54 protein-coding genes, 2 rRNA genes and 1 riboswitch (1 of these 57 running past the window's edge) are annotated in these 57,671 nt (G+C 40.7%); of the genes, 19 read left to right on the top strand and 37 right to left on the bottom strand.

Features of this window, described 5'->3' with window-relative positions; genetic code table 11:
• The 3 genes from cyoB to J3455_RS03780 all read right to left on the bottom strand — a co-directional run.
• Positions 1-348, bottom strand: the 5' end (the start) of a protein-coding gene (gene cyoB / locus J3455_RS03790; protein WP_054554289.1) for a cytochrome o ubiquinol oxidase subunit I. Its footprint begins 1,641 nt before the window's first position; the window shows 348 of its 1,989 coding nt (coding positions 1-348); it begins with the start codon at positions 346-348; the stop codon falls past the left edge of the window.
• A gap of 2 nt (positions 349-350) precedes the next feature.
• Positions 351-1,265, bottom strand: a complete 915-nt coding sequence (cyoA, locus tag J3455_RS03785; RefSeq protein ID WP_130052178.1) for a ubiquinol oxidase subunit II — start codon at positions 1,263-1,265, stop codon at positions 351-353.
• 237 nt (positions 1,266-1,502) lie between these two features.
• Positions 1,503-1,922: a hypothetical protein gene (locus tag J3455_RS03780; RefSeq protein WP_130052179.1), complete on the bottom strand. Its 420-nt coding sequence runs from the start codon at positions 1,920-1,922 to the stop codon at positions 1,503-1,505.
• A gap of 433 nt (positions 1,923-2,355) precedes the next feature.
• Here J3455_RS03780 and J3455_RS03775 point away from each other — a divergent pair, with 433 nt between their 5' ends.
• Positions 2,356-3,714 carry a M14 family zinc carboxypeptidase gene (locus tag J3455_RS03775; protein WP_349561133.1) on the top strand — a complete coding sequence of 453 codons (1,359 nt, stop codon included), beginning with the start codon at positions 2,356-2,358 and terminating at the stop codon, positions 3,712-3,714.
• A 242-nt stretch (positions 3,715-3,956) separates the two neighbouring features.
• Here the strand turns inward: J3455_RS03775 and J3455_RS03770 are convergent, their stop codons facing one another.
• The 12 genes from J3455_RS03770 to J3455_RS03715 all read right to left on the bottom strand — a co-directional run bounded on the left by J3455_RS03770 (position 3,957) and on the right by J3455_RS03715 (position 15,270).
• Entirely contained in the window at positions 3,957-4,934 is a 978-nt protein-coding gene (locus J3455_RS03770; RefSeq protein WP_297330017.1) for a transposase, read from the bottom strand.
• A 152-nt stretch (positions 4,935-5,086) separates the two neighbouring features.
• The gene (nqrM, locus tag J3455_RS03765; protein ID WP_036966498.1) at positions 5,087-5,299 is read right to left on the bottom strand and encodes a (Na+)-NQR maturation NqrM; all 213 of its coding nucleotides are present in this window, start codon (positions 5,297-5,299) and stop codon (positions 5,087-5,089) included.
• A gap of 341 nt (positions 5,300-5,640) precedes the next feature.
• Positions 5,641-6,672, bottom strand: coding sequence for an FAD:protein FMN transferase (locus J3455_RS03760; protein WP_167659144.1), 1,032 nt, complete (start codon positions 6,670-6,672; stop codon positions 5,641-5,643).
• A gap of 112 nt (positions 6,673-6,784) precedes the next feature.
• A complete protein-coding gene (nqrF, locus tag J3455_RS03755) occupies positions 6,785-8,011 on the bottom strand; it encodes an NADH:ubiquinone reductase (Na(+)-transporting) subunit F (protein ID WP_130052183.1) in 1,227 nt (408 codons plus the stop codon).
• Positions 8,012-8,030: 19 nt separating this feature from the next.
• Positions 8,031-8,639, bottom strand: coding sequence for an NADH:ubiquinone reductase (Na(+)-transporting) subunit E (gene nqrE, locus J3455_RS03750; RefSeq protein WP_016708692.1), 609 nt, complete (start codon positions 8,637-8,639; stop codon positions 8,031-8,033).
• Between the two features lie 10 nt (positions 8,640-8,649).
• Positions 8,650-9,282: an NADH:ubiquinone reductase (Na(+)-transporting) subunit D gene (locus J3455_RS03745; protein WP_054554281.1), complete on the bottom strand. Its 633-nt coding sequence runs from the start codon at positions 9,280-9,282 to the stop codon at positions 8,650-8,652.
• On the bottom strand, positions 9,282-10,034 hold the full coding sequence (locus J3455_RS03740; RefSeq protein WP_054562304.1) for a Na(+)-translocating NADH-quinone reductase subunit C: 753 nt from the start codon (positions 10,032-10,034) through the stop codon (positions 9,282-9,284). Before J3455_RS03740 ends, J3455_RS03745 begins: the two co-directional genes overlap by 1 nt.
• Positions 10,027-11,229: an NADH:ubiquinone reductase (Na(+)-transporting) subunit B gene (locus J3455_RS03735; protein ID WP_130052184.1), complete on the bottom strand. Its 1,203-nt coding sequence runs from the start codon at positions 11,227-11,229 to the stop codon at positions 10,027-10,029. Before J3455_RS03735 ends, J3455_RS03740 begins: the two co-directional genes overlap by 8 nt.
• 4 nt (positions 11,230-11,233) lie before the next feature.
• Entirely contained in the window at positions 11,234-12,577 is a 1,344-nt protein-coding gene (locus J3455_RS03730; protein WP_130052185.1) for a Na(+)-translocating NADH-quinone reductase subunit A, read from the bottom strand.
• A 347-nt stretch (positions 12,578-12,924) separates the two neighbouring features.
• Positions 12,925-14,118, bottom strand: coding sequence for an enoyl-ACP reductase FabV (fabV, locus tag J3455_RS03725; protein WP_130052186.1), 1,194 nt, complete (start codon positions 14,116-14,118; stop codon positions 12,925-12,927).
• Positions 14,119-14,297: 179 nt separating this feature from the next.
• Positions 14,298-14,609, bottom strand: a complete 312-nt coding sequence (locus J3455_RS03720) for a BolA family protein (RefSeq protein ID WP_130052187.1) — start codon at positions 14,607-14,609, stop codon at positions 14,298-14,300.
• A gap of 73 nt (positions 14,610-14,682) precedes the next feature.
• On the bottom strand, positions 14,683-15,270 hold the full coding sequence (locus tag J3455_RS03715; protein ID WP_167659142.1) for an alpha-ketoglutarate-dependent dioxygenase AlkB family protein: 588 nt from the start codon (positions 15,268-15,270) through the stop codon (positions 14,683-14,685).
• 41 nt (positions 15,271-15,311) lie between these two features.
• Here J3455_RS03715 and J3455_RS03710 point away from each other — a divergent pair, with 41 nt between their 5' ends.
• Genes J3455_RS03710 through J3455_RS03695 form a run of 4 tightly spaced genes read left to right on the top strand, consistent with a single transcriptional unit; the run spans position 15,312 to position 19,047 of the window.
• Positions 15,312-16,445, top strand: coding sequence for a methyltransferase (locus J3455_RS03710; protein ID WP_349561353.1), 1,134 nt, complete (start codon positions 15,312-15,314; stop codon positions 16,443-16,445).
• A 13-nt stretch (positions 16,446-16,458) separates the two neighbouring features.
• The gene (locus J3455_RS03705) at positions 16,459-17,010 is read left to right on the top strand and encodes a YajG family lipoprotein (RefSeq protein WP_130052189.1); all 552 of its coding nucleotides are present in this window, start codon (positions 16,459-16,461) and stop codon (positions 17,008-17,010) included.
• Positions 17,011-17,012: 2 nt separating this feature from the next.
• On the top strand, positions 17,013-17,630 hold the full coding sequence (locus J3455_RS03700) for a peptidylprolyl isomerase (protein WP_130052190.1): 618 nt from the start codon (positions 17,013-17,015) through the stop codon (positions 17,628-17,630).
• A gap of 37 nt (positions 17,631-17,667) precedes the next feature.
• A complete protein-coding gene (locus J3455_RS03695) occupies positions 17,668-19,047 on the top strand; it encodes an AmpG family muropeptide MFS transporter (protein ID WP_178926670.1) in 1,380 nt (459 codons plus the stop codon).
• Positions 19,048-19,163: 116 nt separating this feature from the next.
• Here the strand turns inward: J3455_RS03695 and J3455_RS03690 are convergent, their stop codons facing one another.
• Both J3455_RS03690 and erpA read right to left on the bottom strand, forming a co-directional pair.
• Positions 19,164-19,403, bottom strand: coding sequence for a helix-turn-helix domain-containing protein (locus tag J3455_RS03690; protein WP_054562310.1), 240 nt, complete (start codon positions 19,401-19,403; stop codon positions 19,164-19,166).
• 1,126 nt (positions 19,404-20,529) lie between these two features.
• The gene (gene erpA / locus J3455_RS03685; RefSeq protein ID WP_036966451.1) at positions 20,530-20,868 is read right to left on the bottom strand and encodes an iron-sulfur cluster insertion protein ErpA; all 339 of its coding nucleotides are present in this window, start codon (positions 20,866-20,868) and stop codon (positions 20,530-20,532) included.
• 177 nt (positions 20,869-21,045) lie between these two features.
• On the opposite strand from erpA, the gene J3455_RS03680 reads away from it, so the two are divergent.
• From J3455_RS03680 to J3455_RS03650, 7 genes are all read left to right on the top strand, one after another.
• A complete protein-coding gene (locus tag J3455_RS03680; protein ID WP_178926668.1) occupies positions 21,046-23,421 on the top strand; it encodes a diguanylate cyclase domain-containing protein in 2,376 nt (791 codons plus the stop codon).
• A 193-nt stretch (positions 23,422-23,614) separates the two neighbouring features.
• Complete coding sequence (locus J3455_RS03675; RefSeq protein ID WP_294087940.1) at positions 23,615-24,820, top strand: type 2 periplasmic-binding domain-containing protein; 1,206 nt, start codon at positions 23,615-23,617, stop codon at positions 24,818-24,820.
• A gap of 98 nt (positions 24,821-24,918) precedes the next feature.
• Entirely contained in the window at positions 24,919-26,601 is a 1,683-nt protein-coding gene (locus J3455_RS03670) for a chloride channel protein (protein WP_130049522.1), read from the top strand.
• Between the two features lie 20 nt (positions 26,602-26,621).
• Complete coding sequence (locus tag J3455_RS03665; protein WP_130049523.1) at positions 26,622-27,056, top strand: CopD family protein; 435 nt, start codon at positions 26,622-26,624, stop codon at positions 27,054-27,056.
• 104 nt (positions 27,057-27,160) lie between these two features.
• Entirely contained in the window at positions 27,161-28,177 is a 1,017-nt protein-coding gene (locus tag J3455_RS03660; RefSeq protein ID WP_130049524.1) for an aspartate carbamoyltransferase, read from the top strand.
• A 72-nt stretch (positions 28,178-28,249) separates the two neighbouring features.
• Positions 28,250-29,530: a glutamate-1-semialdehyde 2,1-aminomutase gene (gene hemL / locus J3455_RS03655; RefSeq protein WP_167659136.1), complete on the top strand. Its 1,281-nt coding sequence runs from the start codon at positions 28,250-28,252 to the stop codon at positions 29,528-29,530.
• A 500-nt stretch (positions 29,531-30,030) separates the two neighbouring features.
• Positions 30,031-32,958: a TonB-dependent receptor gene (locus J3455_RS03650; RefSeq protein ID WP_167659135.1), complete on the top strand. Its 2,928-nt coding sequence runs from the start codon at positions 30,031-30,033 to the stop codon at positions 32,956-32,958.
• Between the two features lie 402 nt (positions 32,959-33,360).
• On the opposite strand, the gene mrcB is transcribed toward J3455_RS03650, so the two are convergent.
• The 5 genes from mrcB to J3455_RS03625 all read right to left on the bottom strand — a co-directional run bounded on the left by mrcB (position 33,361) and on the right by J3455_RS03625 (position 39,087).
• Complete coding sequence (mrcB, locus tag J3455_RS03645) at positions 33,361-35,685, bottom strand: penicillin-binding protein 1B (protein ID WP_349561128.1); 2,325 nt, start codon at positions 35,683-35,685, stop codon at positions 33,361-33,363.
• A 91-nt stretch (positions 35,686-35,776) separates the two neighbouring features.
• On the bottom strand, positions 35,777-35,938 hold the full coding sequence (locus tag J3455_RS03640; protein ID WP_082401591.1) for a YqaE/Pmp3 family membrane protein: 162 nt from the start codon (positions 35,936-35,938) through the stop codon (positions 35,777-35,779).
• Between the two features lie 160 nt (positions 35,939-36,098).
• Positions 36,099-37,328 (bottom strand): ammonium transporter AmtB, encoded by a 1,230-nt coding sequence (locus J3455_RS03635; protein WP_130049527.1) that lies wholly within the window; start codon positions 37,326-37,328, stop codon positions 36,099-36,101.
• 9 nt (positions 37,329-37,337) lie between these two features.
• Entirely contained in the window at positions 37,338-37,676 is a 339-nt protein-coding gene (locus tag J3455_RS03630; protein WP_054554260.1) for a P-II family nitrogen regulator, read from the bottom strand.
• Positions 37,677-37,857: 181 nt separating this feature from the next.
• Positions 37,858-39,087 (bottom strand): diguanylate cyclase domain-containing protein, encoded by a 1,230-nt coding sequence (locus tag J3455_RS03625; RefSeq protein ID WP_130049528.1) that lies wholly within the window; start codon positions 39,085-39,087, stop codon positions 37,858-37,860.
• Positions 39,088-39,330: 243 nt separating this feature from the next.
• Here J3455_RS03625 and J3455_RS03620 point away from each other — a divergent pair, with 243 nt between their 5' ends.
• From J3455_RS03620 to serA, 5 genes are all read left to right on the top strand, one after another.
• Complete coding sequence (locus J3455_RS03620; RefSeq protein ID WP_349561125.1) at positions 39,331-40,848, top strand: S10 family peptidase; 1,518 nt, start codon at positions 39,331-39,333, stop codon at positions 40,846-40,848.
• Between the two features lie 118 nt (positions 40,849-40,966).
• Complete coding sequence (locus J3455_RS03615; RefSeq protein WP_130049530.1) at positions 40,967-41,533, top strand: hypothetical protein; 567 nt, start codon at positions 40,967-40,969, stop codon at positions 41,531-41,533.
• Between the two features lie 13 nt (positions 41,534-41,546).
• Positions 41,547-42,143 carry a 5-formyltetrahydrofolate cyclo-ligase gene (locus J3455_RS03610; protein ID WP_349561124.1) on the top strand — a complete coding sequence of 199 codons (597 nt, stop codon included), beginning with the start codon at positions 41,547-41,549 and terminating at the stop codon, positions 42,141-42,143.
• A gap of 54 nt (positions 42,144-42,197) precedes the next feature.
• Positions 42,198-42,851, top strand: a complete 654-nt coding sequence (rpiA, locus tag J3455_RS03605) for a ribose-5-phosphate isomerase RpiA (protein ID WP_130049532.1) — start codon at positions 42,198-42,200, stop codon at positions 42,849-42,851.
• 14 nt (positions 42,852-42,865) lie between these two features.
• Complete coding sequence (gene serA, locus J3455_RS03600; RefSeq protein ID WP_167659130.1) at positions 42,866-44,095, top strand: phosphoglycerate dehydrogenase; 1,230 nt, start codon at positions 42,866-42,868, stop codon at positions 44,093-44,095.
• A gap of 376 nt (positions 44,096-44,471) precedes the next feature.
• On the opposite strand, the gene J3455_RS03595 is transcribed toward serA, so the two are convergent.
• Together J3455_RS03595 and yaaA are read right to left on the bottom strand one after the other, a co-directional pair.
• Positions 44,472-45,407, bottom strand: coding sequence for a mechanosensitive ion channel family protein (locus tag J3455_RS03595; protein ID WP_294087991.1), 936 nt, complete (start codon positions 45,405-45,407; stop codon positions 44,472-44,474).
• Positions 45,408-45,524: 117 nt separating this feature from the next.
• The gene (yaaA, locus tag J3455_RS03590) at positions 45,525-46,304 is read right to left on the bottom strand and encodes a peroxide stress protein YaaA (RefSeq protein ID WP_167659128.1); all 780 of its coding nucleotides are present in this window, start codon (positions 46,302-46,304) and stop codon (positions 45,525-45,527) included.
• 221 nt (positions 46,305-46,525) lie between these two features.
• Here yaaA and tal point away from each other — a divergent pair, with 221 nt between their 5' ends.
• Positions 46,526-47,476 carry a transaldolase gene (gene tal / locus J3455_RS03585; protein ID WP_130049535.1) on the top strand — a complete coding sequence of 317 codons (951 nt, stop codon included), beginning with the start codon at positions 46,526-46,528 and terminating at the stop codon, positions 47,474-47,476.
• 186 nt (positions 47,477-47,662) lie between these two features.
• Positions 47,663-47,851, top strand: coding sequence for a DUF3545 family protein (locus tag J3455_RS03580; protein WP_054554247.1), 189 nt, complete (start codon positions 47,663-47,665; stop codon positions 47,849-47,851).
• Between the two features lie 32 nt (positions 47,852-47,883).
• Here the strand turns inward: J3455_RS03580 and ung are convergent, their stop codons facing one another.
• From ung to rrf (J3455_RS03515), 13 genes are all read right to left on the bottom strand, one after another.
• Positions 47,884-48,558, bottom strand: a complete 675-nt coding sequence (gene ung / locus J3455_RS03575) for a uracil-DNA glycosylase (protein ID WP_167659127.1) — start codon at positions 48,556-48,558, stop codon at positions 47,884-47,886.
• Positions 48,555-49,412 (bottom strand): cobalamin-binding protein, encoded by an 858-nt coding sequence (locus J3455_RS03570; RefSeq protein ID WP_349561120.1) that lies wholly within the window; start codon positions 49,410-49,412, stop codon positions 48,555-48,557. Before J3455_RS03570 ends, ung begins: the two co-directional genes overlap by 4 nt.
• A gap of 1 nt (position 49,413) precedes the next feature.
• Positions 49,414-50,013, bottom strand: coding sequence for a cob(I)yrinic acid a,c-diamide adenosyltransferase (gene cobO / locus J3455_RS03565; protein ID WP_130049538.1), 600 nt, complete (start codon positions 50,011-50,013; stop codon positions 49,414-49,416).
• Positions 50,010-51,506 (bottom strand): cobyric acid synthase, encoded by a 1,497-nt coding sequence (locus J3455_RS03560; protein WP_349561118.1) that lies wholly within the window; start codon positions 51,504-51,506, stop codon positions 50,010-50,012. Before J3455_RS03560 ends, cobO begins: the two co-directional genes overlap by 4 nt.
• A complete protein-coding gene (gene cobU / locus J3455_RS03555; RefSeq protein ID WP_349561117.1) occupies positions 51,503-52,033 on the bottom strand; it encodes a bifunctional adenosylcobinamide kinase/adenosylcobinamide-phosphate guanylyltransferase in 531 nt (176 codons plus the stop codon). Before cobU ends, J3455_RS03560 begins: the two co-directional genes overlap by 4 nt.
• Entirely contained in the window at positions 52,030-52,836 is an 807-nt protein-coding gene (locus J3455_RS03550) for an adenosylcobinamide-GDP ribazoletransferase (protein WP_349561116.1), read from the bottom strand. Before J3455_RS03550 ends, cobU begins: the two co-directional genes overlap by 4 nt.
• A 1-nt stretch (position 52,837) precedes the next feature.
• Complete coding sequence (cobT, locus tag J3455_RS03545) at positions 52,838-53,899, bottom strand: nicotinate-nucleotide--dimethylbenzimidazole phosphoribosyltransferase (protein WP_349561114.1); 1,062 nt, start codon at positions 53,897-53,899, stop codon at positions 52,838-52,840.
• Between the two features lie 3 nt (positions 53,900-53,902).
• Complete coding sequence (locus tag J3455_RS03540) at positions 53,903-54,919, bottom strand: FecCD family ABC transporter permease (RefSeq protein WP_239977771.1); 1,017 nt, start codon at positions 54,917-54,919, stop codon at positions 53,903-53,905.
• Positions 54,885-55,715: an ABC transporter ATP-binding protein gene (locus tag J3455_RS03535; RefSeq protein WP_178926653.1), complete on the bottom strand. Its 831-nt coding sequence runs from the start codon at positions 55,713-55,715 to the stop codon at positions 54,885-54,887. The genes J3455_RS03540 and J3455_RS03535 overlap by 35 nt, the downstream gene beginning before the upstream one ends.
• A 103-nt stretch (positions 55,716-55,818) precedes the next feature.
• Positions 55,819-55,886: riboswitch (cobalamin riboswitch) on the bottom strand.
• Between the two features lie 60 nt (positions 55,887-55,946).
• Complete coding sequence (locus J3455_RS03530) at positions 55,947-56,564, bottom strand: histidine phosphatase family protein (RefSeq protein ID WP_256855227.1); 618 nt, start codon at positions 56,562-56,564, stop codon at positions 55,947-55,949.
• A 69-nt stretch (positions 56,565-56,633) separates the two neighbouring features.
• Positions 56,634-57,062, bottom strand: a complete 429-nt coding sequence (locus J3455_RS03525; RefSeq protein ID WP_130049545.1) for an FKBP-type peptidyl-prolyl cis-trans isomerase — start codon at positions 57,060-57,062, stop codon at positions 56,634-56,636.
• A gap of 297 nt (positions 57,063-57,359) precedes the next feature.
• A 5S ribosomal RNA gene (rrf, locus tag J3455_RS03520) occupies positions 57,360-57,474 on the bottom strand.
• 58 nt (positions 57,475-57,532) lie between these two features.
• Positions 57,533-57,647, bottom strand: a 5S ribosomal RNA gene (rrf, locus tag J3455_RS03515).
• Positions 57,648-57,671 lie beyond the last annotated feature (24 nt).

Genomic DNA, 57,671 nt, shown 5'->3' with positions numbered 1-57,671 from the left:
CATAAAGATGATCATGATCACCCCGTGCGCCGTAAAGATTTGGTCATAGTGCTCTGGTGGTAAGTAACCACTTGCACCGCCGGTAGCCATTGCTAATTGCAGTCGCATCATAATGGCATCCGCGAAACCACGGAAAAGCATGATAAGCGCAAGAATGATGTACATAACACCTAAACGCTTATGGTCAATTGAGGTGATCCAGTCGTGCCAAATCACGCCCCACTTTTTATATTTTGTTACTAAGCCTGCCACTAACAGACCTAAGACAGCAACAACCGTCATGGTAACCATGATAATTGGTTCATGAAACGGGATTGCGTCTAATGTTAATTTACCTAACAACGACATGATTATTCCTCGTCCTCGCTGTGCTTCTTATGAGCTGAGTGCTCTGGCATAGCGTGTTGCATTGCACCGTGAGAGCCATGCGCTTGCATATATTTCATTACGATTGAATGGAACATATCTTTATCTACGCTGGCATAGTATTTAACTGGGTCGTATTCACTTGGTTTTGCTAGTTCAACATAGCTTTGCTTAGTCAGTGCAGAACCGGTATTTTTTACTTTGTTTACCCATTCATCGAAATCAGCTTCAGTAGCTGTTGCAATGGCATCGAACTTCATACCGGTGAAACCTGCACCACTGTAGTTAGCAGAGAAGCCTTTAAAAGTACCCGGTTCATCAGCTATTAAGTGAAGCTTTGTTTCCATACCTGCCATTGAATAAATTTGGCTACCAAGCTGTGGAATGAAAAACGAATTCATGGTGCTTTCTGAGGTGATCTTGTACTGCACAGGCACATTGGCAGGAAAAACAAGCTCATTCACTGTGGCGATGCCTTGCTCTGGATAAATGAATAACCATTTCCAGTTCAAAGAAACAACTTCAACAGTAAGGTGCTCACCTTTACCTTCAAGTGGTTTATATGGGTCAAGTTGTTGCGTTGACTGCCATGTGATCACACCTAAAATCGCAACGATAATGATAGGAATGGTCCAAACTACAGCTTCAATCTTGTTTGAGTGCGCCCATTTTGGAGCGTAAATTTCTTGATCTCGTCCATCACGGTATTTCCATGCAAAATAAATTGTCATGGCAATAACTGGAATTACAACAATCAGCATTAATACCGTAGCTACGATAATTAAATACTTCTCGTCGACACCAATTTGACCTTTTGGATCGAGTACCCCGCCTTTACAGCCAGACAAAGCCAGCACTAAAGACGCTAGAGCAATATTACAAAGGTTTCGAATTGACAAAGGAATATCCTACAACCTAAAAGTTAACACTTGTCGAAATAAGTACACGACGCTTTTCTGCAACAGATGCTACAGATATCCCTCGGCTGAATAACGAGCACGACAAATCGACACGCTAAAAAGTAAGGGAATTTAGGTTGGCTGACTGAAATTTGGGCGTAAAAAACCCACTAGGTGCTTTAGTAAAGACAACTTAGAAAACGACTAAAATGGCTGAACTTAAGCAACAAAGCTTATTTACAGACAACCACTTACACGAGGAGGAGCACGACAGCCATGAGCACTGTGTACTACTAAAGACTTTATCGTTTCACGCGCAGCGAAGGCCGCTTTACGTAAAATGACACCTGCACGACGCGCAGGAAAGAAATGGAAGACCAACCAGCATAAACCAATAAGTAATTGGCAAGACACCACAGGGTAAGCTAAAAAACTCAACACATTAAGTAGTGGGATTTCGTATAAAGCACCTTCACTTAATAAGCTTCTTAGCCCTTGAGCATCTTCTAATGTACCGTTGATTAGCATGGCTGAATTAATCAGCAACAAGGCTAAAACTGACATTAGTTCTTTACCAGCAAAAAATGCACGCGCAGCCAGTTGCAACCTAGCTAAGCTAGACTGTTTGGCACCTTGTGACTGATTAATTGCTCGCAAAACCCACGCCTTTTTATCGCTTTTACTGCATTTTAGGTAAGTGGCTTACCCTATTTTTAAATGCGGTAATATGATCTTCATCAATAAAGTTTCAGTAATTACTGAAATTTCGGTGTGGAGTATAACAAAGTCAACAGACGGTACAAGTAGAATTTGGCAGCACAAAGTTAAGTATTGTTTAACCACACGCTATCAATGTGTAAAAAACCGATTTAATTAAAGCTAAGTATTTAAAATTAATACTTTATTTTATATAGCTAAAAGCAATGAAGAAAATGAAAATAGCATATTAATAACGTTTTAAAGCATAAATACCGTTTTAAGCATACTAAGTCAGTACTAACTGAAGATTAAATACTGAGCAAGGATTAGCCAAACCCATTAAAATATAATATTCTAACAAAACCAAAAATAAAGAATAAAAGAGATAGTTATGCGTCAATATGCACTCGCTGCTGCCATTTTAGCATTAAGTAACAGCGCACTCGCAAATACGATTGAAGCCACCGTAGTGAATGGCTTAAATAAACCCGCGATTTATTACACCGATATTGAGCCACACTTAAAAACCGTAGCAAAGCATCCTAGCGTCAAACTAGAACAAATTGGTACCTCATTTCAAGGACAGGCACTCAATTCTCTTAAAATTGGCACAGGCCCAATCAAAGTGATGATGTGGAGCCAAATGCACGGCGACGAAAACACTGCAACTGCCGCACTTATGGACTTTTTAAGCTTCATAACAGCTGATGAAAACGCACAATGGCTAAAAAGCTGGCGACAGAAAATATCCCTTCTCATAATCCCTATGGTGAACCCTGACGGCGCGGCCGTACAAACCCGTTATAATGCTCAAGGAATTGATTTAAATCGCGATGCTAAAGCTCTTCGCACAAAAGAAGGGCAAATACTAATGGCTGCCGCAAATCAGTTTAAACCTGACTTTGGCTTTAATTTACATGATCAGAACGCATATTACGGAGCAGGAAAAAAAGGTAAACAAGCCACCATTTCAGTGCTAGCGCCAGCCTATAACGAAGCGAGAGAAGTAAATAAAAGTCGCGGCGAGGCTATGCAGTTTATAGCCCACTTAGCTAAAACGGTTGAAACAATAATCCCAGGCCACTTAGGAAAGTACAACGACAGTTACTCATACCGTAGCTTTGGGGATACTTTTTCGGAAAAGGGTATTAGAACAATATTAATTGAATCAGGAGCGTACCCTAATGATCCAAACCGACAAATAGCACGCAAAGTTAACCGTGTTTTATACAAAAAGACGATTGATTCGTTAACTTCGGGGGAGTGGAAAGACGCAAGGATATCGCAATATCACGCTATTCCATTTAACGCTAAAGACAATTGGGTCGACTTACTAATAGACGACATAATCGTAAATAGTGAGCTAGGTGATTACCAGATAGATATTGCAATTAACAATAAAGGACAGTCACCTGTAATCAAAGAGCTAGGTGATATAAGTAGTATCCGCCAAGGTTATACGAGTTTAGATGCAAGCAGCCTAAGCTTTAAGGCAGGTAACAGCTTTGTTTTAAATAAATCGTTAACGCTTACAGAAAGTAGCTATAAAAATATTTTAAAACAAGGCTATAGCTGTTTTTCGGGTGATATGAACAAATTAAAAAACACCTCAAAATGGCCAGTTTACGCGTGCAAAAGTATATTTACATCAATACCATCTCTTCACGCCCCTGCTGCTTTTTTCTTACAAGCCGACGGCATAAATAAGTATGCTATTTTGGGGACTGAGTTAATTAATCTAGAAAGTTAATAACAAAAGACAGTCACCCATAATTAAAAACACGCTTTGAAAGACAGGCACTCTTAAAAGTGCCTACTAAATCTTCAAATACTTTAGATTTTTTAACCTAAAATACTCGTTTTGTAGGCAACCTACCCTATTAGCTTAATCCACTAGTAAAAACCAAGATAAAAGATTTAGCTTTCTGAGAATTGAAAGTACGAGTTAGCTGCAATGTTTTGCAAAAAATAAAAGTTGAGAGAAATTTAAGATTAGCTAGCAAGTAATAACTTACAACTCGTTATATTACTTCGCCGCTTTCGAGCAGTTTTACTACAGTAGTTTTCAATAGCTTGTATTCGTCCTACAGCACCGTGAAATAAATGTTCAAACTGTGTTGTTAATGTTAGCCAATTTGCTGGCTCGAGATTAAGCCTCTCAAGGATAGGTGGTAAATGATGATCTATATATCCGCGTTTATCCGTGCTAATACAGCGGCCTGTTTGCTCTACAAGTAACAGGTATGACTTTAACTCAAAAGGTATCCCCTTTGATTTATTCTTGTTCATACCACCAACAAAACGAGCTAGTAGCTTAGGTTGTTTTGAATTCTTCGCACTTTGGCTTCGCTTTTTAAAACTTGTATAGATAGATTGCTCTGGGGTCCTCGCAACCTCTGCACGAACAGGGTTTAAATCAACATAGGCCATGCACGCTAAAAGAGCAGATTCATCAAGTAGTGCTTGGCTCTTGAAGCGTCCTTCCCAAAAATGCCCGGTACATTCGTCTTCTTTATTTGCACGCCTGGCAATATACTCATTAAGCATTCGCATGAACCAACTAATACTAGAAAGGCGCGCTCTGTATTCTACAACCTCTTTATTTAAAAAGGCCTGTTGAACGTCACTCAATTGCTCACCACGGAGAAAGTTTTGACCTAAAGGCGTCATTTTAATGAGCTTCTTCCAGCGTAGAAGAACGGCCTTGTCGCTTAACCTATTTGCTTTTTTATCATCTACATAAAGCACAATATGAGTATGATTACTCATCACGGCATAAGCACACACATCAATACAAAATACCTTCGCAAGAACAAGCAGACGATCTTCAACCCACCCTCGGCGGTGTTCATATGATTTACCTGTAAGAGTGTCTTCTCCGCAAAGGTAGGCGCGTCTAACGCATCGGGATACACAGTGATAGTATTTAGTATTCGACAAACAGATTTGCCGCTTCCTTGCTAAAGCCATCGTCCACTCCTTGAACTGATAATTTAAAATGCATGGGCTGTAACTAAGGTTTAGACAAGATATATTCTGCCGCAAGATTGTGATAAGAAATTACAGTGACTGTCTACATAAAGGTAGGTATTAAAAAAGCGCCTTTGGGCGCTTTTTTCTGATTAGAGAATTTGATTCTCTTTCCAGGCTTGTTCTTTTGCCATGCGCTTTTTACGCTTGTCACATGGGTCGTCACAGTCGCAGGCTTTGTCTATACCAACAGCGCCTAAGCCACCGCAACTACTGGCCATTGATTTCTTTTGCACAATCATGCCGACAGCCATCGCTGCCACAATTAAAATAAGTAGACCAAATGTAAGAAGAAAAAGTGACATTGCTTTGCCCCTATCGTCAGCAATTAAATCGAGCCTAATTTATTAGGCTGCGTGTATTATATACCCAAACCACCTCAAGGTGCGAGTTTCAGTTGGAATTAAAAGCGATTTAGGCAAGGCATTGATTGCAAGCAATAGTGGTTCTATTGTTAAAATCAATAACGCAGTATAAATCGCTTTTAAACCAACCCTTTGGGCGCTTCACAGGCGCTTACTCTCATCGTTGTTACTTCTTAAAAGGGACTGCCATTGTTGCAAAGTAACGCCTTGATATTAAGCACCTGTGAAACGCTGAATTCTGCATATTGAGGTGGCTTGGGTATGCACTGCTTCTTGCCCTGCTACAAATAAGGTTTGAAAGCAGGGCTTGAATAAGTTACTAAGCCATTGTCTGACTTACCAATTAAATAAACTGGAAGATCATGCTGCTCAGCGTATTGCTGCGCACGTTCCATGCCCATCACAGTAAGCGCTGTCGCTAAGCCATCAGCAGTCATCGCTGATGGGTGCAAAACTGTAACAGATACCAAATCATGGCGACTAGGCATACCTGTTTCTGGGTCAATTAGATGACTATACGTAACACCATCCATTTCGTAAAAAATGCGGTAATCACCTGATGTTGCAATACCATTGGTACCAGGCTCAATCACTTTATGCACTTTACGAACGCCAGGCTCAGCATCAGGCTGCTCAATAGCGATTTTCCAAGTGATGTTGTCTGGCTTAATACCCGATACACGCAACTCGCCACCAATTTCTACCATATAATTTTTCAAGCCATGACTTTCTATCACTTGTGCGACTCTATCGATACCATAGCCTTTTGCGGTTGCAGAAAACGAGAGTTCTAAACCATCAATTGTTTTCATTAAACCCGCATCAGTAAGTTTAAGCTTATCAACTCCTATCTTTGCAACCATTGCTGCCAAAGCTTCATCGCTTGGGCGTTTAGTCGGCTTTTTATCTGGGCCAAAGCCCCATAAATCAATAAGTGGTCCCATAGTGACATCTAAGGTTTTCGTTGATTCACCAAGGCGGATTGATTCAGCTACTACGTTTCTGAAATCAGCGCTAATTGGCATCACCTGCCCCGCAGGTAAATTGTTAAACTGATTAATTTCTGAATCTGGAATGTATGTCGACATTGACTGATTCACGTCTTTAAGCACTTGCTTAATTTCAGGATGTAAATCAACACCTGCAACCTTTGAAGACTCTGCAAACACCTTAATGTGATATGTGGTGCCCATTGTCTTACCTTCAAAATAAAGCTCTTCTGCCTTATCTGCTTGGCTGCAGCCAGCCATGAGTAAAGTCATAGTTAATAGAAAAAAGGCCATCAAGCCTTGGCGATAAAACACTCTATTCATAGCATTCACCTTTTAGATACCAAACGATTAGGTATAGAAATAAAAAAGCCTCGTAACACTGTGTGCTACGAGGCCTGTATTCTAACCAAAACTTATTGTTTTGTGTATGGTGTTAGCCACCGAAGTCATCTAATAAGATGTTTTCGTCTTCTACACCAAGATCTTTAAGCATGTTGATAACAGCCGCGTTCATCATTGGAGGACCACACATGTAGAACTCACAATCTTCAGGCGCTTCATGATCTTTCAAGTAGTTTTCATAAAGTACGTTATGGATGAAGCCTGTGTAACCTTCCCAGTTATCTTCTGGTTGTGGATCAGACAGTGCTGTGTGCCATACAAAGTTATCGTTTTCTGCAGCTAAGCCGTCGAAATCTTCTACGTAGAACATTTCACGCTTAGAACGCGCACCATACCAGAAGCTCATCTTACGCTTAGATTGTAAACGCTTAAGTTGGTCAAAGATATGTGAACGCATTGGTGCCATACCTGCACCACCACCTACGAATACCATTTCTGCATCAGTGTCTTTCGCGAAGAACTCACCGAATGGGCCAGAAATAGTCACTTTATCACCTTCTTTTAGTGACCAAATGTACGAAGACATTTTACCACATGGAAGGCTTAGGTCTCTTGGCGGCGGCGTAGCGATACGCACGTTAAGCATGATGATGCCTTCTTCTTCTGGGTAGTTAGCCATTGAGTATGCACGAATTGTTTCGTCGTCTACTTTAGACTCCAGATCGAAGAAACCGAAGTGGTTCCAGTCGCCACGATACTCTTCTGGAATATCGAAGTCAGCGTATTTTACGTGGTGTGCTGGCGCTTCAATTTGAATATAACCACCAGCACGGAACGGTACTGACTCGCCATCAGGAATTTGTAACTTAAGCTCCTTGATGAAAGTTGCTTTGTTATCGTTAGAGATAACTGTACAGTCCCATTTTTTAACACCGAAAATTGACTCTTCAAGCTCAATTTCCATGTCGTTCTTAACATTTACCTGACACGCTAAACGGCAGCCTTCACGAGCTTCACCTTTAGAGATGTGATCAAGTTCTGTTGGTAGGATATCGCCGCCACCTTCTTTGATGTGAACACGACACTGACCACAAGAGCCACCGCCACCACATGCAGATGAAACGAAGATACCTGAATCAGCTAGCGCACCTAATAGCTTGCTACCTGCAGATGTTTTAATAGCTTTTTCTGGGTCGCCATTAATTCCGATGATGATATCGCCGCTTGCTACTAATTTAGATTTAGCACCAATGATAACTAAAACTAAAATAACAACGATAGCGATGAAAACACCAACGCCTAAGAAAATCTCATTCATGATTTATCCTCGCTACCTATTAAAGTGAAATACCAGAGAATGACATAAAGCCAAGACCCATCAGACCAACAGTGATGAAAGTAATACCTAAACCACGTAAGCCATCAGGAACGTCTGAGTACTTCATTTTTTCACGGATACCAGCAAGTAAAGTAATTGCTAGTGCCCAGCCCACACCTGAACCGATACCATAAACGACAGACTCGCCGAAGTTATAGTTACGCTCAACCATGAAAGATACCGCACCGAAGATCGCACAGTTAACTGTGATCAATGGTAGGAAGATACCTAACGCGTTATAAAGTGCAGGGAAGAACTTATCTAATGCCATTTCAAGAATTTGTACAAGTGCTGCAATAACACCGATGAAAGTCAAGAAACGTAAGAAGCTAAGGTCTGCCTCTGGGTAGCCAAGCCACTCTAATGCACCTGGTGCAAGAACAGCATGATAAACCAAGTTATTTACAGGTACTGAGATACCTAGTACCACGATAACTGCCACACCTAGGCCGATTGATGTTGTTACTTTCTTCGATACTGCAAGGAAAGTACACATACCTAGGAAGAAGGCTAAAGCTAAGTTTTCAATGAAAACCGCTTTTACAAATAAACTAATATAATGTTCCACTGCTCGCCCCTTACGCTTTTGCTTCTACTTGGTCTTTCTTAAAGGTACGAAGTACCCAGATGAATAAACCAATAATGAAGAATGCACTCGGTGGTAAAATCAATAGACCCATTGGTTGATACCAGCCACCATTTTGTACAAGTGGAATAATATCAACACCGAATAGTGAACCTTTACCGAATAACTCACGGATGAAACCAACAGTTAATAGTACTACTGAGTAGCCTAAACCGTTACCGATACCGTCTAGGAAAGACATTAACGGTGGTGACTTCATTGCGTATGCTTCAGCACGACCCATTACGATACAGTTTGTAATGATTAGACCAACGAATACTGAAAGCTCTTTAGCTGTTGCATAAGAGAACGCTTGCAGTACTTGGTCAACAACGATTACAAGTGATGCGATGATCGTCATTTGCACGATGATACGTACAGATGATGGGATGTGATTACGAATTGACGAAATAAACAAGCTAGAAAACGCTGTTACTAGTGTCAATGCGATTGACATGATTAGTGCATTTTTTAAGCTTGATGTTACCGCTAGCGCAGAACAAATACCTAGTACTTGTAATGCGATCGGGTTATTTGCGAATACCGGGCCAAATAGGACCGACTTCATTTCTTTAGTATCAGCCATTATTTCAACGCTCCTTCACGTACTTTCGCAAGGAATGGACCAAAGCCATGCTCGCCAGTCCAGAAGTCAACTGTGTGATCAACACCGTTTGAAGTTAATGTTGCACCAGAAAGACCATCGATTTGATGTTCATTCTTTGCACCGCTCTTCATGATATTGATTGGTAACTCTTTACCTTGCCATTTAGCAGTCCATTGTGGATTTTGGATTTCACCACCTAGACCTGGCGTTTCGTTGTGCTTGAAGAAGTTGATGTTTTTAACTGTTTCACCATCGCTTTCAAGCGCTAAGAAGCCGTACATTACACCCCAAAGGCCATAACCTTGGATTGGTAGAATGATTGCATCTGTAGAACCATCAGGTTTCTTCGAAATATAAACAGGTGAATTTTTTGTCATACGCTGAATACCAGCGATGTCTTTAATTCCTTCTGCTTTCAACGCAAAGCTACGAGCTTGGTCGAATTTTGTTTTCTCGAAGTCAAATGAGTTAGGATCAGCACCTTCAACAAACTCACCTGTGTTCATGTCTACAACACGAGCTTCAATTTTTGAGTTAAAGGTATCTGACACAGTACCTGATACTTCAATGCCTGCAGCCGCTAAGATATTACGTTGAATATCTTGTGTTTTGTTAGCTTGCTGTAAAGGACGAAGCTGAACTGAAGCAAACGATACGATGATTGCACACACTAAACATAGTGCAACAACAACGGTTAGCGTTTTGCCGATTGATTCGTTATTACTAGACATTACGTGCCAACCTCCGCTTGATATTAGCTTGCACTACAAAGTGATCGAATAATGGTGCAAATAAGTTAGCAAATAAGATTGCTAGCATCATACCTTCAGGGAATGCCGGGTTAACAACACGGATCATTACAACCATAAAGCCGATTAACGCACCGTAAGCGAACTTACCTTTGTCTGTGAATGATGCAGATACTGGGTCTGTTGCCATGAAGAACATACCAAATGCAAAACCACCAAGAACTAAGTGCCAGTGCCAAGGCATAGCAAATACTGCGTTAGTTTCAGAACCAACTGTATTTAGTAAGAATGCCGTTGCAACCATACCTAGGAATACACCTAGAACGATACGCCAAGAAGCGATACGCACATAAATTAGGAATAAACCACCGATTAATAGTGCTAGTGTTGACGTTTCACCTACAGAACCTTGAATGAAACCGTAGAACGCATTCCACCATAGTTCCATGTTGCTGTAATCAAGTGAACCAACCACTGCTTGACCTAGCATAGTCGCACCAGAGAATGAATCTACGGCTGTCCATACTGTGTCACCTGAAATTTGCGCTGGGTATGCGAAGAATAAGAACGCACGACCGGCAAGAGCAGGGTTAAGGAAGTTACGACCTGTACCACCAAAGATTTCTTTAGCGATTACAACACCAAACGTAATACCTAGTGCAACTTGCCATAAAGGAATCGTTGCAGGCAGGATTAGTGCGAACAGTACAGATGTTACGAAGAAACCTTCATTTACTTCGTGCTTACGCACTGAAGCAAATAGTACTTCCCAGAAACCACCTACAGCAAACGTTACTGCGTAGATAGGTAGGAAGAAGCAGGCACCGTAAAACATTTTCGCGCCCCAACCAGAGTCAGCAGTTAATTCACCACCGAATAATTGGAACAGACCAACTTGCCATGTGTTTGCTAGTTCAAAACCTTGCGCTAAAGCACCTGCAGCCTGATGGCCGATGTTGAACATACCAAAAAACATTGCAGGGAACGTCGCCATCCACACTAAAATCATCATACGTTTTAGGTCGATGTTATCACGAACGTGTGTTTTGCCTTTATTTACGTAACCTGGTGTGTAGAAAATAGTCGCAGCTGCTTCGTAAAGCGCATACCATTTTTCGTGTTTACCACCCGGTTCAAAATGCGGCTCAATATCTTCTAGAAATTTCTTTAAACCCATCTCTCTAGCCTTCCTTCTCGATCGTAGTCAAGCAATCGCGTAGGATTGAACCGTACTCGTATTTACCTGGACAAACGAAGGTACATAATGCTAAATCTTCTTCATCAAGCTCTAGCGCACCTAACGAAATTGCACCATCAAGATCACGTGCGATTAGATCACGTAATAATAGTGTAGGTAGGATGTCTAAAGGCATAACACGCTCATAGCTACCAATTGGAACCATGGCACGCTTCGAACCACCTGTTGAAGTCGTCATGTTAAATAGACGGCTAGGAGCAAGGTGAGATAAGAAGGTACGTGTTACTGAGAACTTGTTAGCACCTGGTGCAATCCAACCGAACAGCTCTTTTTCGCGACCTTCAAGTAATACAGATACTTGAACATGGTAACGACCTAAGAACGCGTGTGGACCTTGAGAAATAGCGCCAGATAATACAGAACCAGAAATTACACGGTTATCACCGTCTTCTAATTCGCCAGCAACTAAATCATCTAAAGATGCACCTAACTGAGTTTTCACTAAGCGTGGGTTTTTAACACGAGGACCTGCAAGAGAAACTACACGGTCTGTGAAAATTTCACCTGTTAGGAATAAATTACCAAACGCAATTACGTCTTGGTAACCTAAGTGCCAAACCTGCTTGCTTGCAGAAACTGGGTCTAAGTTATGAATGTGTGTACCAACAAGACCAGCCGGATGCTTGCCACCAAACTCATGTACTTCTACTTGAGGGATTGATGAACTAGGCACTTGGCTACCAGCTTGTTTACAAACAAATACTTTACCGTCAGTTAAACGAGATACCACAGCTAAACCAGCTTCAAATGCTTGAGTATTCTCAGCAATGATTACTGCAGGATCTGCAGCTAGCGGGTTAGTGTCGATAGCCGTAACAAAGATAGAGCTAGGATTTGCATCCAAAGCAGCTACTCTGCTAAATGGGCGAGCACGAAGTGCTGTCCATTGACCTGACTGAACTAGTACTTCTTTAACTTTTTCACGGTCTAAGCTCGAAAGCTCGTCGGCCTTGAAAGAGTCAAAGGTGATTTGCTCACTGCCATTAACTTCAATAACAACAGATTGCAGCACACGTTTAGCACCACGATTAATTTCTTTTACTACCCCAGAAGCTGGTGCAGTAAATAAGACGCCTGGGTTCTTTTTGTCTTCAAAAAGTACCTGGCCTTTTTTGACTTGGTCATCCACGCGAACATGCATGGTTGGACGCATACCAATATATTCTTCACCTAGCACAGCTACACGTTTGACGGCAGAACCATCATGAATAACTTGCTGAGGTGCGCCCTCTATCGGTAAATCCAGACCTTTTTTTATGTTGATCATACGCACTTGCATTACATTAACGGAAAGAAACTGAAAAATCGTACCAACCACGTCGCCATTTGATATGCTCAAGTTAAACTCTAAATATCAAAGAATAGCCTGTTTAACACCCCAAACAAGCAACGCAGTAAACTCCTCACATATATTGCCCGAATTTTAACATCAATCAGGGTGACTATGCGAGAGCAAATATGAAATTTATACGACAGATACGGTTATTTAGACTACAAAAACCATTTGAATAAAATTCAATATAGACCAAAGTGCTATTGATGGTGTTTTATTTTCACCCAGAAACAAAAAAGTCGCTTAAAAAAGCGACTTTTCAAAATCAGTTTGTTTAGCAATTAATCGATTAGTTGTGAAATCGCAACATCAGGATTCACATCTTGCTCGTAATCTACACTGTCGATACCAAAACCGAATAAACGTAAAAACTCATTGTGGTAACCCACGTAATCCGTTAATTCGTCGATTGTATCTGTATCTACTGTATCCCAAACATGTTGTACACGAGCTTGAACATCATCTTCTAACTCTTTGTAGTTTTGGAATAAATGACCACCTTCGTCAAAACGTGGCGTTTCACCGTAAAGGTTCTCAGTAAATAGCGAATGAATTTGCTCAATGGTACCTTCGTATGTGCCGTCTGCTTTCATTACTTTGAATAAAGCAGAGATATATAAAGGCATAATTGGAATTGCTGAGCTTGCTTGTGTCACAACCGCATTTAATGAAGAAACATACGCTTCGCCATTTAAGTCTTTTGTAGACTCTTTGATTGCTTGTGTTGCACGGTCAAGATCTTCTTTCGCTTTACCAATTGTCGCATGACCGTAAATTGGCCATGTTAACTCTTTACCGATATAAGTGTAAGCTGTTGTTTTAAAATTATCAGCAAGAACATCTGCTTCTTTAAGCGCGTCAATCCACATTTCCCAATCTTCACCGCCCATTACTTTAATTGTATTGTCGATGTCTTCTTGGCTTGCCGCTTCAACGGTTACTTCATCAATCACGCGCTTTGAAGTATTTAAGTTCTTCGTTGTGATATCAGAGCCGATTGGCTTAAGTGTTGATGAGTAAGTTTCACCTGTATTTGGATCAGTACGACGAGGTGACGCAAGGCTGTAGATAACTAAATCAATTTTACCTAAATCAGCTTTGATTGTATCAATTGCTTTTTGCTTAATTTCGTTAGAAAACGCATCACCATTGATATTCTTAGACCATAAACCGGCTTCTTCAGCAGCTGCTTGGAATGCCGCAGTGTTGTACCAACCTGCAGAACCTGTTTTGCGTTCGCTACCTTCTTTTTCAAAGAAAATACCTAGCGTTTTAGCACCGCCACCAAATGCAGCTGTGATACGTGATGCTAGGCCGTAACCTGTAGACGCACCAATCACTAATACATTCTTAGGTGCATTGCTCAGTGGTCCTTGCGCTTTCACATAATTAATTTGTTCTTGTACGTGCTCAGCACACCCTACTGGATGCGCGTTAGTGCAGATAAATCCACGAATTTTCGGCTTAATGACCATTGATCATCCTATATCTATCACAATAAAAATTAGCGCTAGTTTAAAGGCTAATAGTTAAAATACAGGTCTGATCAGTAAAAACTTTTCAGACCCACTTAAATCTTTCGAGCTTAAAATACCCAAGTAACAAGCTAGTTACAGTGACTGTCCATCTAATTTTAGGTGACTGTCCTGCTAATTTAATCGAACTTTGAGCCACCTAAGCATTTCGGTGACTCAGGTGCCTGTCCATGTTGTTCACTGAACTCTTCTGGAGTAAAAGTGTGAATTGCTAATGCATGAATATGGTTTGCTAATTCATCTTTTAATAGCTCATTTATTTGACGATGACGGGCAAGCAAACGTTTACCAGCAAACTCTTCACTCACAACAACCACTTTAAAGTGCGATTCGGTTCCACGGCTATGCATATGACTTTCGTTGACAACATTTAGGTGTTTACATTCGATACCTGCCGCGAGCTTTTCCTCAATTTGTTGTTGCATTGACATCTGTCATAGACCTTTAATAGCAAAATAATTGTTAGCTACTATATCAAGGGCATGACTCATTTTGCCAATGATTTTATACGATTGAACGAAAGGTAAGGTTAATTCGAGGGTGTTTAAGTTTTTGCTGCTTTGGTAAACTATGTTGGTAATCTCGCTGGCTAAATCCATTCATAATTAAACAACTACCACTTTGCAGCACAACACTATGTTGTTCATTATTGTGTTTATGTTTTATTTTAAATATCCGTTCGGCCCCTAGTGATACAGAAGCGATTGTTGGTTGCTCACCAAGTTCTTTCTCATCATCACTATGCCAGCCCATACAATCTTGCCCATCACGGTATAAATTTACCAATAATGCATTAAATGGAATATGCATTGCTTTAGATAAACGCGCACGCATAGCATCAAGCACCTCTGGCCACGGTTCAACAATTAGCTGTGACCCTGAATAGCCATAGTTAACATTCGGATCAGCAATAAAGCATTGCAAACGCGGGATCACATGGCTTTTTCCATATACCTTTATCGTTGGTTGCTGCCAATTTAGGTGCTGCTGTAGATAGTAAAATAACTCGAGGCTTTTTTGTGCACTTAATGCATTAGCTTGATAATAAAACCCCTCAGGCAAATGATTAGGGTTGGCGTTTGGCTGTTGCATGTTAGAATTTACCTATACATTAATACTTTCGTAAAATCATGATGACCACCCAAGCACAGCTCGGTGATAACACCTATACCCTAGAACGCTTTCCGTTAGATCAAAAAAATCGCAGTCTTCAAGCGTGGGACTCAGGCGATGAGTACCTTGTCAATTATGTACAAGAGCACTATCCACATGCAAATTCAATCCTAATACTCAATGACAGCTTTGGCGCGTTAGCCTGTGCTTTAAATACATTAACAGTTCATTCAGTTAACGACTCGTATATTGCCCACCAAGCTACTCGTTATAATTTACAAGCCAATGAGCTATCAACAGAATCTTTAACACAATTGGACTCATTAGCTGCGTTACCTAGTCAGGTTGATTTAGTGATATTAAAAGTGCCACGCAATTTAGGCTATCTTCAGCATCAACTTGCTGCAATTAGTGCTGCTTTGCCTAGTGACATCGATGTTATTGCTGCTGGTAAAACGAGAGATATCCATAATTCAACCATCAAAGCCTTTAGCCAGTATATTGGTGAAACATCGACAAGTTTAGCTGTAAAAAAATCTCGTTTAGTCATCAGTAAAACCAGTGGTCTTAATAAAGTAGCTCCCTACCCTGTTAACTGGCCTCTAGAAGGTAGTGAATTTGAAATACAAAACCATGCAAATGTTTTTTCACGAGATTCATTAGATATTGGCGCGCGTTTTTTCTTTAACTATTTACCGCAAACAAGCAAAACACGCAGTATCATTGATTTAGGCTGTGGTAACGGTGTTGTTGGCTTGATGACCTTAAATCGTTGCCCTAACGCCCATATAACGTTCGTAGATGAGTCGTATATGGCCGTTGAATCAGCTAAATTAAACGTCACTCACAATTTACCAGAGCAATTAGCGCAGTGTGAATTTGTCCAAAACGACTGTTTAACCGATTTTAAGCCGAATAGTACTGACATTGTATTATGTAACCCACCATTCCACCAAGCACAAGCCGTCACGGATCACATTGCTTGGCAAATGTTTAAACAGGCAAAACAAACATTAAAACAAGGCGGTGAATTAAGAATAATTGGTAATCGTCACCTTGACTACCATGAAAAATTAAAACGCATGTTCGGCAATTGTAAGTTACTTGGGTCAAACAAGAAGTTTGTAGTACTGAGTGCTACAAAAAATAATTAATGGAGCTTACTTCATGAAAAAATTACTTCCTTTATGTTTGTTAGCCGCACTTACTGCGTGTAGCAACCAGCCTAATCAATTAATTTTTAACCCAGTATATCAAGGCGGGAAAATTTCAAATATTAGTGCCAATGTTAGTACTAGCGTGATTGACTTACGTGGCGACAATGTAACCCTAAAAATAATTGAATCTGACAAGATTAAAACTCTTGCAAGCCCTGGAATTACTGATTCTGTAAAAAGCACCTTAGACAGTGCTTTAAGCCGAAATGGTGCAAACATTTCAAACTTATCAACAACGCGTTTTGAATTAGATATTCACAAGCTACAAGCGGTTGTTACAGAAAAAATGATGTCCCATAGCAGCAATGCAACAATAGAATTTGGGGTACGAGTGGTCAAAAATGCGAGCACTTTCAATAAAATTTACCAAGGTAATGCGACTCTTGAAGGGCCGCTCAGACATGATCGCGCAAAAATAGAAGGTCAGCTTAATAAGTTGACTGAACAAATAATTACCCGCATTGTATCTGACCCAGAATTAATCGCCTACTTAGAAGGTTAACTATGAAGCGTATTTTTTTACTTAGTTTTGTATTGTTGTTTGCTCACAGTTCATTCGCAGCGACTGAGGGTAAATTTATTCAAAAAGACAACATGTTTCCACGCGTTGAAATTGTCACTACGCTTGGCAGTATTGTGGTCGAAATGGATCGCTCAAGAGCGCCAATTACAGTAAATAATTTTTTAACTTACGTTGCAGATGGCAGTTATCAGGGGAGTGTATTTCACCGTGTTGAGCGTGATGAAGACAACGAACGTGATTTTGTTATTCAAGGCGGTGGTTACGATAAAGATTACGATGGTCTGCACGAAAACGACCCTATTTTTAATGAAAGCGGCAACGGTTTAAAAAATGATATGTATAGTATCGCTATGGCATACCAAGACCGAAAACCACACTCAGGTACGCGTCAGTTTTTCTTCAACATGGACGATAACGATCACCTTAACCCAGGCCGTGATTGGGGTTTTGCTGTATTTGGTATGGTAATGGATGGCTATGACACATTAGATAAAATCATGCGTGTCGAAACTGCATTCAACGAAAAAATTGGTTACAGCTTTGTACCAAAAACACCGGTTGTTATCTTAAACGTAAAAGTGCTAGACGCTAATCAATAATAAATAGGGGCGCAAGCCCCTTAAAACTGGCAACACTATGACAAAAACCCTTTCTATTTCAGAGTATTTCTCGTACTTCAAAGATAAACGTTTAATCAATATTTTTATTTTTGGTATTAGTAGCGGCTTTCCTTGGGTATTGATTGGCTCTGTCATGTCGGCTTGGTTAAAAGATGAAGGCCTGAGCCGTAGCATGATTGGTTTATTCGGCATCGTGTTTGGTGCGTATAGCATTAACTTTTTATGGTCACCGCTCGTTGACCGTATAAAGTTACCTTTTTTATATAATTGGCTAGGCCAGCGACGCAGCTGGATTTTACTCTGTCAGTCGGTCATTTTTATTGGTACCTTTTCGCTTGCAGGGCTCGATATCAAAACCAACCTCTGGTTCGCAGCCGCATTGTGTTTTGTTATTGCGATTGCCTCAGCGACTCAAGATATTGCTATTGATGCGTTTCGTATCGATACTTTGGCCGAAAATGAGAGCCATAAAACCACCGCAGCTGCAGCAATGGCCACTTCAGGATGGTGGAGCGGCTATGCCTTATTAGGCGCCCTGCCATTTTATATGGCTGACATTCCTTCGATTGATTGGCCGCAAGTCTATTTTTTCTTGTCTGGAGTGATGTTGCTATTGATGAGCAGCGTATTGTGGGCAAAAGAGCCAGAATCAAATCGCGAAGCAGTTCAAGCTGAGCTTGAACAAACATATCAACAAAAGCTTGCTGGCAGTACACAAACTCGCTTTGCTAAAATCGTTGCCTGGCTTGCTGTAACCGTTTTTGATCCGTTTAGAACCTTCTTCGCCCGTAATGGCGTAAAAACAGCATTGGCATTATTGGCCTTTATCTTCTTATTTAAAATCGGTGAAGCCTTTTTGGGTCGAATGTCTATCGTGTTTTATAAAGAAGTGGGCTTTTCAAATAGCGATATTGCAACCTTCTCTAAAGTTGGCACTGCTGTTCTCACCATCGCCTTTACCTTTTTAGGTAGCTTATTCAATCAACGCTATGGCATTGTTAAAGGCTTATTTATTAGTGGTATTGCGATGGCAGCCTCAAATCTTGCCTTTGCTTGGATTGCAATTGCTGGTCCTAAACTAAGCCTATACGCGTTTGCTATTATCGTTGATGGTTTTACCCAAGCTTGGTCTCTGGTTGCCATGGTGGCATTCATATCTATGCTTTGCGACAGAGCTTTTAGTGCCACTCACTATGCGTTACTTGCTTCATTAGGTAATTTAGGAAGAACCTTGCTTTCAAGCTATAGCGGCGTGGTTATTGACGACTGGTTAGCGGGTAATTGGGCGATGTTCTTTGTACTAACAGCACTAATGGTGATCCCATCACTCGTATTTTTATTCTTAATTCGCCATAAGCTTTATGCGTTAGAAAACAACTATCATCAAAGTAATTAACATATTTTATACGAATGTGATTAATTTGAAAAAGTGCAAGGGAGGGGATTAAACAGTGCTTCCTTGCACTATTTATATTACTTTAAAAGCGGCGTTTCGCTTTTAGTAATGAATAATTAAGCGTCTTTTAGCAAGTTAAGACCTTCATATGGGTCAACTTCTAGAGCATCACAATAACGCATGAATTCAATAACATCTAAACGACGTTCTTGGTTTTCAATTTTACCAATGAAAGAATGTGGTGTACCTAAAACCTGAGCAAGGCTACGCATTGTGTGACCTTTTTCGTGACGTTTAGTTTTAAGCCATTTCGTTAATTTCGAGTTTTCTTCAGAAGAAACAGTTTTACCCATCATAAAATACATCTCCTACTAGATGATTCAAGTTAATAATTTAAGAGCGAAATTTGCCCGTCTCACTCTTGGATACATTATATACTAATAACTTTCACTTTGAGTAATTAATGATACAAATGTCTACCTTTTAGGTATGAACCGTTTTTGTACACAAGTCAAAGTGTAGCTAAAATAAAAGCAAGTGCTCTATAGTTAACTGGTTAACTGTACCAAAAAATTGATCAATTGGAAGCGTAACAAGATGAAAGTATCGCTTTAAATTCTGCATATTTATGCTTAAAGTGTATGTAAATACTGAAAAAGGCTAGGAAATGTTTCGTATATTATTTTTGTTGCCAATTGTACTGTGTGCGGTCTGGTACCTGTTTTTAAAACAAAATGGCGTACCAATTAAGCAAGGCAAGAAAGGATTTGTATATATTTTAATCGCATCTACGTTAGTTTTAGGCTTCTTTTTACTGATGATTAAAGTGACCCAACACTAGGGTCACTCATTTTTAATTAAACAGTAACGAATTTACCGATAACTGATGACGATCTCTGAGCATCAACAAAATGGCGAAAGTACTCTGTGACAAATGTTAACTCACTGGCAACAACCGTTGCCAATGCACTCACCATCGGCAGTAATCACAAAAAGGTAGTTAACAGTACCGGATGCAAACGCTGGGCACCGGTTCGCTAAATCGCCTCTTTTGTTGCTAGACCTAGGTTGTGTTAAACATTATGAGTATTAATCAATACTATATTGTTATTTATCACGATACCAAAAGGTTGCTTTAATACAATTAAACTAAGAACAAACCACAGTTGAAAATAGCATGGCACTTAAAATCAAAAACGCCTAATAAAAGCTGTTAAATTGCCTTCACAATATGATACCCATCACGAACAGCGCAGACACAAATGCATGCTCAATAAAGGCTTCTTACACATCTCGCTCTTGCGTTTCACCACACACTTTACTTGTCACACGAGGAATGAGCCCTTGCTGCTCTAACTATGTCTGTAAGCGTGGCTACGCAAAAAATCCTGCTAATAATACGTAATATTTAGCTGAGACGGGGTTTTATGAGAAGTTAAAGCAATAAAAAAGCCACATCAAGTGGCTTTCATAAATACCTAATTAAACGCTGAAGCTGGCTCCGCAACCACAGGTAGTTGTTGCATTCGGGTTATTCACAAAAAAGCGTGCACCTTCAAGCCCTTCAGTGTAATCAACAGTACCATCAACCAGATATTGAATACTCATAGGATCAACAACTAGTGTCACACCATTTTTTACAATTTCTAAATCGCCAGGGTTAGCTTTTTCATCAAAAGTAAAACCATATTGAAATCCTGAGCAACCACCGCCCGTGACGTAAACACGCAGTTTAAGATCTGGATTCTCTTCTTCTTCGATTAACTGTTTAACACGAACAGCCGCTGCATCGCTGAACTTGATTGGCAACTCATCTGACATACCAAAACCCTCAAAACCTATAATGGTTGCAATTATCTAATACCCGAGTGTTTTAATCAAGTATCCACATGGGGCAACTCAATTTAGCGGGACAATTGGCTAACCTATTTGTATTGGACTAAAGTTAATTTGTACTACATTTTAGCTGGCGATATTTTGCACTGAGGAAAGGTAATTGTGATAGAGCACTTCAAGCTTCACTTTATAACTGATCACTTAAACAGTGCACAGGTCATTCCGGCAGACTACGATTTACTACTCGTTTCTGCTTCAATCCTCATAGCCATATTCGCTTCCTATATTTCTTTTTTATTATCTGCCCGTATCAAGCACTCTTATCTAAAAAATGAAAGTCAGGTCTGGACCATCATGGCTTCTTGCTTTTTAGGTATAGGGATTTGGGGAATGCACTTTGTTGGTATGCTTGCATATAACTTACCCATCCCTATTGAATACAATATTAGCATCACCTTGGTCTCAATTTTACCAAGTGTATTTGCCAGTTACATCGTACTATCCCCTGCCTTACAAACGGATAAAGGATTATTCTTCAGAAGTATTTTAATGGGTGCAGGAATCGGTTGTATGCATTTTGTTGGTATGATGGCGATGGTTATACCTGCAAAAATGGCCTATGAACCTTGGCTGTTCTCTTTGTCTATTCTCGTAGCTATTGTTTTATCAGGTATCGCACTAAAGATTAATGATTTTCGACTTGCCAAAGGCGTTCATAAAACACGAATGAATCTGGTCGTTGCCTTGATAATGGGCAGTGCAATCTCGGGGATGCATTACATCGGCATGATATCGATGTCGGTTTTTGAAACTGAATATACCACTTATGTTACGAACCATGACTACTCAACGTTAGCTCAACTTATTATTTTTATTCTTGCAGCATTAAGCCTGCTTGTACTGGGTGTTGTTGAGCTCAGAGCAAGGAGCTTGTTATCGGCAAAATTAAAAGCTGTGCTTAGTACGGTAAAAGATGCGGTTATTAGCTTTAATAATGAAGGGAGAATTGAATTTGCCAACCCTGCTGTTATCCACATTTTTGGTTACCAACCACACGACTTAATTGGTAAACATATTCGCACTCTCATACCGGAAAATTCTATAGAACTTGATGAAATTTTACGAGACTCACAGCTTAGCAAAAAAAGTGCAGGTAAAGGGACCAGCCGACTTTTAAAAGGACAACGAGTGAACAAAAAGCGGTTTCCTATAACTTTAGCAATCAGTTCAATTGGTAAAAAAGAGTCCGGACCTTATGTTGCAACCATAAAAGATCTCTCTGATATTCGAAATCAAGAAGCCTTTACGCAAACTATTTTCGATAATTTGCCAATTATGTTGTTTGTGAAAGAAGCTGGGCATTTAACATTTAGCCATGTAAATAAGGCCGGTGAGCAACTACTTGGTAAAAGTAAAAATCAACTAATCGGCTTAAATGACTTTGATATTTTTAGTAATGAACAAGCAGTCAGCTTCGTGCAAACCGATCGCGATGTATTAAAAGGAGATGACACCCTTACTATCGATGAAAATCCAATCACTATCGATGGTAATACTCACTACCTAAAAACCCGTAAACTCGCAATAAAAGACAGCAACGGTAAAGCACAATATTTACTGGATGTATCTGAAGATGTGACTGAATTAAAACAAGCTAAAAGCGAGCTTGAAAGCTTACACCAGCGTATGTCTATGGCAGCTGATGCCGCACATATTGGCATATGGGAATGGAACTTTGATACTAACGAACTGATTTGGGATGACTGGATGCATACCTTATTCGAGATCCCAAAATCAGAATTTAAAGGGGACTATTCAGCTTGGGCAAATAGCCTGCATCCAGATGAATATGAAGACGTGACCAACAAGCTAAAACTCGCGATCTTAAATGGCGAAGAGTTCCACGCAGAGTTTCAAATAGTTCTGCCTTCTGGCAAAACCCGCTATATCAATGCTGATGGCAGAATATACGGCAACCGTATGATTGGCGTTAATTTCGATATTACGAAACGAGTTATGGCAGAGAAAAAAATACGACAGCTGGCACAAACAGACCATCTTACTGGTTTAGCGAACCGAAATGCGCTTGAGCGTTTCATCAAACAAGAATTTGCTCGGGTTGAAAAGACAGGCTCTAAAGTAGGTTGCTTGTACTTTGATCTTGATAAGTTTAAGCCGATTAACGATAGCCATGGCCATGCTATGGGGGATAAAGTTTTGGTAGAGGTTGCCAAACGCTTACAAGATACAGCTAGCAAGACCGATTGCGTTGCACGCATTGGTGGAGATGAGTTTGTGGTTATTGTTACCGACATAGAGAGCCAAGCACAAATAAACCGTGCGCTATCACGCTTGATATGTGCAATTAAAGCGCCTATAAAATCTGAGTTTGGTGATTTGCAAGTTGAAGCGAGTGTTGGTTTTGCACTATACCCCGACGATGCTCAATCATTTGATGAATTGCTAAGCATGGCCGACAAACGCATGTATAACCAAAAGCATCACTGCTTTAGCTGTAATGTTATGAGCTGTAAATAAGCAAATAAATACTGATAATAAATCTAATTTAGACGTATACTTATTAAACAATTAATAAAAACTTTTTACCATGCGCACTTGTTTTTATGCTCTTATTATACTTGTTTTCAGCTCATCTTCAGCGGCTAGTACAAGGTTACAAGAAACTTGGAAAATAACCTCACTAGAATTCCCTCCATATGCTAGCAGTGAAATGGAAAATGGCGGAGATGCCATCGCTTTTTTAAGAAGCTCGCTTGCTAAACAATCTATAAGTCTTGAGGTTGAATACTTACCTTGGCAGGATGCTATAAAAAAAGCCGAGTTAACAGGCTACCTTGGTTATTATCCTGCTTGGCCTTCAGAAATAATGCCTGGTTTTATTGCCTCACCAACTATCTTAAACTCCCAAATAGCGGTTATTACTACCCAGTCAAACCCACAGGATTTTGAAAATATTGAACAGCTTTTTAGTGAAAATAAAGTAGGAGTTGTTGGGCCCTACACCTACCCTGATGTTATCAAAAAAGTAATCAAATCCTATGAAGACAGCATAGTAAAAACAACAAACGATGAAGAGTTGTTTCACTTAATGCAAACTAAGCAAATTAATTTTGCGATTAGTGCGCCAAAAGTTCTTAATTACTTTGCAAGGCAGCAGAACTTCCCAGAGCCAAAAATAGTGACTCAGTTTCCAGACTTCCCGTTAGTGATTGGTATGAGAGATAATGCGGAAAATCAGGCTAAAATCACTTTACTCAATGATTTATTTGCTGGCACTAGTTCTTTAGCAACAAACTACTCTCGGCCAAAAAAATTGTTGTTAACCTATATAGATATACCTCGCATCACGCCTTTTAAAGAAATAATGGCTGATGTTTATAGTGATTTAAATATCAAGGTTCAGATGCAAGCAACCCCGGCTAGAAGAGGCGTATTGCTATTGAACGCAGGCGTGGTTGACGGTGATATTGTGCGTTCAAAAAGCAACCTAAAAAAGTTCGACAACGTGATTGTCGTTGAGCCAAGTCTTGGCATTATAAACTTGGTACTTTTGTGTCGAAAATCACGGCCATGTGACCGGGATATTTTAGCTAAACCAAATAATCGAATTATGAGTTCTATTGGTGATACCGAGATTCTCAGCGAGTTTGATATTAAGGCAGAAATTATTAATAACGAAGACTTAAGCCATACCCTTAAAATGTTAAAAAAAGGCCGTCTAGATTATGCGCTCTACCCTGCACTGAATAGCGATATCAACATTTTTCAAAATGACTTCTCTGTGGTTATCTTAAGACAATTGGCTATAAACACAGTTATTCATAAAAAACACGCACCGCTTGTAGATGAATTATCTAAAGCAATTACCGCTCGCTTACCTGAATTAACGAAGCAAATTAACAACAGCACAGATTAGCTAAATTTACCCAAAATGCGGATAAATTATAAAATCCCAACGACTTAGTGAATTTGATTTGCTAAACTGCAGCTCAAAAGTGCTGTGAGGAAATATGCATGTGGCTTGAGAGACTAAGACGTCGCCTAGCAAAGCCTAAAACATCTGTGCAATTGTGCTTACTTGGTGTAAGTGCAGGGTTAATTGCGGCAGTGTTGATCATACTTTTTCGCCTCACCATCATGTTTTTTCAAAGCTTATTTTTAGATAAGCCCGACGATTTTACCACTTTACCAACTTACGAACGGGTGATAATGCCTGTTGGTGCAGCCTTATTAATTGCCTTATTTGCCGCCTTAACAGGCTTTAAGCATTATCGCCTTGGCATCCCATTCGTAATACACCGCATTAAAAAACATTATGGTCATATGCCGCTCTATAACACGGTCAACCAATTTGTCGGTGGTGCACTAGCTCTAATTAGTGGTTTTTCAGTTGGTCGAGAAGGTCCATCAGTACATATGGGCGCAACAGGTGCGAGTTTACTCGCCGACAAGTTACACCTTCCCCATAATGCAATGCGCACTCTTACGGGTTGTGGTGTCGCGGCTGGTATTGCCGCATCGTTTAATACACCACTAGCAGCCGTCATATTTGTAATGGAGGTGGTGCTCAGGGAATATAAAGTGCATATTTTCGTGCCCATCATGCTTGCAGCGGTTACAGGGGCATTAGCAACTCAATTTGTCTTCGGTGATGCTTCAGAGCTTGCGCTTATCACCATGAACCCATTGAGTGGTTGGCATTATCCATTTTTAATCATTTTTGGTATGGCACTTGGCGCTGTTGCTTATGCGTTTAACCAAAACTTAATGCTCATAATTCGCACATTTAAACCACTTAGCATGTTTCCTCGCCTATTACTGGCAGGATTTATCGCGGGCTTGATTGCTTATATGGTCCCTCATGCAATGGGCTCTGGTATGAGTGCTATTACTATTGCTATTGAATCACCTGACGATGTGCAGTTTTTAACAACCATCTTGATTGCCAAATTACTCGCCACCTTGTTTGCTATTGGTTTAGGTATCCCCGGCGGAATCATCGGCCCTGTTATTGGGCTAGGAGTTTTGATGGGCACCTTAATGGCCTTTTTTGCACAGTTTATTAGCCCAGGCGTTGATATCACAGGTACCTATAGCATGCTTGGCATGGCAGGGTTATTGGCCGCGACATTACACGCACCACTTGCAGCTTTAACCACGGTTATGGAGTTAACTTCAAGTCCTGAGATTATTGTGCCTGCGATGATTGTGATCTCAACAGCCTATGTCACTGCACTGCAGTTTTTTGGTAACCGCTCTATTTTTATGCAACAACTCGATTTCCAAGGGCTTGAATATCAAATATCACCAGCCACCGAAGCATTGCAAAAAGTCGGGGTGATGGATGAAATGGATGAACAATTCAAGCTACTCTACAGTGACGACAAACAACAAATCAAAGAGTCGCTGGATGCCCTTGATAGCCAAACCCCTCTTATTGTTCATGATGAAGAAAATGGCTACCGCCTCGCAGAGTATGATTTAAGTTTGATGTCTGACCAAGAAAGTAATATCAAATATGTTAGCCTTGCGGGCTTAAGTAGCCAAGCCACTTTAGCCGATGCCTTTGACTTACTAAAAGATAAGCGCAGCGGTGCAGTGTATATTTACAACCTGCTTGATAACCAACAAATTATGGGACTTTTGCGTTGGGACCAAATCAGACATATCCTTACCATACGTAACAGCTTGTTATAACAATTAAAATGGATGCTTAAATGACTGCACTATTAGTTTATAAAACTTTCCACGTATTTTTTATGATTGCTTGGTTTGCAGGTATTTTTTACCTGCCAAGACTATTTGTTTACCATGCAATGAGTGAAGAAAAAGCCTGCAACTCAATGCTTAAAGTAATGGAGCGTCGTTTACTTTATTTTGTTACACCGTTTGCCGTTTTAACACTGGTGTTTGGCGTACTCACTATTTTTGAATATGGCCGTGATTGGTTTAGATATAGCATGTGGCTGCACTACAAACTTGTGTTAGTAATTATTCTTTACATCTACCATGGCTACTGCTTTAAATTACTGGCTGACTTTAAGCATGACCGTAATACACGAAGCGATCGCTTTTACCGTATTTTTAATGAAGTTCCAGTACTCATCCTTTTAGCTATAGTGGCACTGGCAATTATTAAACCTAACTTATAATTTGCTGCTGTGTACGCTAAAAATTTGCTATAGTACTGCGCAAATTTATGCGGCCTCCCATACCGAGCGCCAGCGCCCAATAAATGTAATTAGGAACAAACCCCATGCTAAGTTTCCAAGGTGAAAATATCCTGTCGGTCAATCAGCTTGATCGAGATTGTATTGAACGTATTTTTGCAGTTGCTAAGAAAATGGAGCCTTATGCTAAAAAGCAAAAGCGCACCAATGTTTTAGAAGGCGCAATTTTAGCGAACTTGTTCTTCGAGCCAAGTACACGTACCCGTGTAAGCTTCGGCACTGCATTTAACTTACTTGGTGGCTTAGTTCGTGAAACCACGGGCATGCAAAGCTCTGCGTTAGCAAAAGGTGAGTCTTTATATGATACAGCTCGCGTAATCTCAGCGTATGCAGATGCAGTTGCAATGCGCCACCCAGACGCAGGCTCTGTTGCTGAATTTGCCACAGGTTGCGATGTACCTGTTATCAATGGCGGTGACGGTTCGAATGAGCACCCGACACAAGCCTTGCTTGACTTACTAACCATCGAACGTGAACTTGGTCGTTTCGACCAAGGTATCGACGGTATGCACATTGCCCTTGTAGGTGATTTAAAATATGGCCGTACTGTACATTCTCTATCTAAACTACTTTGTCATTATAAAGACGTAAAATTCTCTATGGTGGCACCTGATGGCTTGCAAATGCCAGACTACATTTTGGATGCTGTTGATAACGCTGGTCATAAAATACAAGTAGTGGATAAAATGGAAGGCAACTTGGCGGCAGATATTGTGTATCAAACCCGTATCCAAGAGGAACGCTTCCCTTCACAAGAAGAAGCTAACAAATACCGTGGTGGTTTTCGTATCAGCCAAGCAATTTACAACGCACACTGTAAGCCCAACTCAGTACTGATGCACCCACTTCCTAGAGATAGCCGTTTAGAAGCAAACGAGCTAGATAACGATTTAAATAGCAACGACAACCTAGCAATTTTTCGCCAAGTACAAAATGGCGTGTTAATTCGCATGGCGTTGTTTGCTCTAACCTTAGATGTTGCCGACAAAGTTGAGCAATATGAAGTCGACGTGCCTTGGTTCAGCCGTAAACGTAATAGCTAACACGCTTCGTTTTGGGTTCTTTGAGCCCTTGCAAACCAACTCATTTAACGTGACAACCCAATAGGACTATTCATGACAATTAGCCAAGATCTTTTTAATCGCGCACAAGAATCAATCCCAGGCGGTGTTAACTCACCAGTTCGTGCCTTCAATGGCGTTGGCGGTACTCCTTTATTCATCACTAAAGCTGAAGGTCCTTTTACCTTTGATGCTGATGGTAACCGTTATATCGATTATGTTGGTTCATGGGGACCAATGATCATGGGTCATAACCACCCTGCTATTAAACAAGCGGTATTAGAAGCCGTTGAAAATGGCCTAAGCTATGGTGCACCGACCGAAACTGAAATCTTAATGGCCGAAAAAGTAAAAGAGCTCGTACCATCAATCGAAAAAGTGCGTATGGTAAGCTCTGGTACTGAAGCGACTATGAGTGCAATTCGTTTAGCGCGTGGTTTCACTGGACGTGACAAGATCTTAAAGTTTGAAGGCTGTTACCACGGTCATGCCGACTCACTACTAGTAAAAGCAGGCTCAGGCGCGCTTACAATGGGCGTTCCTAATTCACCGGGCATCCCTGAAGATTTTGCTAAGCACACATTAACGGTGTCGTTTAATAACCTTGATGAAGTCAAAGCAATTTTCGAAAAATACGCTGATGACATTGCCTGTATCATCGTTGAGCCAGTTGCTGGCAACATGAACTGTATTCCACCTGTACCTGGCTTCTTAGAAGGTCTACGTGAAGTGTGTGATGAATACAAATCAGTGCTTATTTTTGATGAAGTAATGACAGGTTTCCGTGTTGCTTTAGGTGGCGCACAAGCTTACTACAACATCAAACCAGACCTTACTTGCCTAGGTAAAGTAATCGGTGGCGGTATGCCAGTGGGTGCATTTGGCGGTAAGAAAGAAATCATGGATTTCATCGCACCTGTCGGCCCAGTTTATCAAGCAGGCACATTATCAGGTAACCCAATTGCCATGACTGCAGGCTTAAAGTCGCTTGAGTTATTATGCGCTGAAGGTCTACACGATGAACTAGAAGCTAAGAGCAAAGCAATTTGTGAAGGCTTTGAAGCCGCAGCGAAAAAAGCAGGTATTCCACTTACAACAAACTACGCGGGTGGTATGTATGGCTTCTTCTTTACTGACAAAGAAAAAGTAACTAGCTACCAACAAGCGACTGAGTGTGATTTAGAGCGCTTTAAAAAGTTCTTCCACTTAATGCTTGAAGAAGGCGTTTACCTTGCTCCTTCAGCTTTCGAAGCTGGCTTTGTATGTGCTGAACACTCTGAAAAAGAGATCAACGATACTATTGCAGCAGCAGAGCGCGCATTCGCGAAGCTTTAAACCGAAAATAATATAGGTCACTTTTAATCGGTGGCCTATACTTCCAAACGTTTACCCCATCAGAAAATAATAGATAAGATTATTTTCGAAAATTAAAAACCAAAAATATTATAATTAAAACATCATTTATACAAACCAAATGATTTTTCCCTGCATTTATATTTTAAAATATAACGAAAGCGACATAAAAAACCCAACAAACTGTTTTATAAGAATTAAAAGTAGAATTAAAATTTACTTAACGCAATTACATCAAATTACATCTGTGTATTTTTTGTATAAACAAGCAAAAAAAGTCAATTTTAGATCGTTCCAAGGCGTTTTTTTGTAAGTTTATCGTATTTATAATATAAAAAATTGATCTGTATGTCCCCAATGTGTTACCAATTTGTTTCACGCTTTATTTAATAGTTAAAACCCCAAATAAATAAAAAACAAAGCGTGGTAGTTATTAACAAACAATAACAAATCAAAATCTAAAATTTCACAGGGAAAGCTCAATGAAAAACAACTTTTCAAAAACATTTAAGCGTTCATTCACAGCTGCAGCTGTTGCTATGACCTTAAGTGCAGCAATGCCTGCTATGGCTGACAATGTTAATGGTGCAATCAAAGGTAACATCGTTACTCAGTCTGGCGTTTCTTTAGCTGGTGCAACAATCACCATTACCGATAAGTCAAAAGGTTATGAAAAAACTCTCATTGCAGATGCAAATGGCCAGTTTAATCTTAACCAAGTACCTGTTGGTAAATATAATGTAACAGTGTCACAGGCTGGTTTTGAAAAAGCACAGATCAACGATGTAATTATCGGTGTTGGTAAAACTGCACTACTCGAGATTCCATTGGTTGAAGGTAATATAGAACGTATTGCAGTTGTTGGTGGCGCAGTTCGTGCTGTTGACGTTTCGGTTACGGAATCATCATTGAACATTAGTTCAGAAGAACTTGAATTATTACCGGTTGCTCGTTCATTAACATCAGTTGCTTTACTAGCTCCTGGTGCAACTGAAGGTGATAGTCGCTTTGGTGATCAAGCATCATTCGGTGGCTCATCTGTCGCAGAAAACGCATATTACGTAAATGGTCTTAATATGACTAACTTCCGTAACGGTTTAGGTGGCGCAACCATCCCATTCTCAGCATATGATAGCTTCCAAATTAAGACTGGTGGTTATTCGTCTGAGTTTGGTCGAACAACTGGTGGCCTAATCTCTGCAGTAACAAAATCAGGTACAAATGACTTTCACTTTGGTGTTGAGTCAATTTACTCTCCTGATTCATTAAGAGAACAAGCACCAAATTCAGTTTACTTACAAAATGATCGTTGTGAGGCTGCTGATGGTCACTGTATTGGTGATTTATTTGTTAACAACCAAGATGACTATGTAAACTCATTTGAAACAAATATTTATGCTTCAGGTGCACTAATTGAAGATACGCTTTTCTTCTACGGAATTTATACATTCCGTGATATCGAACAAGAGTACGGTAATGCTTCTCAAACCTCTCTAACAAAAGAAAAAGATGATGACCCTTACTATCTAGCGCGTATTGACTGGAACATCAATGATGATCATCAATTAATGCTTTGGGGTTTTAGCGATGAACGCACATACTCAGAAAGCACAATCGAAGATCCTAATGGCGTTGGCAACTACACAGTAGATGGCGGTACAGCTTATCACAAACGCGGTGGTGAAAGTTTTGCAGTACGTTATACAGGTAACCTGACTGATGACTTAAGCATGTCTGCTATGTATGGTGAAGTTAAATTCTCAGAAACTGATTATTCTGACTTTGATGACTGCCCTACTGGCTATGACGCAGACTTAGGTGTTGATACTACCTGTTATGTAAACTTCACTGTAGGCGCCAATGAAGATAAGCGCGAGCAATTGCGCGTTGACTTTGATTGGTACTTAAATGATGAGCATACATTAAGATTTGGTTATGACTCAGAAACCAATACATCAGATGCAACTACGATTAACTCTGGTGGTATTTACTACTACTACAGAACATACGAAGAAGGTGCTCGCCTTCCAAACGGTTATATTCTTCCAGAAGAAATGAAAACAACTCGTGTACGTAACTATAAGAATGGTGGTGCATTCGAAGTTGAAAACTGGGCGATTTATATCGAAGATCAATGGGCTGTTACAGATAACTTAACGTTAACTTTAGGTCTACGTAATGACAGTTTCACAAACTACAATGCTGATGGCGATGAATTTGTATCTATTGATAACCAAATTGCGCCAAGATTAGGTGCATCTTGGGATATCAATGGTGACGGTGACAGTAAATTATTTATTACAGCAGGTCGATATTACTTACCTGTTGCTGCAAATACGAACATTCGCCTTGCAGGTGCCGAAACTTATATTCACACTTGGTACGAGTATGAAGGCCTTAATGCTGATGGTACTCCTGTTGGTTTGAGCAATCAATTAGGTGATATCGCTATTTCAAATGGTGGTGATGGCACAGCAAAACCTTCAAACACCCTAGCAGATAAAGATCTTGAGCCTATGTACAATGATGAAATCATTGTAGGTTATCAAGCAGCGATTAATGATGACTGGTCTTGGAGCATCAAAGGTACATACCGCACACTTGGTAATCAAATTGATGATGGCTCATACATCTTTACTGATGAAAATGGTGAAAAAATTGGTGAAAACTGGTTCCTATTTAACCCAGGTAATGGCGCAACATTTAATTTTGACTTAGATGGGGACGGTGTAACTGAAGAGTATAGCTTCACAGCTGAAGAGCTAGGTTATCCTGAAGCTAAACGTCGTTACGCTGCAGTTGACCTTTCAATTGAGAAAAGTTGGGATGAGGTGTGGTCTTTAAAAGCACTATACACTTGGTCACATAACTACGGTAACACAGAAGGTTTTGTTAAATCTGATAATGGTCAAGATGATGCTGGTTTAACACAAGACTGGGATTACCCTTATCTTATGGATGGTGCTAACGGTAACTTACCAGCAGACCGTCGTCACAATATTAAAGTTTACGGTGCATACGCAGTTACTGAAAACTTCTTAGTAGGCGCAAATCTAAATATTGCTTCTGGTCGTCCTTGGACAGCACTAGGTGCGGGCTATACACCAAACCCAGACTTATATGATTATGGCGATACTTATTATGTAGGTGATAAACGCTATCCTCGCGGCAGTATGGGAACAACTCCCTGGACAGCGCGATTAGATCTTAACTTTACGTACAACTTGCACTTTAATGATCAAAAAGTACGCTTCGCATTAGATATTTTCAATATATTTGATGCAGCTACAGCAACTCGTTATGACGAAGTTGCTGAAATAGCGGCTGGTGATGACAGTGCAACATTTGGTTTAGCTGAAAGTTATCAATCTCCTCGTAGAGTCCAACTATCTGCTTCTTACGACTTTTAATTTCGATTAAATTAGTAAGATAAGCAACGATTCTAAAAGCCTCATTATGAGGCTTTTATTTTTTAATATTTACAACTAAATAGTGCTGCAATAATTAGTCGATATTTATTTAAAGTGAATCAAGCAACCTTATAAAATACAAGTGAAAGCATGAGGAAGGAACAAGGCTTCAAAATAAAACCATACTAATGGTAGGTTAATAGTTTTCGCGGCATTAATGTCTGATTTAGGCATACAAGAATAACAAATTATTGTACAAATCATTCAATAAAGTACTGCAATTCAAGCTCTATAAACGTCATTTTGCTTGCCAGAAGCACTGAAAAAAGTACATTCATTGCAATCTACAACATACAAATTTAGCTCAATTATACATTGAGCTAAATACTTGAAGGACCAAGTTTAACGCTGACAACTAGGTCTCGGCTCAAACTCGCTGGCTCGAATTGGAAGCTGCACCACTTTGCCGCACCCAGGAGGTGCTTGTAAACCGGTTTCTTCATTAATGAATGCCCAACGAATAGAAGCAGGACGAGTATCCGCTATGGCTTCAGGGTTGAGTGGTTTAAGGTAGCGAATATAGGCTTCTAGTGCACCAACACTGCCTGTTAAACCTGTGCTCTTGTTATCGTCGCGACCAATCCATGCAACAGTAACTGTGTTTTGGTCAAAACCGGCAAACCAGCTATCGCGTAAATCATTACTAGTGCCTGTTTTACCTGCAAGTTGGATTGATGGGAAGTGGGCGTTTAAACGTTTAGCGGTACCGTCTTTTGTCACGCGTTTCATTGCGTACTTGGTCATGTAAATTGATGCATCGTCGAAGCGTTTTTGCGAAGCCACTTCATGTTTATAAAGTACTTTACCTACTGAGTCAGTCAGTGCTGAAATAGACGTTAATTCGCGGTACTGGCCATCTGCGGCAAGGGTAGTATAAAGCTGTGCCACTTCAAAACTAGAAAGCTCAAGTGCACCTAAAAGCAATGATGGGTATTGATCAATACGCCCTTCTACACCTAAACGCTTCAAGGTATCGGCCACTTTATCTACACCAACATCAAGACCAGTATTAACTGCAGGAATATTAATACTATTACTAAATGCTTTATATAATGGCATATATCCGCGGAACTGCTTGTCGAAGTTCTCAGGTTGCCATACTTTACCTTGCTCATTAGTCACTTGTAGCGGCGAGTCATCCACTAAAGTGGCAACATTAAATTTGCCACTTTCAAATGCTGTTAAATAAACTGCGGGCTTAACTAATGAGCCAATGTTACGCTTAGTATCTAGCACTCGGTTAAAACCAAAATAACGTACGTCACGACCTGCAACTAATGCTGAGACCCCACCCTTTGCAACATTAACAGAGATCATCGCCGCTTCAAGCTCTTCTGTTTTAGGGCGTCTTTCTAGGTAAGGTAAACTTGCTTCAATAGACTCTTCCATTGCTGTTTGCTTTTGTAAGTCAAAATAGGTGAAGACACGTACCCCAGCATCTAACACCTGCTGATCTGGTAACAAACGTTTTAATTCGCGATTAACCAACTCTAAGTAACCCGGATATGACTTTTGCAGGCTGTCTTTCATCGGTGCAATATCAATAGGACGCTTTAACGCCGCGCGGTATTCTCGAGTATCAATAAGCTTATTTTCAACCATTAAACGAAGTACGAGATCACGGCGCTCCATTGCACGTTCGCTATAACGACGCGGGTTGTAATACGAGGGACCTTTGACCATAGCCACAAGCAGTGCAATTTGATCGTATTCAAGTTCGTCCACAGGTTTTGAGAAATAAAACTCAGCGGCAAGACCCATACCGTGAACACCTTGATTGTAAGACTGACCCAAATACACTTCATTGAGGTAGGCTTCTAATATTTCATCTTTGCTGTAGCGATAATCTAATATTAATGCGATAAGCGCTTCATTAAACTTACGCACCAGCGATCGCTCACGGGTTAAATAAATATTCTTTGCTAATTGCTGAGTTAAGGTACTACCGCCTTGCACTGTTCTACCAGCTTTAATATTACTGTATAGAGCGCGCATAATTGACCACACAGATACGCCGTGGTGTTGATAAAAATTACGGTCCTCAACCACCAGCAAGGTGTCTTTTAGCATCGGTGGAAATTTATCAAGCGGCACAAACTCACGATCTTGTTTTGAGTCATTGCCAATTCGGGCAATTTGTACCGGCTCTAATCGTGCGCTGTTCAAACGACGACCAAACTTATCTTTGATTGTTGCTAACTTTTGCCCCGAAAAGCGCAGCTCAATTACTTGTGAATCTTCTAGGCCATCATAAAACTCAAACTCACGGCGATACACTTTAATACTATTGGCTGATTTAACATACTGACCGGTACGGCTTAGCTTATTTACAGATGAGTAATTTAAGCGGTTCAATTCCCAAATAACCTCTTGCTGAGACAAGTATTGCCCAGGATAAAAGCTCATTGCACGGGCATAAACTTGTGCTGGTAACTGCCATTTATTGCCTTCAAACTGACGGGTAATTTTGGCATCTAAATAAATTAGATACAGCACCATAGCAATAATCAATGCGAGCGAAAGCTTCCAAAAGATTGACCAAAGTTTTCTTGTTACACTGGCTTTAGCTGGGCCTTTGGATGCGCGTGAGCGCTTAGTGGTATTTTTCTTTGATGTCGCCTTAGGTTTGCTAGACGATTTTTTTGCAGGAGTTTTTTTATCAGCCATTGAGTTCGCTATTGGTCAGTTAATTTTACAGGAATACACCTTGAACAGCGCAATGTTAACACCTGTAAAATTAACAGTCACTTAAACTCGTTTAGCGTGTACACAGCCATAGCGAGTGGATCACTGCTGGTATAAAAAAGATGAAGCATAAAATAATGTTAATCACTAAGTCTTTGCCTGCACCTGCTTTTAAAAATACTGCCACAGGCGGTAAAAATAGTGAAATGATTATAAGTAAGAGTTTGTTATCCATAGTTTTTCCTTATTAGTTTGGAATTTAAAGCATAGTTCAAAAATAACTATTTCGCTTATTAGAAAAAAGTTATTTAAATGCAAAAAAGCCCTACCTAAGTAGAGCTTTGATTTGAACACACAATGATATTGTTAGGTACGTGCTACTGCACGCACTTAGATTAGTTACTGCGAACTGATACAAACTCAGGGTAAGCATCAATACCACAGTCATGTTGATCCATACCGTTCAACTCTTCTTCTTCGGTAACACGGATACCCATGGTATTTTTCAGAATTGCCCACACGATTGATGATGCGATGAACACAAACCCTAAGATACATACTAAGCCAATTAATTGATTAACAAAGGTTGCATCTGAGTTTGAAAGTGGTACTAGCATGATACCTAATGAACCACACACACCATGTACAGAGATAGCACCCACTGGATCATCAATTTTTGCTTTATCAAGCGCAACAATACTAAACACAACCAGTGAGCCACCTAATAGACCAAGTAAACAAGCAAGTAATGGAGTTGGTGATGCTGGCTCAGCAGTAATTGTTACAAGACCTGCTAATGCACCATTTAGAACCATAGTTAAATCAGCTTTACCCCATAACACTTTACACACGAATAGTGCTGCAATAGCGCCACACGCTGCTGCTGCATTAGTGTTTAAGAAGATTTTACCTACTGCTGTTGCATTTTCAGCGTCAGAAACAAGTAGTTGTGAACCACCGTTAAAACCAAACCACCCCATCCAAAGGATTAATGTGCCAAGTGTTGCTAACGGTAAGTTAGAACCTGGAATTGGATAGATTTCACCGTTTTTACCGTATTTACCTTTACGAGCACCTAGGAAAAGTACACCAGCTAGCGCTGCCGCAGCACCTGCACCATGAACGATTGCAGAACCAGCGAAATCAACAAAGCCCATTTCAGATAAGAAGCCTGCGCCCCAAGTCCAGTAACCTTCGATTGGGTAGATAAAACCAGTTAAAACAACAGTAAAAACTAAGAATGCCCATAACTTCATACGCTCAGCCACCGCGCCAGATACGATTGACATAGCCGTTGCTACGAACACAACTTGGAAGAAGAAATCAGACTCTAAAGAGTGGTCCGCATCAGCAGCTTGAGTGCCAATTAATGCGCCAAATGAAGGAATGAAACCGCCTTCTGCATTATCAACATACATGATGTTGTAACCCACTAATAAAAACATAGTGCAGGCAATAGAAAATAGTGCAACGTTTTTAGTTAGGATTTCTGTTGTATTTTTTGCACGCACTAAACCTGCTTCCAGCATAGCGAAACCAGCCGCCATCCACATTACTAAAACACCCGACATTAAAAAGTAAAAAGTGTCGAGTGAGAACTTCAACTCTACGATAGTGTTTTCCATAATTCCCCCTTAAATTGCTTCTTCATCTAGTTCGCCCGTACGAATACGAACGATTTGGTCTAAGTCGTAAACAAAAATTTTGCCGTCACCAATTTTGCCTGTTGAAGCAATTTTTGTGATGGTTTCAACTACGCGTTGACAATTTTCGCTACGAGTTGCAATTTCAAGTTTGATTTTTGGAATAAAATCGACTTGGTATTCAGCTCCACGATATAGTTCAGTATGACCGCGTTGACGACCAAAGCCTTTTACATCAACAACTGTCATCCCCTCAATGCCTAAATCAGCCAATGCTTCACGTACATCATCAAGTTTGAATGGCTTTATTATTGCACTAATCATTTTCATAGTGGCCCCCTTCGGACGCTTATTGTTATCCTGTTGGTTTATACAATCCAACCTTTGTGCCATTATTTTTTATTCTTTAATTTCAATTATTTATTAATAAAAACTAGTTTTTGCACAAAAAAAATGCACCCTAATGGTGCGTTTTTTTAACAATTAGCCAGCGCTGGTGCAGTAAGCACAACTATAACTGAACTAAGCAGTTCCGATCTTGCTGTTTGGCTTGATATAAGGCTTTGTCAGCAATGCGCATCGCAGCTGTAAGTGATACTTTTTGGAATAGGGTCATACCGATGCTCATCGTTAATGAATAAGGCTCACCGTTAATTGAAAAAGCATGACTCGCTAACTGCTCTCTGAAAATATTGAGTTTAGATTCTGCGTTAGCTAAATTCATATTGTGCAGAACCACTGCAAATTCTTCGCCGCCAATTCTAGCGATAGTGAAGTCATCAAATTTAGTCTTTAAAAATGAAGACACTTGTTTTAGAGCCTGATCACCTGCTTCATGACCAAACTGGTCATTCACATTTTTAAAGAAGTCGATATCAAGCAAGGCCAGTACGTTTTCTTGCTCAACATTTTTAAGTAATTTTTCTGCGTATTGATAAAAATAGCGACGATTATGCAAGCCAGTTAAATGGTCGCGGTAGGCGCTTTCTTTTATATCGGCTATTAAAGCAAGCTGCTCCATGGTTTGCATAACACGGCAATGAAATTCTTCATTCATAAACGGCTTAGTTAAAAAGTCGTTTGCTCCGTATTTAATAAAACGCGCCGACAAGCCATGCTTACCCGCACCGGATAACCCGATAATTGCTAAGTCATCACGGCCACGGAAATTACGCACCGCTTTCACTAACTCAAAACCATCCATTGTTGGCATTGCATAGTCTGTAAGTAACAACTTAATCTCAGGGTCGTCTTTTAACATTTGCAATGCTTGCTCACCATCTTGGGCATCGCGTACATCAAACAATTGCTTTTCGAGCATTTGCTTCATTAAAGTGCGGCTCAATACTGAGTCATCGGCTACTAGCGCTTTACTCCCATCATTTCTAAGTAGTTGCGCAACAAGCTTTATCGCATAATGATATGAATCACGGTTATCTTTAACCACGTAATCTACTACACCAAGCTCTAACATTTGCTGGCGAATATATTCATCAATCTTTGATGTCAGGACCACGGTTGGAATATTTTTTGATAAGGTGTATTTAGCTACTTCGCCATTCATCGCATCAGGTAGCGTTAAATCGACTAAGGCTAAGGTGTAATCGTGCTCTGATATTAAAGAGACGCCCTCTTTTAAAGACCACGCAAAGTCAACAGCTACATCTAAATAGTGAGCAGCGAGATGACGTAACACTTGCTGTACTACTTTACTGTCTTCGACGACTAATACTCTTTGCATTGCAACTTCTCTTTTCTAAGCACGTGTACACAGATTATAAACACGCTAAATATACGTCATTTTTTAATCTAGCTAAATAATTAAGCAAAATATCTTTGCTAAAAAAATGCACTTTTTTGTAATCGTTCAGCATTTCCGGTTATTTTTCTGTTTAACAGCTAATATTGGTCACTAGTCTCATTAGTTTGTCATCGAGTTTGCTTTACTTTTTAATAGCTGCAATTCGAATAATAAGGAATCAACATGAAACTAGTTAGTTTTATTGGCTTGTCAGTGACAGCACTAACACTGACCTTCAGTACTCCAAGCTTTGCTGATAACGGACGTCGTATTGACGTTGACAGCAAAGTAGTGACAGAGCATCAAGCTCGCATTAATGGTGAGCGCTTTTCATATACCGCAACCACAGGCACACAACCGGTTTGGAATGAGCAAGGCGATGCCGTTGCAACGCTGCAATATACTTATTATACCCGCGATAAAGTAGACGATAGAACAAAACGTCCTTTGGTCTTTTCTTTCAATGGTGGCCCAGGCTCTGCCTCAGTATGGATGCACCTTGCCTATACTGGACCACGTGTATTAAAAATTGATGACGAAGGCTATCCAGTTCAACCTTATGGCGTAAAAGATAACCCTTACTCAATTTTAGACGTGGCTGATATTGTTTATATCAACCCAGTTAACACGGGTTACTCACGTGTTCTTGAAAACGAAAAAGGTGAGCTTCCGAGTAAATCAGACCAACAAAAAATGTTCTTTGGTGTTAACGCTGACATCAAATACTTAGCAGAGTGGTTAAATACTTTTGTTTCTCGCAACGAGCGCTGGCGTTCGCCTAAGTTCTTAATTGGTGAGAGCTATGGTACAACGCGTGTATCTGGTCTTGCTCACGAATTACAAAATCGCCAATGGATGTATATCAACGGCGTTATTTTAGTATCACCAACTGAAATTGGTATTAAACGAGAAGGCCCGGTAGAAGCAGCTAATCGCCTACCTTACTTTGCAGCGACAGCTTGGTACCACAAAGCCCTCAGCGCAGACTTACAAGCAAAAGACTTAGACGAGTTACTACCTGAAGTTGAACAGTTCACCGTTAATAAGTTTTTACCAGCAATTGCTAAAGGTGGTTTTTTACCTGCAGATGAAAAGCGAGCAATCATTAAGCAAGCAGCAAAATACGCAGGCTTATCTGAGAAGTTTGTTGAGCAAAACAACCTTGATATTCCAACTAATTTCTTTTGGAAAGAGTTATTACGTGAGCGCGGCCAAACAGTGGGTCGTTTAGATTCTCGTTACCTAGGTATCGACAAACGTGATGCAGGTGAGTCTCCTGATTACTGGGCAGAACTGACTTCTTGGTTACACTCATTCACGCCTGCAATTAACTATTATCTTCGTGAAGAGCTTAACTACAAAACAGATATCAAATATAACCTATTTGGTAATGTTCACCCTTGGGACCGCTCAGGCAACAACACAGGTGAAAACTTACGTTTAGCAATGGCACAAAACCCATACTTAAACGTGATGATCCAATCTGGCTACTACGACGGTGCAACAAACTACTTTGATGCTAAATACACAATGTGGCAGTTAGATCCAAGTGGCAAAATGAAAGATCGCTTAAGCTTTAAAGGCTATCGTAGTGGTCACATGATGTATTTACGCCATGCTGATTTAGAATCATCAAATAATGACTTACGTGATTTTATCCTTAAATCACTACCAGCCGAAAGCAAATCAGCAAAATACTAAACAGCGTATTTGCAAACCCATAATAGAAAAAGCCCGTTTTATGCGGGCTTTTGTTTTTCCACCAATCTATTTGGGTATATACTCAAGTCATTGATTTAAGGATTTGGATAATCAGCAAATGGCAGAAAAATTTCGTGTGATGTTTGCAGGCCTTGAAGCCGGTGTCGACCAAACACAAGCAACAGAACAACTAGCCGCAAAACTAAAAACAACAACAGACAAAGTAGCGACCCTGTTTGAGCATAAGCCATTATTTGCGCCGAGCGAGCAAGATAAAGCACTTAAACAAGCTAAGTTGCTTGCCAGTGTAGGCATTAAAGCTAAACTCCAAAGCGTTAATCAAACAGCCACCAGCAGCCAATCAACAAATTTAGCCGCACAAGCCAAAGAGCGTGAAGAACGTATTTTCGATGCCCTCGATTACATTACCAGTAGCCTTATTCGCCTAGAAGAAAAGCTAGATGACCTAGAGCAACGTTTACCTGAGCCAGAAAATAATAGTGTTGCTGATAGCGACGATAGCTGGCAAGAAGATGCTCTGCTGCTTGAAGACGAATTAACAGAGCCCGTTAAAAAACGCTCAAACACACTACTCTATTCGCTTATTGCGATGGTCATTTTATTATTAATCATTTTGGGTGTAGTGGAGCTTTTTCCTGAACTTTTCTCCTTTTTAGAAAGTTAACACTAATATTGACATGAGCAACACACGAGCAGAAATCAGACAATCCATTCGAAAAAAGCGCAATTCACTGACTGTTGAACAACAAAAAAATGCAGCGATTGCGCTAAAAGTGAATTTTATTCAATACTTAAAATCGTTAAAAACACCTAAAAACGCCCATATCGGCATTTATTTTAGTAATGACGGAGAGTTAGACACCTCATTGTTAATTAAAGAATTATGGGTGCAAGGACAGCATTTATACCTGCCTATAATCCACCCCTTCAACGGTACAACTTTATACTTTCAAAGGTATGAAGAAAATTCACCCATGACTGCAAACCGCTATGGTATCTTGGAACCCAAGTTAAATTGCAGTCAAATATGTCCTCTAGACAAGCTTGATATTTTACTTATGCCATTAGTGGCATTTGATGATCAAGGTAACCGTTTAGGAATGGGCGGCGGGTTTTATGACAAAACGTTGGCTCGGTATTACCAAGAAAACTGGCAAAAACCGATTTTGATCGGCCTTGCCCATCAATGTCAGCATGTTCCAGCATTGCCTATTGAATCGTGGGATGTACCGTTAAAATACATTATAACCCCAGAGAAAATCTACCAATGGTAAGCAAACTGTTTGTATACTATAGACCCTCTCTGACAGCTAACTGAGCACATAATTATGACGCAAGATGAATTAAAAAAAGCCGCTGCCTGGGCAGCCCTTGAGTTTGTAAACGAAAATACCATTGTTGGTGTAGGTACAGGCTCTACAGTGAATCACTTTATTGATGCACTTGATACAGTAAAAGACACCATTACTGGTGCGGTTTCTAGCTCTGAGGCTTCAACTGAAAAGTTAAAAGCACTGGGTATAGAAGTATTCGAGCTAAACGATGTATCAAGCCTTGATGTGTATGTTGATGGCGCAGACGAAATCAACCCACAAAATGAAATGATCAAAGGCGGTGGTGCAGCGCTGACACGCGAGAAAATCGTTTCAGCGGTAGCAAAACAATTTGTTTGTATTGTTGATGAATCTAAAGAAGTTACAACATTAGGCGCATTTCCACTACCGGTTGAAGTGATCCCAATGGCACGCAGCTATGTAGCTCGTGAACTAGTAAAACTAGGCGGTGACCCTGTTTACCGTGAAGGTGTTGTAACAGATAACGGTAACGTCATTTTAGACGTGCACAATTTAGATATCAGCAACGCCAAAGAATTAGAACTAACAATCAACCAGATTGTTGGCGTAGTAACAAACGGCTTATTTGCCCATCGTGGCGCAGATAAAGTCATTATCGGCACCAAAAATGGGCCGCAAATAAAGTAAATAGGAATGAGGATATGAGTAAGGTATCGTTAGCAAAAGACAAAATTAAAATTCTCTTGCTGGAAGGCGTGCACCAAAGTGCTGTAGAAACGCTTAAGCGTAATGGCTACAGTAATATTGATTACGTAAAAACATCCTTACCTGAAGACGAGCTCATTGAGCGCATTAAAGATGTGCATTTTGTAGGCCTTCGCTCTCGCACTCATATTAATGAAGCGGTATTAGAAGCAGCTGAAAAGCTAGTCGCAATCGGCTGCTTCTGTATCGGGACTAACCAAGTCGACCTGCAAGGTGCCCGTGAACGTGGTATTGCGGTATTTAACGCGCCATTCTCAAACACCCGCTCTGTGGCAGAATTAGTACTTGGTGAAATCTTATTATTACTTCGTGGTATTCCAGAGCGTAATGCCCTAGCGCACCGCGGTGGTTGGTTAAAATCAGCCAACGGTTCATTCGAAGCACGTGGTAAAACGTTAGGTATTATTGGTTACGGCCACATTGGTACACAACTAGGTATCATGGCTGAAAATATCGGTATGAACGTTGAGTTTTACGATATCGAAGACAAACTAACACTGGGTAATGCAACGCAAGTTCATAACCTAACTCAGTTATTACAACGTGCTGATGTTATTAGCTTACACGTACCAGAAACACCGCAAACGAAGAACCTAATTGGTATGGCAGAGCTTGAAGTAATGAAGCAAGGCGCCATCTTGATCAATGCTTCTCGCGGTACTGTTGTTGATATTGATGCTCTAGCAGAATCACTGCGTGATAAAAAGCTGAGCGGCGCAGCAATCGACGTGTTCCCTGTAGAACCAAAATCAAATGATGAAGAGTTCGTATCACCGCTGCGCGAGTTCGATAACGTGATTTTGACTCCACACATTGGTGGTTCAACACAAGAAGCACAAGAAAATATTGGTATTGAAGTAGCAGGCAAACTTGCTAAGTACTCAGATAATGGTTCAACTATTACAGCAGTTAACTTCCCTGAAGTATCATTACCTGAGCTTGCAAACCGCAGCCGTTTATTACACGTACACCACAACCGCCCAGGTGTTCTAACGCAAATTAACCAAGCGTTTGCACAGCACGGAATCAACATCGCAGCCCAGTACTTACAAACAGACGAAGCGATTGGTTACGTTGTAATTGATGTAGATACAGATCAATCAGAAGTAGCTCTTAAAGAGCTAAGTGCTGTTGAAGGGACAATCAGAGCACGTATCCTTCACTAATCATTGGCATATCGAATAAATAAAAAGCGCAAACAGTTAAACTGCTTGCGCTTTTTTTGTAAGACAAAACTTTAAGCTCGTAGGTTAGTTTGAGCGTAGCGAAACCAAACACGAGAACCTAGCTATAAAACGTAAATTTTAAGCTCTAAGTCAAAAATAGCTCACCGTGGGCGTGAAATTTATTTCGCGCGATGGCTTATTTCTAACAAATAAAACACCAATCATTTCTAAAAAAACAGTAAAAATGAGAACAAGCTTGTATTTGGACAAAAAGTTTTTAGAGGCAAAAGCGATTCACTCTATGTCGGCGAAAATAAACTCCCCCCCTCCTCAGCCATACTTCCCTGTGTAAATCACGCCGATGAGTCAGTAAATTTTACTCATCAGTCGCTTGTGGTTTTGCATCTTTATCTTGGTGTTTTTCGCTTATCATGGCGTTTAATTTCTCACCGCCTTTGATACCAAAATCTAACGTGCGGATTGGGAATGGAATGGTCATGTCAGCTTCACTTAGCGCGTTTCTTACTGCCACAACAGCCTTGTGACGAACGGTCATGAAATCCGCTTCGCCAGGGTATTTAATCCAAAACCAAACCAGTAGGTTAACGCTGCTATCACCAAAGCTTTCGGCGTAAACGGCGGTTTCTTCTTGTTTAATAACAAAATCAAACTCATTGATTTTTTTAACAATCACTTCTGCGGCTTGTTCTGGGTCGTCAGCATACGAAATACCCACTGGCACCTCAATACGACGCACACCTAACGTGCTGTAATTACTGAGTATATTTCTAAATAGAATCTTGTTAGGCACTAAGATAAGTTGCCCATAAAAGTTCTCAATGAGGGTGTTTCTAAGATTAATCGCCCGTACTGTACCGAACACGCTTTCGGTGCGAATTACATCACCTGTTTTAAATGGTTTGCGGATCCCCATAGCAATACCTGCTATAAGATTCTCTGTCATATCCTGAAAGGCAAAACCAATCGCAAGACCAACAATACCAGCACCGGCAAGTAATGAGGTGACCGTGCCTCTGAGGCCCAGGAAATCAAGAGCTACGAATAAGCCTACACATAACACAATAACCTTGGCTATCGATGACATTAAGTCTGCTATTTGCGAAGACTCTAACGAGCGGCGTAATAGCTTTCTAAGCATTGAGCCGACGATACGCGCCAGTAATGAAAATACGATAGTGATGACTACTGCGACAATAAAGTTTGGAATATGGCTTATAATGATATCAACCCAGCCACCGAGTTTTTCTTCTATAAGTTTTTCGGCCTCACCTACGGTTGGTATTTTTAACATACGATTACCTGATCATTTAAGAAACATAGCGAGTGGTCTGCAAAATAAACGCCAGTTTCATACAGGCACAAAAAAGCCGTGCTTAGCACGGCTCTTCTAATTCATTTTACTAAAAAATTAGTTCTGCTCTTCCCGTAAGAAAACAGGCTCTAATTCTTTTGCTGTTGCATCGCTGCTAAAGTAATATCCTGCGACGGTGAAATCTTTTAAATCACTTAATTGGGTAATTTTATTTTCAATGATGTAACGTGCCATCATGCCGCGAGCTTTTTTCGCATAAAAGCTGATCACTTTATATTGGCCGTTTTTACAGTCTTTAAAATGTGGAGTAATAATTTGAGCGTTTAAGGCTTTTTTATCAACCGCTTTAAAATACTCATTCGAAGCAAGGTTTACCAAATATTTGCTATCTTGCTCAGCAAGCACAGTATTAAGCTTTTCGGCGATAACACTGCCCCAAAACTGGTATAAGTTTTTACCACGTGGGTTTTCTAGTTTAGTGCCCATTTCAAGGCGGTAAGCTTGCATTAAATCGAGTGGCTTCAGTACACCATAAAGGCCTGACAAAATACGTAAGTGCGACTGTGCGTAATCTAGGTCGGCATCACTAAGAGTTTGTGCATCTAATCCACCGTACACATCGCCATTAAAGGCTAGCACTGCTTGTTTTGCGTTATGTTGCGTAAATGGCTGTGACCACTCGGCGAAACGTGCCGCATTCAAACCCGCTAGTTTATCGCTGATTTTCATTAGGCTGCCAATTTGCGCTGGGGTTAAATCACGGCAAACTGACATTAACTCTTCGCTGTGCTCGAGTAATTCAGGTTGAGTGAATTTATCGGTCGTGGCTGGTGTTTCATAATCTAAATTTTTTGCAGGTGAAATAACAGTGATCATACTTAGCTATTGACTTGTAATTTGTTTGATGTCAATTTCAACATTAATTGAATCAAAATGCACGTTTTGTTTCGTCCTGCCTTTATCCGCTGTTCTTTCATACATAATGTTCTAGTTTTCTGTATTAAGGACATTTGACCTATTAAACACTGTCATAGTGTTGCAGCATAAAGGCCGCTATAATGGATTTTCTTTTAACTTGCTTGGAATGAGGAAAGCAAATGACTTCAGCACTACAAAGGCTTAAACAACATTCATCTATTGTTGCAGATACGGGTGATATCGAAGCTATCAAAAAGCACCAACCAGAAGATGCAACAACAAACCCATCTCTACTTTTAAAAGCCAGTGAAATTGAAGCGTATAAGCCTTATTTAGATAAAGCGTGGCAATATGCCAAAGAAACCGAGCAAGATGCAGCTAAACAACTTGAGTTAGCATGTGATTACTTTGCTGTATTAATTGGTAAAGAAATTAGCGAAATCGTACCGGGCTATATCTCAACAGAAGTAGACGCACGTTTATCATTTGATACCCAAGCGACTATCGATAAAGCCCACACTTTACTAAGCCTTTACGAAAAAGAAGGTGTTAGCAAAGATAAAATCCTAATCAAAGTTGCATCAACGTGGGAAGGTATCAAAGCCGCTGAACAGCTTGAAAAAGAAGGCACTAAGTGTAACTTAACGCTGTTATTCTCTGAAGCACAAGCTCGCGCATGTGCCGATGCGAATGTATTTTTAATTTCACCATTCGTTGGCCGTATCCTGGATTGGCATGTTGCTAATGGTATGGAAAAACCAACTGATCCGCTAAACGATCCAGGCGTGCAATCAGTACGTAGCATTTACGAGTTCTACAAACGCCATGATTACAAAACTGTAGTTATGGGCGCAAGCTTCCGTAACACAGGCGAGATCATCGCGCTTACTGGCTGTGATAAGTTAACTATCAGCCCTGCACTTTTAGAAGAGCTTGGCCAATTAACTGATGCACAAGAGTACTTATTAGAAAGCGACTTTGCTGTTGAAGAAAAACCAGCACCACTGACTGAAAGCCAGTTCCGTTGGTTACATAACCAAGACGCGATGGCAACAGAAAAGCTTGCTGAGGGTATTCGTTCTTTTGCACAAGCGCAGCTTGAATTAGAAGCTCGTTTTAAAGCAATGTAATTTAAATTACAGCATTTTTTGAAACGCCACCGCTAGGTGGCGTTTTTGTTTCTAAAATAACTAAACCTTTGATCTATTCATCTATCAATCACACTTCTGTAACAGTATTGTCACTTTTTTATTCTATTTTTGAGCAGCCTGTGGTATAGGTATTTCCGAGGTTCAAAAAATCAATAGGAGAAGTTCATGGATAGCCTAGACGATATTTTAGAAATATTAGAAGGTCCTAGCACAACAAAAAAGACCTCTACAAAAAATAAAAAGAGAAAATGGCGCGAAATCGAAGCTCTAAAAGATAAGCATAGACTTCGCAAAGAACTACAGGAGTTAGACTATTTCACAGACAGCGTTGAGCTTGATGAATTAGACTTTTAATTAAAGGCCCGCAAGGGCCTTTTGCATTTGTGCTATAGAATTTGTGGCAACGACCAATTGATCGGCGCTTTGTTTTGATCAATAAGTAGCTGGTTTGCCTTTGAAAAATGCTGACAACCAAAAAAGCCACGATGAGCAGAAAGCGGTGATGGATGCGGACCTTGAATCACATGATGACGCGAGGTATCTATGTGTTTACCTTTTTTCTGAGCATGTGCGCCCCATAATACAAACACCACACCGTCACAGTGCTGGTTGATAAGCGCAATCACTGCATCGGTAAATTGCTCCCAGCCAAGGTGCTTATGAGAATGAGCCTGTCCTTGCTCAACAGTCAGTACAGTGTTGAGTAAAAACACACCTTGTTCTGCCCAACTTTGCAAATAACCATGATGTGGTATCTCAAAACCTTCAATATCTGTCGCCAATTCTTTGTACATATTTTTCAATGACGGAGGTAACTTTTTAACTTCAGGCAATACCGAAAAACAAAGACCATGGGCCTGACCTTCTCCGTGGTATGGGTCTTGCCCTAAAATAACCACTTTGATTTCATTTAGTGGTGTAACATCAAAAGCAGAGAAAACCTGCTCATCTTTTGGATAAACGGTAACACCCTCTGCTCGCCTATCTGCCACATATTGCAAGGTTTCTTGCATGTAAGGTTTCGCAAGTTCGGTATCTAGAAATGTTTGCCAGTCGATCATTTTGAAGCCTGTATTTGCTGACGAGAAATGTCTATTTTACCACACATATCAGTCAAGCCATCAAGCATACGAGTTGTAAAACGGTGCAATAAGTCAGCGTTCACACTAATAAACTGGTTATGCTGCACAGCTGGCAATTCGGGCCATTGGCGCCAATCAATTTTAGGCTGAGGCTTTTTCGATTTTTCATCTGGAATAATCACCACTTCAGGTTTGGCAACCAATACATTTTCAATACTAATACGCGGATAGTCGGTATCACTATTAGCAAACACATTGTCGGCATGGCAAATGGTTAATAGCTGATTGATCCAAGTGTTTCCACCAACCGTCATCATAGGTTCAGGCCATAATTGATAAAACACCGAAACTTTCGGTTTGCCCTTTTGAGCTGTACGAATAGCATTGAGTTTATCTTCAAACTCTTTGGCAACTTTATTTGCCCTTGTTTGCAAATGCGTAAGCGTACCCAGTTTACGTAGTTCATCGGCAACATTATCAACCTGATTAGGATTACTGTAAGCAACTGGAATACCTAGCTTTTCAATATAAGCGAGATCTTCAGCTTTGTTACCCGTTTTCCAAGCTAGTACAAGATCCGGTTTTAACGACAACAGTTTTTCCATGTTAATGCCGTAATAGCCACCTACTCGTTCAATATCATTCGCTTGCAAAGGAAAGTCAGCATAGTCAACGGTACCAACAATGCGCTCACCTGCACCTATCGCAAACAGGTTTTCAACGATATGCGGCGCTAAAGCAACAATGCGCTGTGGCTTGTTTATTTCATGGGCCTGTGTAAGTGCCGGTAAATAAAATAAAACACCTAAGAGTGCAAACTTGATGGCCTTCATGTTAATAATCGAATCCTTTTTGCGCTTTGATACCGGCATCAAAAGCATGTTTTACGTTTCTGACTTCACTGACTGTATCAGCTAAGTCGGTTAGTTTACGGTGCGCACCACGACCTGTAATAATTACCGATTGCATAGCAGGGCGAGAGCTAATTGCCTCTAGCACTTCGTCTAAATCAATATAGCCGTAGGTGATCATGTAGGTTATTTCGTCTAGCATAACGAGGTTAATCGACTCATCCTTCAGCATTCTTTTTGCTTCTTGCCATGTCACTTGCGCAGCAGCGGTATCTGACTCTTTATTTTGTGTTTCCCAGGTAAAACCTGTGTTCATAATGACAAATTCAACCCCAGCTTTTTCGAGTAAGTTACGTTCACCACACTCCCATGTGCCTTTAATAAACTGGCACACAGCCGCTTTCATTCCGTGACCTACCGCACGTGCTACAGTGCCAAAACCAGAGGTAGATTTGCCCTTACCGTTGCCAGTTATAACTTGAAAAATCCCCTGCTCTTTTTGTGCCGCAGCAATACGTTCGTCTACTTTTTCTTTTACTTTTTGCTGGCGTTGTTGGTGCTTATCTTGATTCTGTTCGCTCATTGTTGTTCCTTATGCTCTAAATTGAAGTTCTCATAAATATTGATGATTTGTTCAATATCGAGATTCTCTGCTACCACGTTTGCTAAACGGCTTAACTGTTGTTCACGGTTTAAATTAATATTAATTGGCTTAATTTGGCTATTTGGAGCAAGCCAAGTTGTTAACTCGCCCACGCCCTCTGGCGTATCGAACAAGCCGTGTAAGTAAGTACCCGCCACTTGGTTATCATCGCTAATAAAACCATCCTCTTTAAATCCACTCGGGTGATTATTAAAACTCAAAAATGGCTTTTTAAGTGCTGTTCCTTGGCTTATCCCGGCGTGAATTTCATAACCTGAAATTGCGTTATCGCTATTATTTAAATGAAGTATGCCAGATACTTGGCTTAGTACTTTTCGCTGCTCCAATTGCGTTTTAAAGTCAGCAAGCCCTAGTCCTTCTGCACTACCTAAATTAGATTCAACAGCATGTGGATCTTCTAGGTAATTGCCTAACATTTGTAGTCCACCACATATACCGAGTACTTTACCGCCATAGCGTAAATGACGTGTTATTTGTTTATGCCAACCTTCATTTTTTAAAAAGGCTAGGTCACTTAAAACATTTTTGCTACCAGGGATAATGATCAAATCGACATTAGGAATAGCTTGAGTATGACGTACATACTGTAAATCGATTTCTGGTTGTAATCGCAGTGCATCAAAGTCGGTATGATTACTAATATGAGGCAATAACAAAACTGCTATCCGTAATTGCGGTTTATCGACCTGATTACTTATAGCAACAGCATCCTCTGCATCTAACGCTAAGTCATGTAAATAAGGTAAAACCCCAAGCACGGGCTTATTTGTATATTGTTCTAACCAATCTAAACCGCCTTGCAATAACGCAATATCACCCCGAAAGCGGTTAATTACAAAGCCTTTAACTCGCGCCTGCTCCGACTCAGACAATAACGCTAACGTCCCAACTAAGTGAGCAAACACACCGCCTTTGTCGATATCAGCAATAATAATTACCGGGCAGTCCACCGCTTCAGCGTAACCCATATTAGCAATGTCATTTTCACGTAGGTTGATTTCTGCAGGACTGCCAGCTCCTTCAACGACCAATAACTCAAAACGCTCACTTAAGCGCTGCTGCGAAGTAAGAACCGCATCCATGGCCACTTTTTTATAATCGTGGTAACTGCCCGCTTCCATATTCGAAAGCGCTTTGCCATGGACGATAACCTGCGCCCCTGTATCGCTATTGGGCTTTAACAAGATAGGGTTAAAATCGACTTCTGCGGGCACTTTTGCTGCTATAGCCTGCAGAGCTTGTGCTCGACCTATCTCGCCACCATCAGCGGTTACAGCGCTATTTAATGCCATATTTTGTGGCTTAAAGGGGGCAACCTTAATGCCTCGCTCTGCAAAGATCCGGCAAAGAGCTGCTACAAGGGTACTTTTACCTGCATCTGAGGTCGTGCCTTGCACCATTATTGTTTTCATGATTTTTCACTTTTTAAAGTTTGTGCAAGACCTGCAATCACAAATTCAACACGTGTAACTTGCTGTGCTAAGGCTTGATGCAACCAGCCTGAATGATCAACAAACTGACGACTTAACTCACCTAGCGGCACGATACCATGACCCACTTCATTGCTGACCAAGATCACCTCACCCGGCAATTGCACTAGCGCATCGAGTAAGGCCGCTTTTTGCTCAAGCCAAAATGCCTCACCATGCTGGCATAAGCAATTACTTAACCACAGCGTTAAACAATCCACTAAAATACAGTTTTCAGTCTGGCTATGCTGTTGTAATGCTTTGGCTAAATACAAAGGCTCTTCAACAAGTTGCCAATGCTTACTTCGTTCTATTTGATGTTTACTAATTCGGGCAGCCATTTCCTCATCGCCAGCGTTTGCGGTAGCAACGTAGATAAGCGGTTTGTTTGAATTAGTTGCCAACTGCTCAGCAAAACGACTTTTACCACTGCGAGCACCGCCTAAAATTAAAGTATGTTGTTGGCTCATAATAGACTCACCAAGCAAAGGTAGGTAACAAGCTCTGACACTTGCTGGGCAGCACCTAGGCAATCGCCGGTATAGCCAGATAATTGTTTTTCAAACCAGCGCTTTAATAATAATCGAGTAACAAAAAGCACGCTAATGAGTATCAGTAATTGCCCTAGAGTGAAACCAAAAAACAACCATGCTATTGCCAAGACTGCGCCGCCAGTTGCTAGCAGTATTTGATAACTTTGTGTGCTTAAATGCATCGCTATTGGTTTTACTTTAGATGTGGCATCCTGACTTACATAATCCATATCTGCAATTAAGCTTGTTGCTACAACTCGGCTTAGGCTTTGCCCTAGAACAAGTGCAATAACAAGAATACTGGTTGCTTCGGTGAGTGCGACAAGTGTTTGGTACTTAATTAATAAAGCCATCACTAACGCCGCTGCACCATACGTCCCTAATCGACTATCTTTCATAATGCTGAGTTTATCTGCAACGTGCCAACCACCACCAAAGCCATCCCACACATCAGCAAGGCCATCTTCATGAAATGTCCCTGTAATTATCAAGCTAAAGGCCATAACTAACGCTATTGCTATAGCAGCGGGGAATAACCAGTTCAACAACAAAAAGCTTAGCGCTAAAAGTACACCTAATAAAACCCCGACTAATGCAAAATAACGGCTGGCCTGATTGAGTGCCGTGCTCGATACTACAAAGTTTAATTTAACGGGTATGCGCGTTAAAAAGCTAAGCGCCAGTAAAAATAGCTGAAGCTGACTTGAGGTAGTATTTGATGTGTTAAGTTCAGTGCTCATATTAAACTACTTGCTCAACATTGGCATCGGCAAAACTTGCCATGTCATTGTAAAACGCCAAAGATGCTTGCAATAAAGGTAAGGCAAGCGCAGCCCCGGTGCCCTCTCCTAAACGTAAATCAAGCTGCAATAAAGGTGCTGCATGCAAGGCATTGAGCATTGCTTTGTGCCCTTGTTCATCAGAGGCATGAGCAAATATCATGTAATCGCGAGCGTTTGCATTAGTCCGAGTTGCAACAAGCGCTGCTGCAGTACAAATAAAGCCATCCACGATCACAGCCATGCCAAGCTCGGCAGCAGCTAAAATAGCACCGGTGATCTGAACAATTTCAAAACCACCTAATGCCGCTAACGTCATTAGTGGATCGCTAAAATGAGCTTGGTGTAATTGAAGGGCTTGCTCGACAACCTTGATTTTTTTAGCAACAACCTCGTCACTCACGCCTGTGCCTTTACCAACACATTGACTGGCAGGTAACGACAACAAGGCAGCCATCAATGCCGCAGCACTTGTGGTATTGCCAATGCCCATCTCACCAAAGGCGATGGTATTGCAGCCTTGCTCATAGAGTGAATGAACTCGCTGCTTTGCTAATTCAACCCCTTTTTTAACTTGGCTAAGAGACATCGCCATTTCGGTATTTAAAGGTGCGGTGATTTCACCTAAACGCTGGTTATGCACACCTTTACCATGTGCAGTACTGAGAGTTCCGGCATCAACAATTTCGAGCTGCCAACCTAGCTGACGACAAAATACATTGATCGCTGCGCCTCCTGCTGCAAAGTTTGCCACCATTTGTGATGTAACGCAGCTAGGAGCAATTGACACCCCTTGGCTTGCAACACCATGGTCGCCAGCAAATACAACCAGAGTAGGGCTAGAAATAACCGGTTTAAAGGCTAGAAGCGCCTGCTCACTATCGAGCTGCTTTGAGAAAACAAGCGTTAATTGTTTAGCACAGCTTTCAAGCTGACCTAACGCACCAAGCGGCTTCGTTTTAAGGTCTATTTTTTGTTGAATAATAGCTGAAAACTGCTGGTTAATTGGCATGATATTAAACATTAACTACCTGCTCTGTTTACGAAAATACAGTAAGAATAAAAAAAACACGCTGCCGATAGCTGCTGTGATCACACCAACGGGTAATTCTTGATTATTCAATAAGGTTCGGCATAGCACATCAACCCACACCATAAAAATACCGCCGACTAGCGAAGTCATGATTAAGTTATGGCTGCTGCCTTGTGGCGAAAAGTAACGCACAATATGTGGGATCATCAGGCCAACAAAACCGACGCCACCACACATAGCAACAAGCACTGCAGTTATTAATGAACTTAGCAGTAGCATCATGATCCGAAAGCGCTGTACATGAATCCCCAAAGTCGCGGCACTTTCATCACCAAGTAGCATTGCATTAAGCTGACGACGAAAAGCAATCATCAGTGCCATACAGGCAGTAATAACTATAAATGGCATCCAAAGAGTATCCCACTGCGCACGAGAAAAACTGCCCATGGTCCAAAATAAAATAGCTGTAATGGCTTGAGGATCACTAAAATAAAGTAGCAAACTAGTCATAGCACTAAATAAGAATGATAAAGCAACGCCGGCAAGTAACATGGCTTCAACTTGGCCAACATGGCGACGGCCTGCAATAGCAATGAGCAACAGCATAGAGAGTAAGCTTCCGGCAAATGCTGCAATTGACATACTAAAACCAAAACTCACGCCTGTTAGGGCTATAAAGCACACGACACCGAATGAAGCTCCCGAAGAAATTCCAAACAAATAAGGATCAGCAAGTGGGTTTCGGGTTACGGTCTGCAAAATTAATCCCGCAAGGGCAAGCCCAGATCCCGCTAAAAATGCCAGTACGGTTCTTGGCATGCGTAGCTGCCAAATAATACGCTGCACAAACTCATCGCTACCTTGGCTAAATAAGCCATCAAATACTTCACTCAGTGGTGTATTTGCAGCACCAAAGCTAAGAGCTAAAAAGCAACTAATAAGCCCAACTAGGATACAGACACTTAAACGTATTGCATCAGTCACGTTGATACTCCTGAGTCTGATAACCATAGAAGTAAGTAATGTGTGGAATATACTTATCATTGTTTGATTGGGGATGAGCAGATACTGTTGCGCATACACCAAATACATCACTTAACAGCTGCTCTGTTAGCACCGCTTTTGGTTGTCCCTGACAAATCAAGCGACCTTCATCAATCACCAGTAATTCATCACATAAACTTGCTGCGAGATTTAAATCATGGAAAGAAGCAAGCACAGTCACATCGAGGGACTTTGCTAATTCCATTATTTGAATTTGGTATTTAACATCAAGGTGGCTAGTTGGTTCATCCATGATCAACAGCTTAGGCTGCTGTACGATAGAGCGTGCAATGAGCGCTCTTTGCTTTTCGCCACCAGAGAGAGAATCAAATGCTTGCTCACTATGATGCGACAAACCAACCTGCTTAATCGCTTGATATATTCGCTGCTTATCTTTGACAGAGGTACCGCTGAAAAGTCGTTTATGAGGGGTTAAGCCAAGACTCACAACATCAAATAATGACAAATTAAACTGCGATGGAGACTCTTGTAAAACCACCGCAACCTGCTTTGCATATTCATCAGCACTGATTTGCCAAATATCTTCACCGCTTAGCAGCACGGCTCCTTGCTGAGGTTTCAAGTAACGATAAAGACAGCGCAGCAGACTTGATTTACCAGCACCATTAGGGCCGAGTAAACCGATAAATTGCCCTGCTTTTAATTCAAGGCTAATTGATTTAAGTATGGTTTTATTCGCAGTACCCCAACTTAAATCAGAAACTGATATTAATGGCGCAGCGCTAAGGCTATTTTGTTGCAAGTTTATTCTCTCTTGGCGAGTAATAGCAACGCACAAGAAAGCACTGGTAAGTACCAGAAAATGATGTGAGTTGACCCGCTCGATGATTAATTGTTAGTGCTAAGTATCTGGCTAACCATTATTTAGATGGATTACAGTTGCGGGAACAGCTGGAGAATTGCACTCCATTCCATAGCATATGAGTATTATGGCGGGCTAAGTAAATAATTCAATGAATATCGCTCTAGATGGCTAAAAAACAATTTTTGGCCAAGCCTGTCCTTGTTCATCAATATATACATCGAGTGTTATAAGCCCAGCATATGGGAGATGGAAAACATTTAAATGTGTAGCTGATTGTTTAGGCATTTGACAAACAATAGCTAGAATTTGTTTAATCACACCAGCATGGCTAATTACTAATGACTGAGTATGTTTAGATTCACACAATGATTCTAAAAACGTTTGCCACCATGTATCTACCCGAGTATAAAAATCAGCCATAGCTTCACCATTCGGTACTTTTACTTGCCAAGGATGCTGCCAAAAATCACCGATATGAGGTTTACTTGTTTGCTGCCAAAGCTGCTGGTAGTCTTGGCCATCCCAATCACCAAAATTGAACTCTTTCAGAGCGTTATAATACCGAACGTTCAGTCTGTGTTGATTTGCTAAATAGTCAGCATGAACTGAGCAACGCTTCAGCGGTGAGCTATATATGGCATTTAAATTTTTGAGTTCAGCTGAGGCTTGGCGCATTTGTCTATAGCCTTGTTCAGATAAATCAACATCGATTTGCCCAGAAAGAATTCCAGGCGTAGCTATTTCGCCATGGCGAAGAAAGTAAACTCGTGAAGCAAATGCGTCCATAATGTTCCTCAGTAACCAATAGTGAACGTTAACGCGTTTTAATTACTCTGTCGAGTTATGCTAAGGAAGTCATGCTAAACGCATTAATCGAACGTCAAAATGCAGCACTGCATTTGCGCCAATCTTGCCACCGTTACCTTTTTTACCCCATGCAAGCTCTGGAGGGATCACAAATTCATAACGAGAACCAATATTCATTAGCAACAAGCCTTCTTTTAACCCTTCGATTGCTTCAGATAATGCAAACACCTCTGGCATACCCGCTTTGTAACTGTCGGCAATCACAGTGCCATCAGCAAGCATAATGCGCTGATTAATGACCACTGTGTCGAACTCTGTAATTCGCTCTCCTTCAAGCTCATCAATCACTTTATACATTAAACCCGACGAACATAGATGTGTATCAGGATGAGATGAGAACTTAGCAATAAATGCTTCACTATTTTTACGATTTAAACCTGAAGAGCCTTTCGACTTGGTTGTTTTCTTACGAGACACATCAAACCTTAATTGTATTACAAATTTAAAACGCTTTATCGCATAACAAAGTCAGTGAAGCAAGGGCAAGTATCGTCTGTAGCGAGTTAGCGAGAGTAAAGTTACAAGCTAGAAAGGGGAAAGATACGAGTTAGAAAAGGGAAAGTTTGAGGGTCTGGCGTAGGTTGGGTAGAGCTCAGCGAAACCCAATACAGAGCTATCAGCTTTCAGCCGTCAGCGATCAAGCTGACGGCTGAAAGCTGACAGCCAAAACGCAAAAAAGCCCGACTCTTTCGAATCGGGCTTTCTTTAATAGGATCCTGGCAATGTCCTACTTTCACATGGCAAATGCCACACTATCATCGGCGCTGTTTCGTTTCACTACTGAGTTCGGCATGGGGTCAGGTGGGTCCAAAACGCTATTGTCACCAAGAAAATTCTTTTCAATTTTCTTATTATTTTAAATTTTAAGTCTTACGACTGAATTTGGAGCCTGGCGATGACCTACTTTCACATGGCAAATGCCACACTATCATCGGCGCTGTTTCGTTTCACTACTGAGTTCGGCATGGGGTCAGGTGGGTCCAAAACGCTATTGTCACCAAGCAAATTTGGGTCGTTAATCGCCTT

Origin of the sequence: Pseudoalteromonas sp. NFXS39, from assembly GCF_040148775.1 — a bacterium.
Taxonomy (GTDB): Bacteria; Pseudomonadota; Gammaproteobacteria; order Enterobacterales; family Alteromonadaceae; genus Pseudoalteromonas; species Pseudoalteromonas apostichopi.
Note: the sequence above shows the minus strand (reverse complement) of the source record. Positions and strands in the feature narration are given on the sequence as shown.

Coding starts and splice junctions, on each gene's coding strand:
- J3455_RS03775 (WP_349561133.1), top strand. CDS start 2,356: ATGCGTCAATATGCACTCGCTGCTGCCATTTTAGCATTAAGTAACAGC.
- J3455_RS03770 (WP_297330017.1), bottom strand. CDS start 4,934: ATGGCTTTAGCAAGGAAGCGGCAAATCTGTTTGTCGAATACTAAATAC.
- nqrM (WP_036966498.1), bottom strand. CDS start 5,299: ATGTCACTTTTTCTTCTTACATTTGGTCTACTTATTTTAATTGTGGCA.
- J3455_RS03760 (WP_167659144.1), bottom strand. CDS start 6,672: ATGAATAGAGTGTTTTATCGCCAAGGCTTGATGGCCTTTTTTCTATTA.
- nqrF (WP_130052183.1), bottom strand. CDS start 8,011: ATGAATGAGATTTTCTTAGGCGTTGGTGTTTTCATCGCTATCGTTGTT.
- J3455_RS03745 (WP_054554281.1), bottom strand. CDS start 9,282: ATGGCTGATACTAAAGAAATGAAGTCGGTCCTATTTGGCCCGGTATTC.
- J3455_RS03740 (WP_054562304.1), bottom strand. CDS start 10,034: ATGTCTAGTAATAACGAATCAATCGGCAAAACGCTAACCGTTGTTGTT.
- J3455_RS03735 (WP_130052184.1), bottom strand. CDS start 11,229: ATGGGTTTAAAGAAATTTCTAGAAGATATTGAGCCGCATTTTGAACCG.
- J3455_RS03730 (WP_130052185.1), bottom strand. CDS start 12,577: ATGATCAACATAAAAAAAGGTCTGGATTTACCGATAGAGGGCGCACCT.
- fabV (WP_130052186.1), bottom strand. CDS start 14,118: ATGGTCATTAAGCCGAAAATTCGTGGATTTATCTGCACTAACGCGCAT.
- J3455_RS03720 (WP_130052187.1), bottom strand. CDS start 14,609: ATGTCAATGCAACAACAAATTGAGGAAAAGCTCGCGGCAGGTATCGAA.
- J3455_RS03715 (WP_167659142.1), bottom strand. CDS start 15,270: ATGCAACAGCCAAACGCCAACCCTAATCATTTGCCTGAGGGGTTTTAT.
- J3455_RS03710 (WP_349561353.1), top strand. CDS start 15,312: ATGACCACCCAAGCACAGCTCGGTGATAACACCTATACCCTAGAACGC.
- J3455_RS03705 (WP_130052189.1), top strand. CDS start 16,459: ATGAAAAAATTACTTCCTTTATGTTTGTTAGCCGCACTTACTGCGTGT.
- J3455_RS03700 (WP_130052190.1), top strand. CDS start 17,013: ATGAAGCGTATTTTTTTACTTAGTTTTGTATTGTTGTTTGCTCACAGT.
- J3455_RS03695 (WP_178926670.1), top strand. CDS start 17,668: ATGACAAAAACCCTTTCTATTTCAGAGTATTTCTCGTACTTCAAAGAT.
- J3455_RS03690 (WP_054562310.1), bottom strand. CDS start 19,403: ATGATGGGTAAAACTGTTTCTTCTGAAGAAAACTCGAAATTAACGAAA.
- erpA (WP_036966451.1), bottom strand. CDS start 20,868: ATGTCAGATGAGTTGCCAATCAAGTTCAGCGATGCAGCGGCTGTTCGT.
- J3455_RS03675 (WP_294087940.1), top strand. CDS start 23,615: ATGGAAAATGGCGGAGATGCCATCGCTTTTTTAAGAAGCTCGCTTGCT.
- J3455_RS03670 (WP_130049522.1), top strand. CDS start 24,919: ATGTGGCTTGAGAGACTAAGACGTCGCCTAGCAAAGCCTAAAACATCT.
- J3455_RS03665 (WP_130049523.1), top strand. CDS start 26,622: ATGACTGCACTATTAGTTTATAAAACTTTCCACGTATTTTTTATGATT.
- J3455_RS03660 (WP_130049524.1), top strand. CDS start 27,161: ATGCTAAGTTTCCAAGGTGAAAATATCCTGTCGGTCAATCAGCTTGAT.
- hemL (WP_167659136.1), top strand. CDS start 28,250: ATGACAATTAGCCAAGATCTTTTTAATCGCGCACAAGAATCAATCCCA.
- J3455_RS03650 (WP_167659135.1), top strand. CDS start 30,031: ATGAAAAACAACTTTTCAAAAACATTTAAGCGTTCATTCACAGCTGCA.
- mrcB (WP_349561128.1), bottom strand. CDS start 35,685: ATGGCTGATAAAAAAACTCCTGCAAAAAAATCGTCTAGCAAACCTAAG.
- J3455_RS03640 (WP_082401591.1), bottom strand. CDS start 35,938: ATGGATAACAAACTCTTACTTATAATCATTTCACTATTTTTACCGCCT.
- J3455_RS03635 (WP_130049527.1), bottom strand. CDS start 37,328: ATGGAAAACACTATCGTAGAGTTGAAGTTCTCACTCGACACTTTTTAC.
- J3455_RS03630 (WP_054554260.1), bottom strand. CDS start 37,676: ATGAAAATGATTAGTGCAATAATAAAGCCATTCAAACTTGATGATGTA.
- J3455_RS03625 (WP_130049528.1), bottom strand. CDS start 39,087: ATGCAAAGAGTATTAGTCGTCGAAGACAGTAAAGTAGTACAGCAAGTG.
- J3455_RS03620 (WP_349561125.1), top strand. CDS start 39,331: ATGAAACTAGTTAGTTTTATTGGCTTGTCAGTGACAGCACTAACACTG.
- J3455_RS03615 (WP_130049530.1), top strand. CDS start 40,967: ATGGCAGAAAAATTTCGTGTGATGTTTGCAGGCCTTGAAGCCGGTGTC.
- J3455_RS03610 (WP_349561124.1), top strand. CDS start 41,547: ATGAGCAACACACGAGCAGAAATCAGACAATCCATTCGAAAAAAGCGC.
- rpiA (WP_130049532.1), top strand. CDS start 42,198: ATGACGCAAGATGAATTAAAAAAAGCCGCTGCCTGGGCAGCCCTTGAG.
- serA (WP_167659130.1), top strand. CDS start 42,866: ATGAGTAAGGTATCGTTAGCAAAAGACAAAATTAAAATTCTCTTGCTG.
- J3455_RS03595 (WP_294087991.1), bottom strand. CDS start 45,407: ATGTTAAAAATACCAACCGTAGGTGAGGCCGAAAAACTTATAGAAGAA.
- yaaA (WP_167659128.1), bottom strand. CDS start 46,304: ATGATCACTGTTATTTCACCTGCAAAAAATTTAGATTATGAAACACCA.
- tal (WP_130049535.1), top strand. CDS start 46,526: ATGACTTCAGCACTACAAAGGCTTAAACAACATTCATCTATTGTTGCA.
- J3455_RS03580 (WP_054554247.1), top strand. CDS start 47,663: ATGGATAGCCTAGACGATATTTTAGAAATATTAGAAGGTCCTAGCACA.
- ung (WP_167659127.1), bottom strand. CDS start 48,558: ATGATCGACTGGCAAACATTTCTAGATACCGAACTTGCGAAACCTTAC.
- J3455_RS03570 (WP_349561120.1), bottom strand. CDS start 49,412: ATGAAGGCCATCAAGTTTGCACTCTTAGGTGTTTTATTTTATTTACCG.
- cobO (WP_130049538.1), bottom strand. CDS start 50,013: ATGAGCGAACAGAATCAAGATAAGCACCAACAACGCCAGCAAAAAGTA.
- J3455_RS03560 (WP_349561118.1), bottom strand. CDS start 51,506: ATGAAAACAATAATGGTGCAAGGCACGACCTCAGATGCAGGTAAAAGT.
- cobU (WP_349561117.1), bottom strand. CDS start 52,033: ATGAGCCAACAACATACTTTAATTTTAGGCGGTGCTCGCAGTGGTAAA.
- J3455_RS03550 (WP_349561116.1), bottom strand. CDS start 52,836: ATGAGCACTGAACTTAACACATCAAATACTACCTCAAGTCAGCTTCAG.
- cobT (WP_349561114.1), bottom strand. CDS start 53,899: ATGTTTAATATCATGCCAATTAACCAGCAGTTTTCAGCTATTATTCAA.
- J3455_RS03540 (WP_239977771.1), bottom strand. CDS start 54,919: ATGGTTATCAGACTCAGGAGTATCAACGTGACTGATGCAATACGTTTA.
- J3455_RS03530 (WP_256855227.1), bottom strand. CDS start 56,564: ATGGACGCATTTGCTTCACGAGTTTACTTTCTTCGCCATGGCGAAATA.